The sequence below is a fragment of the Derxia gummosa DSM 723 genome (genome assembly GCF_000482785.1).
Classification (GTDB): domain Bacteria; phylum Pseudomonadota; class Gammaproteobacteria; order Burkholderiales; family Burkholderiaceae_E; genus Derxia; species Derxia gummosa.
Map to the genome: position 1 here is coordinate 458059 of NZ_AXWS01000014.1, position 40983 is coordinate 499041.

The 40983-nt window shown below is 72.6% G+C and carries 24 protein-coding genes (1 of these 24 only partly in view); 12 read left to right on the forward strand and 12 right to left on the reverse strand.

Going from position 1 to position 40983, the window contains the following annotated elements; translation table 11 throughout:
• The 5 genes from H566_RS29715 to H566_RS0115395 form a co-directional block, all read left to right on the forward strand.
• On the forward strand, positions 1 to 1709 hold the 3' portion of the coding sequence (locus tag H566_RS29715; protein ID WP_028312130.1) for a pentapeptide repeat-containing protein. Its footprint begins 160 nt before the window's first position; the window shows 1709 of its 1869 coding nt (coding positions 161-1869); the start codon falls outside the window, past its left edge; it ends in the stop codon at positions 1707 to 1709.
• Positions 1710 to 1847: 138 nt separating this feature from the next.
• Positions 1848 to 3284, forward strand: coding sequence for an alkaline phosphatase (locus H566_RS0115380; protein WP_028312131.1), 1437 nt, complete (start codon positions 1848 to 1850; stop codon positions 3282 to 3284).
• Positions 3285 to 3352: 68 nt separating this feature from the next.
• Positions 3353 to 4777: an alkaline phosphatase gene (locus H566_RS0115385; protein WP_028312132.1), complete on the forward strand. Its 1425-nt coding sequence runs from the start codon at positions 3353 to 3355 to the stop codon at positions 4775 to 4777.
• Positions 4778 to 4902: 125 nt separating this feature from the next.
• Positions 4903 to 5757, forward strand: coding sequence for a hypothetical protein (locus H566_RS25565; protein ID WP_156924454.1), 855 nt, complete (start codon positions 4903 to 4905; stop codon positions 5755 to 5757).
• Positions 5758 to 5966: 209 nt separating this feature from the next.
• Entirely contained in the window at positions 5967 to 6797 is an 831-nt protein-coding gene (locus H566_RS0115395; RefSeq protein ID WP_028312133.1) for a PEP-CTERM sorting domain-containing protein, read from the forward strand.
• A 151-nt stretch (positions 6798 to 6948) separates the two neighbouring features.
• On the opposite strand, the gene H566_RS0115400 is transcribed toward H566_RS0115395, so the two are convergent.
• Positions 6949 to 8379: a hypothetical protein gene (locus H566_RS0115400; protein ID WP_028312134.1), complete on the reverse strand. Its 1431-nt coding sequence runs from the start codon at positions 8377 to 8379 to the stop codon at positions 6949 to 6951.
• 144 nt (positions 8380 to 8523) lie between these two features.
• Between H566_RS0115400 and H566_RS0115405 the strand changes: the two genes are divergently transcribed.
• From H566_RS0115405 to nosR, 5 genes are all read left to right on the forward strand, one after another.
• Entirely contained in the window at positions 8524 to 9690 is a 1167-nt protein-coding gene (locus H566_RS0115405) for an ABC transporter permease (RefSeq protein ID WP_028312135.1), read from the forward strand.
• Positions 9691 to 9947: 257 nt separating this feature from the next.
• The gene (locus H566_RS25570; RefSeq protein WP_051378830.1) at positions 9948 to 10988 is read left to right on the forward strand and encodes an ATP-binding protein; all 1041 of its coding nucleotides are present in this window, start codon (positions 9948 to 9950) and stop codon (positions 10986 to 10988) included.
• Positions 10985 to 13288 carry an EAL domain-containing protein gene (locus tag H566_RS27610; protein ID WP_051378831.1) on the forward strand — a complete coding sequence of 768 codons (2304 nt, stop codon included), beginning with the start codon at positions 10985 to 10987 and terminating at the stop codon, positions 13286 to 13288. The genes H566_RS25570 and H566_RS27610 overlap by 4 nt, the downstream gene beginning before the upstream one ends.
• Entirely contained in the window at positions 13285 to 14223 is a 939-nt protein-coding gene (locus H566_RS0115420) for an HDOD domain-containing protein (RefSeq protein ID WP_028312136.1), read from the forward strand. Before H566_RS27610 ends, H566_RS0115420 begins: the two co-directional genes overlap by 4 nt.
• Before the next feature lie 10 nt (positions 14224 to 14233).
• Positions 14234 to 15781, forward strand: coding sequence for a response regulator c-di-GMP phosphodiesterase, NosR family (gene nosR / locus H566_RS25580; protein WP_211238099.1), 1548 nt, complete (start codon positions 14234 to 14236; stop codon positions 15779 to 15781).
• Between the two features lie 61 nt (positions 15782 to 15842).
• Here the strand turns inward: nosR and mnmC2 are convergent, their stop codons facing one another.
• Positions 15843 to 18326 (reverse strand): tRNA (5-methylaminomethyl-2-thiouridine)(34)-methyltransferase MnmC2, encoded by a 2484-nt coding sequence (mnmC2, locus tag H566_RS0115430; RefSeq protein ID WP_084545158.1) that lies wholly within the window; start codon positions 18324 to 18326, stop codon positions 15843 to 15845.
• A 56-nt stretch (positions 18327 to 18382) separates the two neighbouring features.
• Between mnmC2 and H566_RS0115435 the strand changes: the two genes are divergently transcribed.
• A complete protein-coding gene (locus H566_RS0115435) occupies positions 18383 to 19288 on the forward strand; it encodes an LOG family protein (RefSeq protein WP_028312138.1) in 906 nt (301 codons plus the stop codon).
• Positions 19289 to 19562: 274 nt separating this feature from the next.
• On the opposite strand, the gene H566_RS29720 is transcribed toward H566_RS0115435, so the two are convergent.
• From H566_RS29720 to H566_RS0115450, 3 genes are all read right to left on the reverse strand, one after another.
• On the reverse strand, positions 19563 to 20054 hold the full coding sequence (locus tag H566_RS29720; RefSeq protein ID WP_051378832.1) for a glycine zipper 2TM domain-containing protein: 492 nt from the start codon (positions 20052 to 20054) through the stop codon (positions 19563 to 19565).
• Positions 20055 to 20351: 297 nt separating this feature from the next.
• Positions 20352 to 21509, reverse strand: a complete 1158-nt coding sequence (locus H566_RS0115445; RefSeq protein WP_028312139.1) for an ABC transporter permease — start codon at positions 21507 to 21509, stop codon at positions 20352 to 20354.
• Between the two features lie 86 nt (positions 21510 to 21595).
• The gene (locus H566_RS0115450; RefSeq protein WP_084545159.1) at positions 21596 to 22357 is read right to left on the reverse strand and encodes an ABC transporter ATP-binding protein; all 762 of its coding nucleotides are present in this window, start codon (positions 22355 to 22357) and stop codon (positions 21596 to 21598) included.
• A 245-nt stretch (positions 22358 to 22602) separates the two neighbouring features.
• Here H566_RS0115450 and H566_RS0115455 point away from each other — a divergent pair, with 245 nt between their 5' ends.
• Positions 22603 to 23781 carry an acetyl-CoA C-acetyltransferase gene (locus H566_RS0115455; RefSeq protein ID WP_028312141.1) on the forward strand — a complete coding sequence of 393 codons (1179 nt, stop codon included), beginning with the start codon at positions 22603 to 22605 and terminating at the stop codon, positions 23779 to 23781.
• Positions 23782 to 23919: 138 nt separating this feature from the next.
• Here the strand turns inward: H566_RS0115455 and H566_RS0115460 are convergent, their stop codons facing one another.
• The 7 genes from H566_RS0115460 to H566_RS30410 all read right to left on the reverse strand — a co-directional run.
• Positions 23920 to 25209 carry a lipopolysaccharide biosynthesis protein gene (locus H566_RS0115460; RefSeq protein WP_051378833.1) on the reverse strand — a complete coding sequence of 430 codons (1290 nt, stop codon included), beginning with the start codon at positions 25207 to 25209 and terminating at the stop codon, positions 23920 to 23922.
• The gene (locus tag H566_RS0115465) at positions 25206 to 27230 is read right to left on the reverse strand and encodes an HAD family hydrolase (RefSeq protein WP_028312143.1); all 2025 of its coding nucleotides are present in this window, start codon (positions 27228 to 27230) and stop codon (positions 25206 to 25208) included. Before H566_RS0115465 ends, H566_RS0115460 begins: the two co-directional genes overlap by 4 nt.
• A gap of 198 nt (positions 27231 to 27428) precedes the next feature.
• Entirely contained in the window at positions 27429 to 29693 is a 2265-nt protein-coding gene (locus tag H566_RS0115470; RefSeq protein WP_245591377.1) for a site-2 protease family protein, read from the reverse strand.
• Positions 29678 to 31183, reverse strand: coding sequence for an efflux RND transporter periplasmic adaptor subunit (locus H566_RS0115475; protein ID WP_028312145.1), 1506 nt, complete (start codon positions 31181 to 31183; stop codon positions 29678 to 29680). The genes H566_RS0115470 and H566_RS0115475 overlap by 16 nt, the downstream gene beginning before the upstream one ends.
• A gap of 58 nt (positions 31184 to 31241) precedes the next feature.
• Positions 31242 to 32060 (reverse strand): efflux RND transporter periplasmic adaptor subunit, encoded by an 819-nt coding sequence (locus tag H566_RS0115480; RefSeq protein ID WP_028312146.1) that lies wholly within the window; start codon positions 32058 to 32060, stop codon positions 31242 to 31244.
• Positions 32061 to 33617, reverse strand: coding sequence for a TolC family protein (locus H566_RS25590; protein ID WP_034411888.1), 1557 nt, complete (start codon positions 33615 to 33617; stop codon positions 32061 to 32063).
• Positions 33618 to 33678: 61 nt separating this feature from the next.
• Positions 33679 to 40983, reverse strand: a 7305-nt coding sequence (locus H566_RS30410; RefSeq protein WP_028312147.1) for a putative Ig domain-containing protein, incomplete at its 5' end; no start/stop codon positions are given.

Here is a 40983-nt window from a genome sequence, read left to right on the forward strand (position 1 = left end):
ACAGCGCCTCGCAGAGCGTCGCGGTGCTGCACTTCACCTTCATGGCCGTGTGCGCCTACCTGCTGCTGGTGGTGCTCGGCACGACCGACCTGCATCTGCTCGTCGGCCGCAACGTGCGCCTGCCCGTGGTGGACATGGAGGTGCCGATCGTCGCGTTCTACGCGCTGTCGCCGTGGCTGCTGGTGCTGATGCACTTCAACCTGCTGATCCAGCTCCAGCTGCTGTCGCGCAAGCTCTACGCCTTCGACGCGGCGGCCGGCCCGCGCCACCGCGACCCCGGCGGCCTGCGCGACCGGCTGCATGTCTTCCCCTACAGCTACATGCTGGCCGGCGACATGACGCCGCTGATGCGCAACCTCACCGCGCATGTCGTGGCCATCACCGTGCTCGTGCTGCCGGCGGTGGCGCTGTTCGCGATGCTGATCCGCTTCCTGGGCTACCAGTCGCCGGTGGTGACGACCGCGCAGCGCACCGCGCTCTGGCTCGACGTGCTGCTCGTGATCGCGCTGTGGCCGGTGATCATGGATCGCGGCGATCGCTGGACCGGCTGGTGGCGCGAGCTGTTCTCGAAGCTGAGGCTGGGCGTGATGGGCTGGATCGCCTGGGGGCTGCTGGTGGCGGGCCTCGCGCTCGTGCTGTTCGGCGGCGACTACCGCTGCCTGCGCGCGGGCGCCATCACGGTCGCCGTCGCGCTCGGCCTCGCGCTGCTGCGGCCGCTCGGCAGCGCCGGCTTTGCCGGCCTGTGCGCGCGGCTGCTGCCGACGCTGCTCTGGCTCGGCATCACCGCCGCGCTGCTGCGCTTCACGCCGGTGTTCGGCGGCTGGGCGTCGCAGTTGCCCGCGCTGGTGTTCGCGGCGGCGATCGGCGCGCTGCTGCTCGCGCCGTGGATCTTCTTCTGGCGCGCCGATCTGCCCTGCGGCGGCGTGGTGCTCGCGGGCATCGTCACGCTGCAGCTGCTGCTGCCCCAGGCCATCGTGACCGAGGGCGAGCTGATGGCGAGCTGGCCCGGCTGGCTCGCGCGTCACCTCTGGCATCCGCCGGTCCTGCAAACGCTTGCACCCGGCGGGCTGGCCTCGCCCAACTGCCCGCGCGCGCGGGAGTTCGAGGTCGAGCAGGCGCGCCGCTATCGTGATCCCGAGCGCTACGACCCCGACCGCGCCCGTGCCGCCTGGTGCCAGCGCCAGGGCTGGTCGGTGCTGTCCTGCGACGTGCTCGAAGGCGCGCGCCGCATCGACCTGCGCGAGCAGCCGGTGTTCGCGCAGGCGCCCGATCCGCTCGCGCTCGCCGAGCTGCGCCGCGACCAGTGGAAGGACGCCGCCGCCTGGGACGCCGCCCAGGACCGCGTGCAGCGCGCCTCGCTGCGCGACCGTTCGCTGCGCCACGCGCGGCTGGAGGGCGCGGTGCTCGTGCGCGCCGACCTGCGCCAGACCGACCTCACCGGCGCCTGCCTGACCGGCGCCCGGCTCGGCGGCGCCGAACTCGCCGGCGCGCTGCTGCGCGGCGCGGTGCTCTGGGGCGCGAGCCTGCGCGGCGCCAGCCTCGGCGGCGATGTCGGCACCGACCGCCCGGCCGGCAAGACCGACTTCGGCTACGCGGTGCTGAACTGGGCCGTGATCGCGCGGGCCACCCTCGACGACGCCGACGTGGCCGGTGCGCGCATCGTCGATCTCGTGAGCGACGTGCCGCCCGCCGCGCTGAAAGCAGATTGAAGTCTCAACTCCCGGCAACGTCGGCGAAAACACAACGAAATTCCGCCGTGCAAGCCATTCCGGCGGTGACGGATGGCGAGTCACCGCGTCGTCACACGTCCGCAGGAGAGTGCGCCGTCCCTACACGGAGCACTCCCCATGAAAATCCGCCTGATGTCGGCGCTGGTGGCCGGTGCCATCGCGCTTGCCGGCTGCGCGAGCGACAACAACAGCGAGCCCGCGCCCAAGAACGTCCTCTTCTTTCTCGGTGACGGCTACGGCATCGTCCCGATGACCGCCGCGCGCATCTACGCCGTCGGCGAGGACGGTGATCTCGCGATCGACAGCTTTCCCGAGACGGCCTTCATCAAGACCTTCTCCAACGACGCTCAGGTGACCGACAGCGCCCCGTCGATGTCGGCCTACATGACCGGCGTGAAGATGAACAACGAAGTCGTCTCGATGTCGAGCGACACCCAGGCCCTCGACGCCAGCGGCAATCCCTACATCAGCGGCGCCGACTCGACCTGCCCGGCCACCGGCAATGGCACGCCCGTCACCACGCTGCTCGAACTCGCCAAGGCCGCCGGCCGCGCGACCGCGGTGGTCACGACCACGCGCGTCACGCATGCCACGCCGGCCGCCACCTACTCGCACATCTGCCACCGCGACGGCGAGAACAGCATCGCGGCCCAGCTCGTGCCCGGCGGCACCGGCTTCAACAGCAAGCTGGCAGACGGCGTGGACGTGGTGCTCGGCGGCGGCTGGCAGCACTTTCTCGCCAAGGGCGATGCCAAGGGTTCGTCGCGCAGCGACTCGCGCGACCTGACGGCCGAACTCAAGGCCAAGGGCTACACCTACGTGAACGACCTCGCCGGCCTCAACGCCGCGCCGACGGCCTCGGGCACCAAGCTGCTCGGCCTGTTCACCAAGGGCCACATGAACTTCGACATCGACCGCGATCCCACGGTCGAGCCGAGCCTCGCGCAGATGACCACCAAGGCCATCGACATCGCGAGCAAGAACAGGAAGGGCTTCTTCCTGATGGTGGAAGGCGGCCGCATCGACCAGGCGCTGCATCCGACGCTCGCGCGCAAGGCGCTGCAGGACGCCAAGGCCTTCGACGAGGCGATCACGACCGCGATCGCCAAGATGAAGACCATCGACCCCGAGCTGAAGAACACGATCATCGTCGTGACGGCCGACCACGATCACACGATGGTGATGAACGGCTACGCCGCGCGCACCGGCAAGACCACCGACAGCAGCCCCGGCATCCTCGGCCTGCTCAAGCCCTACACCGATCCGTCCACGCCCGCGAAGGACGCCGACGGCAAGCCTTTCACGACGCTCGTGTTCGGCAACGGCGAGAACCGCGTCCAGGCCAATCGCTCGACGATGACCGACCTGACCGACGCCACCGTGTTCGACAAGAACTACCACCAGGAAGCCGCCGTGCGCATGCCCGCCGGCAGCGAGACCCACGGTGGCGGCGACGTCTTCCTCGGCGCGATGGGCACGGGCGCCGACCAGTTCCACGGCACGCTCGACAACACGGCCGTGTTCTCCCTCGTCAAGAAGGCCGCCGGCCTCTGAACACCGAACGCCACGGAGTCACGATCATGAAACTCGACAACATCCAGGCCGCGGCGCGCCCGGCCGTCATGCAAACGCTTGCAAAGCCGCGCCTCGCGCGCGTCGCCGCCGCCGTCGCGCTGGCCGCGACCGCCGCCGGCGCCGCGCTGCCGGCCCATGCCGCCGGTGAAGCGAAGAACATCATCTTCTTCCTCGGCGACGGGATGGGCCCGGTGCCCAAGACCGCCGCGCGCATCTACAAGTATGGCGAGGCCGGCTCGCTGACGATGGACACGCTGCCCTACACGGCGCGCGTCAAGACTTATTCGCTCGACGCCCAGACCACCGACAGCGCCCCGTCGATGGCCGCCTACATGACCGGCGTGAAGCAGCGCAACGAAGTGCTCGGCATGAACGGCGACACCGTTGCCGTCGCGCCGGGCAAGGACCCGGTCACGGGCGTGTCCAACGCGGTCAACAACTGTCTGCCCACCAACGGCGCCGCCGTCACCACGCTGATCGAGTACGCGATCGCCAAGGGCAAGGCGACCGGTGCCGTCACCACCGCGCGTCTCACGCATGCGACGCCGGCCGCCACCTACGCCCACATCTGCCACCGCGACACCGAGTACGAGATCGCGCGCCAGGCGGTACCGGGCGGCGCGGGCTTCAACGCCCGCCTCGGCAACGGCGTGGACGTGCTCATGGGCGGCATCAGCAGCTACTGGCGCCCCTACAACGCGGCCACCACGCCCAAGGGCCGTCCGGATGGCCGCGACCTCGTGGCCGAACTCCAGGCCAAGGGCTACAGCTACGCCAGCGACCTGACCTCGTTCAACGCGCTGCCGACTGCCGCCGGCACCAAGGTGATCGCGCTGTTCGACCAAGCGCTGTCGCAAGGCCACATGAGCTACGAAGCCGACCGCGATCCGACCAAGGAACCGAGCCTGGCCGAGATGACCGTCAAGGCCATCGACATCCTGTCGAAGAACTCGAACGGCTACTTCCTGATGGTGGAGGGCGGCCGCATCGACCACGCGCTGCACGGCACCAACGCCTATCGCGCCGTAACCGACACCGTCGCCTTCGACGACGCGATCAAGGCAGCGCTGGGCAAGGTCGATCTGAGCAACACGCTCATCGTCGTGACGGCCGACCACGACCACACGATGGCCTTCAACGGCTACGGCAAGAAGGGCACGCCCATCCTCGGCCTGAACGTCAACTACGCCACCGGCCGCAACAGCCTCGACGCCGACGGCCTGCCGTACACGACGCTCGTGTTCGGCGGCGGCAGCAACCGCCCCGACGTGCGCGCCACGCTCGACAGCGAGACGGTGCAGGGCAAGGACTACCTGCAGGAAGTCGTGATCCGTCGCGGCGCGCCCGGCTCGGAAACCCACGGCGGCGGCGACGTGCAGCTGTACTCGACCGGCGCCGGCAGCAAGAGCTTCAAGGGCACGATCGACAACACCAGGGTGTTCACGCTCGTGAAGAGCGCCGGCGGCCTGTGATGCCGGCATGACGCGGCCGGACTGACCGGCCGCGAGCGAACCAGGCCGATCCCCCGGGGGATCGGCCGTTTTCATTGGCGCGCGCGCTGCCGCCGGCAGCCGCGCGCGCCCGCCGGAGCAAGAAGATGCAATCCAGTTACCGCTTCAGTTTTTCCCGCCGCGCCGGCCTGGCCGCGCTCGTCGCCGCCGGCCTGGGCGCCGCGCTGCCCGCCGGCCATGCCGAAGGCCGCCCGGCCGATGCCGCCCCCGCGCGTGCCGGCGCCATGGTCAAGCCCGTCGCGCCCCCGCCCGCCGCGAACACGCCGCGCCAGCTTGCCGCGCTGAACGCGCCGGCCGCCGTGCCGGCTCCGCCCGCCGCCGACCTGCCGCCGCTCGACGCCGTCATCAGCTACGAGAGCCGCATCGTCAACCACGCCGGCGTGACGGAGGTGCGCAGCTTCCGCAACCTGCTCGTGCGCCGCCCGGGCCATGTGTGGATGCAGCGCCTGCTGCCCGAGGTGCGCGCCGGCCACGAGACCGAGGGCGAGGCCCATGGTGGCCACAAGCATTTCGACTTCGAGGCCGCGACCCAGCACCTCACGCGCAATGCCGACGGCAGCATCCGCGCCGACTACGTCGATGCCGAGACGCGCCAGATCGTGTTCGTGCCGCCGGCCGAGTACAGCGTGTCGGGCTTCGACGGTTCGTGGGAAGGCGCGGCCGCGCTCGTGCCCGAGAAGGTCGTGCTCGCGATGCCGCGCAGCAACCGGCCCGCGCCCGCCGGCGCCGAATGGCGCGAGGAGCGCCGCGACGGCTGGACCAACCGCGTGCTGTGGTCCACCGCGCAGCACATCGCGCTGGAGATCGAGTCGGGCCGTGACGACGGCAGCCTGCGCCGCGTGACCCGCGTGACGCCCCAGCCCGCCATGCCCGACGCGCGCCTGCCTTGGCTCGCGCTCAAGGGCTATCAGCAGAAGGAGTACCAGGACTTTCTCGACTGACCCCGATGCCGCGTAACCCGCCCGAGGGAGCCGGGAGGTTCTTGTGCGCTGCGGCTTGACTAATCGTCGGGATTGATGACGCGCTTCACGTCTCGCATCGCCTTACGGGTTTCCGCGAAGTGAGCCTTGGTTAGCGTTGGTCAGCGGGCTTGCCCGCATCACCTCATCTCTAACCCAGCCCGCGAGACGGGCTCTCAGGAAGGAAACCCATGTCGAAACTGCGACTCGCCACCGTGGCGACGGCGCTGGCGCTGGCCTATGCCACGCCGTCGTTCGCCGCCACCGGCTTTGATGTGTCCGGCTCCGTCATCACCACCAATCTCGACGTCCAGACCTTCGTCGAAACCAACCGCGACGCGACCGTGGTCAGCACGCCGGTCAGCAGCACGACCACCGCGCGCCAGGTCGTGACCGATCCGAAGCCGGGCGTTGCCGGCAGCGTGGCCACGTGGCAGGACACGACCACGACCTACCGCACCAGCACCACCGACAGCTACACCCTCAGCTCCACGTACTCCACGCCGTCCACGGGCTACTCCGACATTCTTTATGTCGGCAACGTCAACTCGTACAGCACGGGCAGCTACACGCTCGACGTGTCGGCCATCCTGGTGGGCGAGTACGCGACGGGCACGGGCCTCGGCGGCCGCACCCGCACCTACGTGCCGACGCTCGAGTTCGCGCTCAACGATGGTCCCTATGTGCCGTTCAGCACGCTGGGCACGCTGCTGAACAGCAGCAGCGTGACCTACACGCTCACCGGCGTGAGCTACGGCTTCACGCTCGCCTCGGGCGACATGCTCAGCTTCTCGATCGCGGCGACCACCGATGGCGCCGGCAGGTCGCAGATCGCCAGTCTGGACATCGCGATCAACGGCAGCATCGCCGGTCCGGCCACGACCCAGACCACCTCGACGCTGATCAGCAGCTACACGATCCCGGCGCTGCCCGTGCCCGAGCCCGAGGTCTACACCCTCGGCAGCCTGGCCTTCGGCCTGGTCGCCTTCGCGCGCCGGCGCGAGCGTCGCATCGCCGCCTGAGCGCCTCGCGCCTGAACCCGGGCGGTGTGCCGCCCGGGGCCGACGGCCGCCTGCGGGCGGCCGCATTTCCGAGGACCGGCGACCGAGGGACCGGCGACCGAGGGGCGGCGATCGGGGGCCGGCACGATAGACCCACGCGCTCGGCCTTGGCTCACTCCCAGACGACGCTCCAGGGACTGCTCGCGTACGTTCCCGCGTTCTCGCCGCGTGCGATGGCGGTCCAGCGATTCCAGACGATCGCCGCGGCGCCGCTTTCGGCCATCGCCATCGAGATCTCCAGCGCGTAGCCCGTGCCGTCGGCGTCATAGGCCCCCGTGCTGCCGTTGCTGACGATGGTCGGCGCGCTCATGCCGCCTGCCAGCGGCCGATAGCTGACGGCCTTGACCTGCGACGGCTGAAGGCTGTCCTGCCAGACCAGCAGCCCCTGGTCATAGCGGTTCGCCAACCCGAGCTGGACTCGCGCATCGCGCGACGGCAGATCGCCGCGACGCGTCATGCCGGTGCTCAGCCCGCCGAAGGCCCACTGCCCGGCCTGATCGGCGCTGCCGGTGTTCTTCCACGCCAGCAGCCATTTGCCGGTGTCCTTGATGGCGCCATCCCAGAAGGCGGCGATGGGCGCGGTCTGGATCACCGCCGCGGGCAGCAACCAGCCCTGGGTCGGTGAATAGCCGACCGCCTTCAGACCGGTGCCGTCACGATTGACCTGCAGGGCCAGCATCGCGCCGCTGCCGCTCGAGATGAGCCGGTCGACCGCCGACAGCACGGGCGAATCGGGCAGGGCGCGAAAGCCCTGCCTGAGGCAGTTCGGGGACCAGACCGCCGACCGGACGATCACGCCGCCGGGGGCGTTCACCTTCCACGCCACCAGCACGCTGCCGTTGTTGAGCGCGCGCTGGAGCAGCATGGTGTAGCCGTCGTCGGCGCTGCGTCGCTGACTGCCCAGCGCGACGGCGCCCGACCAGCGTCCATCGGCCGCGCGGCAACGGCCCCAGAGCGCGTAGCCGCCGTAGTCGGGCTCGCCCCGGGGTTCCGTGTTGGCGGCGGCGGGTGCCCACAGGCTGACCAGCATGCCGCTGGCGTTCACCACGGCATAGGTCTTGTAAGGCCAGCTCGGGTAGGTGGTGGTTTCGAGCGGCGACCAGGTGGCCGTGCCGATGTCGAAGCGGCTGTGGCTGGCCTGCTGGTTGATGCTGAATCCGGCCCAGGCGAGCGGGGCGTTGCGGGCGAAGCCGGTCGGGAACAGGCCCGGATTCGGCACCTGCACCACCTCGACCGGCGAGGTCGCCTGGCTCCAGGTCGTGCCCTCGCCCGCGCGCCGGAAGGCCGAGTAGGTGGGGCCGTCGTAGCCGTTGACCGGAGAACTGATCGTCCACTGCGCGAGGAAGTCGCCATCCGCCGTGGCAGCCACGCTGCGGAGGTGGAAGTTCACGTGATAGCCGACGCGCTCCGGCGCCAGCTGCACCGGCGGCTGAAAGGCGCGGACGGGTTCGGCGGCGCGAAGGGGCAGGCCCGTGCCGGCAAGCGCCAGCAGCAGCGTGGCGGGCAGGCATCGGAGCCGGGCATGAGGAAGCGGAATGGTCATCGAGGTTCTCCACGGAAGAAGGAGGACGGAACCCGCGTCGCATCGTCCGTCGCCTGCGCCGATGCTCGAAGTCTTTCGCCCGGGTGGCCAGTGGGGCGAATTCGTCAAACTGGCGGAAACATCCGCCGTCCCGCCCCCGCCGCCATGCCGATCCCGCTCCACTACATCGCGCGCAACCTGCGCGTGCGCAAGCTGACCACCGCGCTCACCGCCGGCGGCATGGCGCTCGTGATCTTCGTGTTCGCGGCGGTGCTCATGCTCGACGCGGGGCTGAAGGAGACGCTCGTCGCCACCGGCCGCGCCGACAACATCATCGTGATCCGCCAGGGCTCGCAGACCGAGGTGCAGAGCGGCATCCAGCGTGACCAGGCGGCGCTGATCGAGTCGGCGCCCGAGGTGGCGCTCGACGCCGCCGGCCGGCCCTTCGTCGCGCGCGAATGCGTGGTGCTCAACTCGCTACTCCGGCGCGACGGCGGCAAGCGCGCCAACGTGGTCGTGCGCGGCACCGACGCCACCGGCATCGCGCTGCGGCCGCAGGCGCGGCTGGCCGAGGGTCGCTGGTTCCGCCCCGGCTCGACCGAGATCGTCGTGGGCCGCCAGGTACTCAAGAGTTACGCGGGCGTCGAGCTGGGCCAGTCGCTGTCGTTCGCGCAGCGGCAGTGGACGGTGGTGGGCGTGTTCGACGCCGGCAACTCCGGCTTCGACAGCGAGATCTGGGGCGACGCCGACCAGATGCTCCAGAGCTTCCGCCGCAATGCGTATTCGAGCGTGATCGCGCGGCTCGCGAGCCGTGACGCCTTCGACCCGCTCAAGGCCCGGCTCGACGCCGATCCGCGCCTCAAGGTCGATCTCGAACGCGAGAACCGCTTCTACGAGAAGCAGAGCGAATCGCTGTCCGATTTCATCACCATCCTGGGCATGGTGCTGTCGGCCATCTTTTCGGTGGGCGCGATGATCGGCGCGGCCATCACGATGTACGCCGCCGTCGCCACCCGCACCGCCGAGATCGGCACGCTGCGCGCGCTCGGCTACCGGCGGCGCGGCATCCTCGCGGCCTTCCTGATCGAGTCGCTGCTGCTCGCGGCGATCGGCGGCGTGGCCGGGCTGGTGGCGGCGAGCTTTCTCCAGACCATCACCGTCTCGACGATGAACTTCGTGAGCTTCTCGCAGATGGCCTTCGGCTTCCGCATGACGCCGGGCATCGTGCTGCGCACCGCGCTGTTCGCGCTGCTGATGGGCGCGGTGGGCGGCTTCCTGCCGGCGCTGCGCGCGGCGCGCATGAAGATCGTGGACGCGCTACGCGCCGGCTGAGCCGGGGCCGGCCGCCCGACCTTCGCGCCCGCGCCACCGGCCGCCGCGGCTCGCATGCGCGCCATCGGCCGTTGCCCGCCGCGCCCGCGTCGGCCGCACTCTTGGCCGATCGGCGCGCCGCTCGTCGCCGCAGGCATGAGCAGCCGCCGCAGGTCCGCGCTTTTCCGCCCTTCGCCGCTTCACCGCAGGGCCGACCCTGCCGTCAAGACTCGCAGCACCCGCAGTCCCGCGCGGGCACGAGAACAGACGGAGTCGCCATGCAAGCGATCGACAAGCCGGCCATCACCGCAGGGGAGCCGCCGGAACCCAATGCCGCCGCCCGCCCGGCCGACGCCTTCGCGCCCGGCCCCCTCGCGGCCGAACCGCGCGCCACCGGCCCCGTCGGCGTCGACAACGAGGCCGCCGTGCAGGCCGCCGCCCAGGCCGCGCGCGTGGCCGAGCTGAACCTGGCCGAGCGTCTGGCCTTCGCGCAGAAGCTTGCCCAGGCCGAGCAGCAGCTGCTCCAGTCCGAGAAGATGGCCTCGATCGGCCAGCTCGCCGCCGGCGTGGCGCACGAGATCAACAACCCGATCGGCTTCATCAACAGCAACCTCAACACGCTGCGCGACTACGTGAGCGACCTGCTGCGGCTGATCGACGCCTACGAGAGCACGCCGGCCGAGGCCGCCGCCGTGGCCGAGGAGATCGACCTGCCCTTCCTGCGCGAGGACGTCGGCTCGATGATCGAGGAGTCGCTCGACGGCATCGCCCGGGTGCGCCGCATCGTCCAGGACCTGAAGGATTTCTCCCATGTCGATCACGGCGAATGGGTCTGGACCGACCTGCACAAGAACCTCGACTCGACGCTCAACATCGTCAACAACGAGGTCAAGTACATCGCCGACGTGAAGCGCGAGTTCCAGCCCGACATGCCGCTCGTGCATTGCAACGCCTCGCAGATCAACCAGGTGTTCATGAACATGCTGGTGAACGCGGCGCACGCGATCCGCGCCCGCGTCCAGGCCGGCGACTACAAGCGCGGCACCATCACCATCACCACCGGCGTCGAGGGCGACGACGCGGTCATCGGCATCGCCGACACCGGCTGCGGCATCGCGCCCGAGCATCTCGCGCGCATCTTCGATCCGTTCTTCACCACCAAGCCGGTCGGCCAGGGCACGGGCCTGGGGCTGTCGCTCAGCTACAGCATCGTGCGCAAGCACGGCGGCTGCATCACCGTGAAGAGCACGCCGGGCGAGGGCAGCCGCTTCAGCCTCTGCCTGCCGATCAAGGGCGGCGCCTCGCCGAGGGCGTCATGAGCGCGCGCGGAGCCGAGCTGCTGGAGCGCGCGCTCCAGCTCGACGAGGACACGGGCTTCGCCAAGCGCAGCCATTTCTTCGACATCGTGCGCCGGCGCAGCGAGGAGCATGCGGCGGTCGGCGCGAGCTTCTGCCTCGTGGTGGTGGAGCCGGCCGATCTCGGCCCGGCGCTGTCGCTGCTGGGCGAGTTCAACGAGGCGGCGCTGCTGGAGGTGGTGGCCGACCGGCTGCGCCATTTCGAGCAGACCGGACTCGACATCGGCCGCATCGCCCAGGCGCGCTTCGCGCTGCTCGCGCCCTATCTGGCCGACGTGCCGCATGCGCGCGAGATCGCGGCCCAGATCGTCGATGCGCTGCGGCCCGACATCGCCGTGGGCGCGATGCGGCTCACGCTCGATCCGCGCGCCGGCGTGGCGATCTTCCCTGACGACGCGGCCGATGCCGCAGCGCTGTTCGGCGCCAGCCTCGCGGCGCTCAAGCACGCGGGCGAGCATCACGAGAGCCTGTCGATGTACGACCGCGCCATCGGCGAGGCGCAGGCGCGCGAGGCGCGCACCGGCATGGCCTTCCGGAGCGACGCGCAGCGGCTCAGCTCGGTGCAGCGCGACACCGAGGACATCGTGCTGTTCACCGACGAGATCGAGCCGCCGGCCGCCACGCCCCAGCCGACCAGCTTCCGCCTGCTGGCCGAGCCGCGCATCGACGCCGCCACCGGTCGCGTGGTGTGCATCGACAGCCAGCTCGACTGGACCGACCCCGAAGGCCGCCTGCTCGGCGGCGCCGCCACCTGGGCGCTGGCGCGCCAGCACGGCCTCACCACGCTGCTCGGCGGCTGGTGGCTGCGCGAGGGCACGCGCGCCTATGCCGAGGGCATGGATGGTCTGCGCGGCCTGCCGCGCCTGGGCCTGCGCATCGCCACGCGGCTGCTGCTGCGCGCCGATTTCGGCAGCCTGCTGCAGGAGCAGATCGAGCGCGCCGGCCTGAGGCTCGACCAGATCGAGCTCGGCCTGCTCGCCCATCCGAGCCTCGCCGACAACGAGCCGCTCGTGGCCCAGGTGCGCGCGCTGCGCCGCGCCGGCGTGCGCATCGCGCTCGACCATTTCGGCGAGGACGAGGCCGGGCTCGGCTTCCTGCGCCGCTTTCCGGTCGACGTGCTCAAGCTCGACGCCGCCCTCATCGCGCGCATCGAGAGCGACCCGACCGACAACGCGCTGCTGCGCTCCATCCTGAGCATCGCGCGCTGGCTCGACCTGGAGGTGGTCGCGCTCGGCGTCGAGCGCGACTCGCAGCGCGTGCTGCTGCAACGCCTCGGCTGCCGCGTGATGCAGGGTCCGCTGATCGGCGCGCCGACCGCGCTGGCCGCTGCCGGCAGCCTGCTGCGCCCGCCGCGCGAGGGCGCCGACGGCAAGCCCGCCGAGCCCGCGATGGCGCGCACCCTGCTGCTGCTCGACGACGAGCCCAACATCCTGTCGGCGCTGCGCCGGCTGCTGCGCCGCGACGGCTACACCATCCTCGCCACGACCGATCCGGCCGAGGCCTTCCACCTGCTCGCGACGCGGCCGGTGGACGTGGTGATCTCCGACCAGCGCATGCCCGAGATGAGCGGCACCGAGTTCCTCAAGCGCGTGAAGGACCTGCACCCCGGCACGATGCGGCTGGTGCTGTCGGGCTATACCGACGTGCAGTCGATCACCGACGCGATCAACGAGGGCGCGATCTACAAGTTCCTCACCAAGCCCTGGAATGACGAGCACCTGCGCGCCCAGATCGGCGAGGCCTTCCGGCGGCTGGAGATCGAGCGCGACAACGAGCGCCTGCGCGACGCGCTGGAGTTCGCCAACCGCAAGCTCGAAGGCCTCAACACCGCGCTCGAGACCCGCATCGAGGAGAAGACCGACGAGATCCTGCGCGACCTGGAGCTGCTCAACATCTCGCAGGAGATGTTCGATCTGCTGCCGGTGGGCGTGCTCGGCGTGGACGACAGCGGAATGATCGTGGTGGCCAATCCGGCCGCGAGCCAGACGCTCGGGCCGGCGGCCATTCCCGGCGCGCTGGTGGAGGAGGTGCTGCCCGCCGCCACCCGCCTGTCCTACGAGCGCTGGAAGCGCGTGGTGGATGGCACGGCCCATGCGCCGCCGCCGCGCCTGCCCGCGAACTGGACGCCGCCCGAGGCCGTGGAGGCAAGCTTCTTCCGGCTCGGCGGCTTCTCGCGCGCCCAGGGCGACATGATCGTGCTGGGCGACATCGGCCAGCTGCCCGAGCCGGGCGGCCGCCTCGCCATCCCGGGAGCGCACGCATGACGCCGCCCGCCTGCATCCACTCCGATCCCGACTGCGGCAAGGCGCGGTCCGCCGAGTGCGGTCCGGTCCCGGCCGGTGAACGCGGCGCCGATCCGGTCGGAGCGGCGCTCGCGCTGCTCAACCGGCTCCCGGCGCTGTCGCCGGGCTTCGTCACGCGCATGCGCGAACTGGCCGACGACAACATCAACGTCGTCTCGATGGCGGCCGGCATCGAGGCCGATCCGGTGCTGATGCTGCGGCTGCTGCGCGTGGCCAACTCGCCCTTCTTCGGCATGAGCCGGCGCGTGGACAGCGTGCAGGACGCGATCACCGTGCTCGGCCTCATGAACGCGCGCGCGCTGCTGATCGCCGGCCGCGCGATGGAAAGCCTGCAACCCGACCCGTCGGCCGGCTTCGATGTCGAGCGCTTCTGGGAGCACAGCCTCGCCTGCGCCGCCGCCAGCGAATGCCTGGCGCTGCGGCGCGGCCTGCCGGTGGCGCGCGCCTTTCTCGGCGGCATCGTCCACGACATCGGCGAGCTGGCGATCGCGCTGCTCTGGCCCGATCGCTACCGCGTCGTGAGCGAGGCGCGGCGCGAGGGCGCGATCGACAAGCTCAGCATCGAGCACCACTACTACGGCTTCGACCATGCGGAGCTGGGCGCGCGGCTGGTCGAGCACTGGCGCTTCCCGCCCGACGTGTGCCGCGCCGTGGCCGGCCACCACGGCACGCGCCAGTGGGACGACGCCAATGCGCCGGGCATGCTGCAACTGGTGGACGTGCTGCGCTTCGGCAACGCCTATGCGAACTGGATGTGGCGCCAGGGCGGCATCGACGGCATCGCCGGACACGATCTGCCCGACGACCTCGCGCGGCTCGCCGACGAGGACGTGTCCAGCCTCGCGCCGCGCATCGAGCGCCGGTTGCGGGCGCTGCTCGCGATGATGGGGAAGTGAGATGGACGGCATGTTCGAGATTGATGTCGGCGTGCCCTCGCGCCGCCCTTCGGTGCTGGCGGTGGATGACGAGCCGGGCATCCTGTCGGCGCTCAAGCGCATGTTCCGCAAGGAGGAGATCGACCTGTTCACCGCCGGCTCCGGACCGGAGGCGCTCGCCTTCCTGGCCGAGAACGAGGTGGACTGCGTCATCAGCGACATGCGCATGCCCGAGATGGACGGCGCCCAGCTGCTGGAGCAGGTGCGCAACCTCGCGCCGCAGACGGTGCGCATCCTGCTCACCGGCCATGCCGACACCGCGAGCACCATCGCCGCGATCAACCAGGGCCAGGTCAGCCGCTACGTGCACAAGCCCTGGAACGACAACGAGCTGGTGCTGGTGGTGCGCGAGGGCCTCCAGACCAAGTGGCTGGCCCAGGAGCGCGACCGCCTGCAGGAGCTGACGCGCACGCAGAAGGAGGAACTCGCGCGCCTCAACGCCGAGCTGGAAGACCGCGTGCGCGCGCGCACCGCCGAGCTGGCCCAGACCAACTCCTTTCTCGAACTCGCGCACAAGGATCTGCGCACCACCTTCGTCAACGCGGTCAAGTCGTTCTCGACGCTGATCGAGCTGCGCTCGCCGGCCATCGCGGGCCACGGCAAGCGCGTGGCCGACCTGGCACGCGCGATCGCGGCGCGGCTCGGCCTGAGTCCGAGCGACCAGCAGGACATCCTGTTCGCGGCGCTGCTGCACGACATCGGCAAGATCGGCCTCGCCGACGCCGACCTCGACCGCAGCTGGGCCCAGCTCGACCTGCCGGCGCGCAAGCGCTTGCAGAGCCATCCGCACAAGGGCGCGGCGGCGCTCATGGGGCTGGCCGAACTCAAGCACGCGGCAAGCTTCATCAAGGCCCATCACGAACGCTGGGACGGCACCGGCTATCCGCTCGGGCTGGAGGGCGAGGAGATTCCGGTGGGCGCGCGGATCATCGCGATCTGCGAGGACTTCGACGAGCTTCAGCTCGGCCTGCTGACCGGCGCGCGCGCGACGGCCGAGCAGGCGCGCGGCGTGGTGGCGCGCGGCGCCGGCAAGCGCTACGACCCCAGGTTGATCGAGCTGTTCGAGGCGGTGCTGGACGATCCGTCCTGGGCCTCGGACCGGGGCCGTTTCGTGACCACCGACCAGCTGCGCCCCGGCATGCAGCTCGCGCGCGACCTGCACGCGGCCAACGGCGTGCTGCTGCTGGCGGCGGGCTTCAAGCTCGACGACACGATGATCCGGCAGCTGCGCGACTTCGAGGCGACCGAGAGGAAGACGATGCAGGTGGCGGTGCTCGATGCCCAGGCCCAGGCGGCGCTGGCGGGGCTGGCGCAGGCGCCGGAAGCCGCGCCCGGCGTGGCAGCGCACGCCGAGCATGCCGCGCCGCCGCCCAGGCCCGGCGCGGCGCCGGAGCAGCCCGCGCCGGCCGAGCCGGCGGTCGGCACCCTGCCGCCCGAGCAGCAGGCCGAGCTGATACGCAAGGCGCTGGAGCGCGACGTGCGCGAGGCCAGGCCGATCGTGCCGGGCCGCGACGACTGAATCCGCGCCGCGCGGCCGCCGCAGTCGTGGTGGCCGGGACTGTCGGCGCGCCTTGCCGGCCTCAGCGGCCGCGCCGGCGCCGGCGCTGCGCGAAGCGCGCCGGATCGACGGCATCGAGCAGATCGGTCTCGACCGGCGCCGGATCGCCGCAGGCCAGCGCCGCGACGATCTCGCCGGCGAGGCCGGCCCAGGTGATGCCGCGCGAGGCAAGGCCGGTGCTGGCGTAGAGGCCGGGCAGGCGTGGCCAGTCGGCCAGTGCGTGATCGGGCGCGTCGGCGGGCAGCGGCAGGCCGACCGCGCCCACGAGCGGCATGCGGTCGGACGGCACGGCGCGCACGCCGCTGCGCCCGGGCAGGGCGGCGCCGACATTGATCTCGGCGATGTCGAGCAGGCGGGCATGGCGGGCGAGGTTCTCGTCCTCGGCGGCGCGCGTGAGTTCGCCGTCGCGCGCCACCGCCGCCACCCGCGCGGGATCGAGTTCGTAGCTGGCGCCGACCAGCACGCCCGCGCCGAAGGCGGGCAGCACATAGCCGTCGCCCGTCACCGGAATCGATGGCGCGGCGGCGCGCCAGGCCGGCAGCAGGTTGAGCTGGCCGGCGATCGGGCGGATCGGCCAGTCGAGCGCGGCGGGGGCGCGAAGGGTGAGCGGGGTGAGGGCGGCCTGTGCGTCGGCGCTCGTACCGGTATGGGCGTTGCCGTTGCCGTTGCCGGCTGTGCCGGCGAAGGTCGCCGCGTCCTTGGTCGGCGTGTCCGGCGGCTCGGCGCCGAGGACGGGCGTCGCACCGCCGGCGAGTACCGCGATCTCGGCGCGGGCGATCTCGCGGCCATCGGCGTCGAGCGCGATCCAGCCGGCGCCGGAGGCATGGTCGTCGTCGGCCCGGGCCGCGTCGGTGGCGGCGTCATGCGCGGCGCGGCCGGCGCGCGCCAGCACCGCGACACGCCGGCCGAAGCGGGGCGTGATGCGTTCGCCGGTCGGGTCGGCCAGCGCCATGAGTCCGACCGCGTAGCGCGCGGGCGAGAGCCAGCCGCCTTCGGGGAACAGGTAGCCGCCGGCCATCGCGCCGGCGCCGGCGGGCAGCGGCAGGCCGCCGCGCACCGGGCCGCGCGCCAGCTCGGCGGCGGCGTCGCGGTCGAGCCAGCGCACATGGCCGGGCGGGAAGCCGAGCGCGTCGAGCGCGCCGCGCATCGCCGCTTCCTCGGCATCGTCGGCGGCGAGATGAAGCAGGCCGGCGCGTTCGCCGCCCACGTCGATGCCCGAGGCTGCAAGCGTTTGCAGATGGCGCAGCGCATCGAGGTAGCCGGCGCGCGTGAAACGGGCCTGGCGCGAATCGTCGCGCGCCACGAGCGGTTGCAGCGCGCCGGCCGGATTGCCGGAGGTGAGGTTGGCGGGCGCATCGCCGGCATCGACGAGGGTGACGGCCACGCCGCGCGCCGCGAGCCGCGCGGCGACGGCGCAGCCCGCGAGGCCGGCGCCGATGACGAGCGCGGTCGCGGGCGGTCGACGGACCGGGTCGTGGCGCGGAGCGGGCGCGGCGTCGGCGGTTGCTGGAGCGGCGGGGCGGTCGAGCTGCGCCGTCGATGTCGACGCCCCGGTCGTGGCGGCGCGGCGGGCCGTCCGGCCGGGACGGGGCGCGAGGCTCGCCACCGTCATCTCGCGCTTGCCGCCGAAGCCGGGCGCGCGCCGGGCGTCGAAGCCGGCGGCGGCGAGGGCATCGCGCACCGCGCGCGCGACGCTCCAGGTCGCGGCGCTTGCATCGGGCGCGGCGAGCCGGCCGAGCGCGCGGAACAACTCGACGCTCCACATGCGCGGATTGCGGTCGGGCGCGAAGCCGTCGAGATAAAAGGCATCGGCGGCGACCGCGAGCCGGGGCGCGAGCGCGACCGCGTCGCCGAAGGCGAGCAGCAGCTGCACCGCGCCACCGGCGAATTCGAGCCGGTGCAGGCCGGGCAGGGCGAGCGGCCACTGGTTGGCAAGGGCGTCGGCGTCGGCGATGCGAGCGGCTCCGGCCGCGCGCGGCATGGTCGTGTCGGCTTCGGCGGTGGCGGTGGCGTCCTCGCGTCCGACGCGATGCACGCGCCTCAGCTCATCGGCCGTGACCGGATGCGCCTCGAAGGACACGAACCACAGCCGCGCGCAGCGGGCCGGATCGGCGCGCCACGCCGCGAGCGTGGCGAGGAAGTTGCCGCCCAGACCGAAGCCGGTCTCGACGATGGTGAAGCGCTCGCGGCCCTGCCAGCGCGCGGGCAGGCCGTTGCCGGCCAGAAAGACATGGCGCGCCTGTCCGGCCGCGCCGGCAGCGCTTGCATAGACATCGTCGTAGTCGCGCGAGCGCGGCGTGCCGTCAGGCGCGAAGTCGAGGCGCGCGGCTTGCAGCGCGGGCGCGGCGCGCGGTGACGAGGCGTCGGCCGACGGTCCCGCGGGCGGTACCCGGTCGGGCGCCGCCGGCGCGGCCACGACGTCCGGCGCAAGCGGCGCGGCGGGGCTGGCGGAAGGGTCTTTCCGCCCGTCGGCGGTGACGCTGGTGCTGTGGCGAAACTCGTTCATCGGGCCAGCATAGCCGCTGCTAAGCTGGCCTTTCCGCAGTCACTCCCTCTACGAACATGGACAGCCACAAGGCGCTCAAGGCACGCAACTTCCCGTCGGCCCATGAAGAGGCCCGCACCGCCGAGGAACTGGTCGAGCACTACCAGAACGGCGCCTACCGCATGGCTTTCGCCGACACCGAGTTCCTCCTGCGCGAGGAGCTGCGGCCGATCCGCATGCAGCTCGAACTGCTCAAGCCCGAGCTGGTGCAGCGCGACCTGAAGGTCGAATCGACGATCGTCATCTTCGGCAGCGCGCGCATCCAGCCGCGCGACAAGGCGCTGGAGCTGCTCGAAGCCGCGCGCGAAGGCGGCGACGCGGCCGCCATCCACCGCGCCGAGAAGCGCGTGGAAATGTCGCGCTACTACGAAGAGGCGCGCCGCTTCGGCAAGCTGGTGACGGAAGGCTCGCGCGACCTGGGCGAGCCCGTCATCGTCGTGACCGGCGGCGGCCCCGGGATCATGGAGGCCGGCAATCGCGGCGCGCATGACGCGGGCGGGCCGAGCATGGGCCTGAACATCGCGCTGCCCTTCGAGCAGGCGCCCAACCCCTACATCACGCCGGAGCTGTGCTTCCAGTTCCACTACTTCGCGATCCGCAAGATGCACTTCCTGATGCGGTCGGTCGCGCTGGTGTGCTTTCCGGGCGGCTTCGGCACCTTCGACGAGCTGTTCGAGGTGCTCACGCTCACGCAGACGGGCAAGAGCCGGCGCCGGCCGATCCTGCTGTTCGGCCGCGATTTCTGGGGCAAGGTGGTGAACTTCGAGGCGCTGGTCGAGGCGGGGATGATCGGGCCGGAGGATCTCGACCTGTTCCATTTTGTCGAGACGGCCGAGGAGGCGTGGGAAGTCATCAAGCACGCCTACACGCTCGACGATCCGACCCGCGTCGCGCGGCAGGCAAAGACGCCGTCGGCCGGCTGAACGGCTGACGCGGGCGCGGCCGGCTGTGTGCCGCGCGTGCCGGCGCGCGGTGGCCAGTGCGCTGCCGGCCACGCGCTGGCGTGACAGCGCTTGCATCGCGCATGAAAAAGCCCGGCACGAGGCCGGGCTGGCGGGATGGCGCGAGGCCATCCGGATGCGGTCATTGCGTGGCGGGGCAGTGGTCGCGGGGCATCCCCCGCCGATCACCTCTGCCACCCCCGCCGGCCGTCCGTATCGCGCGATGTCTCACCGCGACGCGGGCGACCCCGACCGCTCAGTAGCGCACGCCGCTGCCGACGGCGGCGCCCAGCACGGTGCCGATCGCGATCGCGGCCGTGCGGCCGTTGCCCGCGCCGATCGTGTTGCCGATGGCGGCACCGGCGACTGCGCCGCCGATGGTGCCGAGATTGGGGCCGCCGCCGTAGTAGCCGGCCGGCTCGCGATAGACGGGTGCCTCGCGGTACACCGGTACGTCGCGGTAGACGACGCGCTCGCGGTAGACCGGGACTTCGCGGTACACGACGCGCGGCGGCGGCGCGCGGTGGATGACGACCACGTCGTCGTCGCAGTCGTCGCGCCAGCGGCGGTCATGGTGATGGCGTTCGTAACCGCGACGGTCGTCATCGACGACGACCACGCGCTCGCCGCGATAGACGCGCACGTCGTCGTAGTCATGGGCCTGGGCCAGCGGTGCAAAGGCCAGGCCCGCCAACGTGGCTAGGCCGCCGATCAGCATCGGCACGCGCTGGTGGGTGGTGAGGCTCATGTGTGTCTCCGTGATGCGGCACCTGCCGCGGCGCCTTTTTAAGTCGGAGCGGCGCTGGCAGGGTTTACCGGAGCGGCGACTGTGTAACCGGCTGCTTCTGCCTTTGTTCTGATTGGGTAGGGCGTTGCGCGGGGGAGGGGTGGGCGGGGCCGACGGAAGCGCCCTCGCGCTGTGCACGAGGGTTCCCGCAAGCACGGGCCGCGCCGGCCGGTCGTGCCGCGCTCCGGGAACCCGCCGCAGGCGGGCGCCACCGTTCGCCGCGCCCCGCCCCACCCTGGGCACGTCGCCGCCGTCGCGTCATCCGATGCGCCGAAGCCCATCCACGATCCGCACCCGCGCCGAATGCCAGGCCGGCAGCGCTCCCGCCACCAGCCCGACGGCCAGCCCGCAGCCCGCCTGCATCCAGTAGGTCTCGGCCACGACCGGGAACTTGGCGAACACGCGCACCGTCGCCGCGTGAAAGCCCGCCGCCACCGGCCCGAGCAGCGCCATCGCGATGCCGGCGCCGATCAGCGCGAGCAGCAGCGCCTCGGCCATGACGAGCGCCGCCACCGTGCCCGGCCCGAAGCCCAGCGCCTTGAGCGTCGCGTACTCGGCGATGCGCTCGCGCGCGGTCATCGCCATCGTGTTGGCGGCGACGGCCATGATGATCAGGATCACCACATAGCTCACGGCGCGGATCGCGATGACGATGGCCTCGACCATCGCGATGAAGCCGAGCTGGAAGGCCTTCTCGCTTTCGGTGAGCGTCTCGGCGAGCGAGCTGCGGAAGCCGTCGTCGATGGCCTTCGCCACCTCGGCGCCGGCGGTCGGGTCGGCAATCTCGACGATGAACACGCCGATCTGGTTGGCGCGCGCGGGCGCGGTCTGCTTCAGCGCCTCGTTGAGGTAGTCGTAGTGGAAGTACATCTGGCGCGTGATCGCGGTGGCGTCGCGGCCGTCGTAGATGGCGCGCACGTTGAACTCCCAGTTGCCGGGGTAGATCGTGCCCTTGAGCGTGACGCGGTCGCCGAGCTTGAATCCGTACAGATCGGCCAGCTCGCGCCCGATGGCCGCGCCCTGACGGTCGCGCATGAGATCGGCGTACTGCGTCGGATCGAACCTGAATTCCGGATACTGCTTCGCGAGCAGCGGGATGTCGGTGGCGAACTGGGCGAAGAAGTTCTGCGGCTCGCGCCATATGCCGCCGAACCAGTTCGAGACGCCCACGCTCTTCACGCCGGGCACGGCGGCGATGCGCTCGCGGTAGTACAGCGGCATCGAGAAGGTGAGCGAGATCGAGTTGCGCGTGAACAGCCGTGCCGCGCTCGACATGTCGGTGCCGGCGTACCAGGCGCGCACCACGGTCTGCAACAGGCCGAAGGCGAGGATGGCGATGACCAGCCCGAGGATGGTCAGGCCCGCGCGCAGCCGGGCGCGGAAGACATTGCGCAGCACGAGTCGAAGGTAGAACACGCGGCGTCCTGGGGTTGCGTTGAATCGGAGTCCGGAATGCGGGTTCGAGCGTGGCGGCGGGCTGGACGCGACCGCCGCGCCAGCCCTTAGCGATGCGCCGCGAACGGGTTCTCGCCCGACAGCCGGCCCTTGTCGAGGTAGGTGGTGCGGCGCGCCGCGTCGCCGGCGCGCGGGTCGTGCGTGACCATCACGATGGTCTTGCCGAGCGTGGCATTCAGCTCGCCGAGCATCTTCAGCACGTCGGCGGCGGACTGGCGGTCGAGGTCGCCGGTGGGTTCGTCGCAGATGAGAAGCACCGGATCGGTGACGATGGCGCGCGCGATCGCGACGCGCTGCTGCTGGCCGCCCGACAGTTCGTTGGGGAAGTGCTTCGCGCGGTCGGCCAGGCCCACGAGCGCGAGCGCCGTCTCGCAGCGCGCGCGGCGTTCGGCGCGCGACAGGTTCGTCAGCAGCAACGGCAGCTCGACGTTCTCGATCGCGTCGAGCACCGGCATGAGGTTGTAGAACTGGAAGATGAAGCCGACGTTGCGCGCGCGCCAATCGGCCAGCTCGCCCTCGCCGAGCTGCGTGATGTCGATGCCGCCCACGATCAGCTCGCCGCTGTCGGGCTTGTCGATGCCGGCGATGAGGTTGAGCAGCGTGCTCTTGCCCGAGCCGCTCGGCCCCATCAGCGCGACGAAGTCGCCGGCCGCGATGTCGAGCGTTATGTCGTCGAGCACCGGCACGACCTGGGCGCCGCGCCGGTAGCTCTTGCTCAGGTGGCGCAGGCTGACGAGCGGCGCGGCCTCGGCCGTCGGCGCCGTGGCATCAGGGAGGGCTGGGGACGAGGCGCGGAGCGGTGGCGGCATGGCGGCGCGGGGGCTGTGTAACCATACGGCCCCGCACTGAGGGTTGGGGCGGCATGGCGGTTGTCATCGGCGCGGGCGATGCTAGCGCGCTGCGCCGTGGCGTCGCTTTCCGGTCACGGGGGCAATTGCTGTGTTGCCGGGCGAAGCCCTTGCCAAGCATGCAAACTGGCAGGCCAGTGTGGCACCGCGTCATGAGAGAGGGCGCCGCCGCCTGCATTCATCGGAAGAAACCATAGGAGAACAGCATGACCGACATCGTCATCGTCGCCGCCGCGCGTACCGCCGTGGGCAAGTTCGGGGGTTCGCTGGCCAAGGTACCGGCCGCCGAGCTGGGCGCGACCGTCATCCGCGGTTTGCTTCAGAAGACCGGCGTGGCCGGGGAACAGATCGGTGAAGTCATCCTCGGCCAGGTGCTCACCGCCGGTTGCGGCCAGAACCCGGCGCGCCAGGCCGTGATCGGCTCGGGCCTGCCCCAGGCCGTGCCCGGCATGACCATCAACAAGGTCTGCGGCTCGGGCCTCAAGGCCGTGACGCTCGCCGCCCAGGCCATCCGCGACGGCGACAGCGACATCATCATCGCCGGCGGCCAGGAGAACATGAGCGCCAGCCCGCACGTCCTGCCCAACTCGCGCGACGGCATGCGCATGGGCGACTGGAAGCTGGTCGACACCATGATCAACGACGGCCTGTGGGACGTGTACAACCGCTACCACATGGGCATCACGGCCGAGAACGTGGCCAAGCAGTACGGCATCACGCGTGAGCAGCAGGATGCGCTGGCGCTGGCCTCGCAGCAGAAGGCCGCCGCCGCCCAGGACGCGGGCAAGTTCAAGGACGAGATCGTTCCGGTCAGCATTCCGCAGCGCAAGGGCGACCCGATCCTCTTCGATACCGACGAGTTCCTGAACCGCAAGACCAACGCCGAAGCTCTCGCCGGCCTGCGTCCGGCCTTCGACAAGGCGGGCTCGGTCACGGCGGGCAATGCCTCGGGCATCAACGACGGCGCCGCCGCCGTCATGCTCATGAGCGCCAAGAAGGCCGCCGAACTCAATTTGCCGGTGCTCGGCCGCATCGCCAGCTACGCCAGCGCCGGTCTCGACCCGGCCATCATGGGCATGGGCCCGGTGCCCGCCAGCAAGAAGGCGCTCGCCCGCGCCGGCTGGAGCGCCGCCGACCTCGACCTGCTCGAAATCAACGAAGCCTTCGCGGCCCAGGCCTGCGCGGTGCACAACGAGATGGGCTGGGATCTGAGCAAGGTGAACGTCAACGGCGGCGCCATCGCCATCGGCCACCCGATCGGCGCGTCGGGCTGCCGCATCCTGGTCACGCTGCTGCATGAAATGCAGCGCCGCGATGCGAAGAAGGGCATCGCCAGCCTGTGCATCGGCGGCGGCATGGGCATCGCGCTGACGATCGAGCGCTGATCCGTGGCTTCCGGCGCTTCGGCGCCGGAGCGGTGATGACGGCCGGTTCGCCTTCGGGCGGCCGGCCGTTTTTCATTGGGCGCGCCGGGCTGGACCGAGTCCGAGCCGGAGCGCCACGAAGCGACCGGCCCGACCGGTTCAGCGCGCCTGCCGTGCCGTGTCCGCGTCGCCGGTCGCGTCCCTGCGGCCGAGCAGTTGGCCGAGCAGCCCCGCGCGCCGGATGCCCGCCAGCACCAGCCCGAGCAGCACGATCTCGCCCGCGAGCCGCGCCGCCGCCATGCCGAGCGCGCCCCAGTGGCTCGCGAGCGGCACGGCACAGCCGAGGTTGACCAGCGCGCTCACGATCGCGGCGCGCGCGAGCGTGCCGTCCTGCTGGCGCGGGATGAGGAAGTAGTTGCCGAGCACCTGCGTGGCGGCCGCGACCGGCAGCACGAAGGCCAGCAGCCGCAGCACCGGCACCGCGCCCTCGAAGCGCGCGCCGACCAGCAGCCCGATCACGAGCGGCGCCGCCGCCAGCGTGACCAGCAGCGCCAGCAGCGCCCCGCCCGCGAACACCGCCAGGATGCGTCGCGTCGCGCGGTTGGCCGCGTCGGGGTCGTCGGCGACGAGGCGGGTGATGCGCGGAAACAGGATCTGGCTCGCCGGCCCCATCAGGCTCAGGCCGGCGCTGATGAGCCGCTCGGCCACGCCGAAGGCGCCCACCTCGCCCGCCGGCGCCAGCAGCGACAGCAGATAGGTGGACGAGGTGATGAGCAGCACCGAGGTGCCGCTGTAGATGAACAGCGTCGTGGACTGGCGTACCGCGTCGGCGCCGGCCGCCAGCGTCGGCCGCGCGCCGGCGAACTCGGCGCGCACGAGCCAGTAGGCGATCCCGAGCTGGCCCAGGCAGGACAGCAGCAGCAGCCACAGCACGAGGCTCGCATCCTCGGGACCGCGCACGCAGCCGAGCAGCAGCGCCAGCGACAGCGCGAAGCCGAACACCTCGATATGCACGCTGGTGCGCGCGCGCTGCGTGGCCGTGTAGTACCAGCCGAGGTTGAAGCCCGCCGAGCAGCCCAGCAGCAGCACCGCCAGCGCCGCGCCCGGCAGGCCCGACAGCACCGGCGACGCCGACAGCGCGACCGCGCCCGTCAGCGCCACCGGCAGCGCGAGCAGTAGCCGGCCCGACAGCTGCCCGGCCAGGATGCGCGCGCGCGTGGGCCGGTCGTCGCCGGCAAGCGCCGTGTCGCGCCCGCCGAGGCTGGGCAGGCCCCAGGTCACGAGCATCCACAGCGTGTTCGACAGCGACAGCCCCGCCATCACCGTGCCGTAGCCCTCGGCGCCGAGCGTGCGGCCGTAGAACGGCAGCAGCACCAGCGGATAGAGATAGCGGAAGGCGTAGGCGAGATAGACCGCGAGCAGGTCGGTGCGCAGGCGGGGCGACATCATCGGAAGCAGGCACGCGCCGCGTAGCCGAGCCACATCGCCAGTTGCAGCGGCCGGTAGGCGAGCGGGAAGGAGCGCACCGCCGCGCCGGCGCGCCAGAGCGAGCGCTTGACGGCGCGCAGCCGCGCGGCCGGCGGCCCCGAGGCGCAGGCCGGGTCGATGACCGGCGCGCTTTCGCCGCGCCCGAAGTCCATCGAGCGGTCGTCGAGCGCGAGCGTGGCGAGCGCGGCGCCGCCCGGAAACATGACCGTGGTTTCGAGCCGGCGCGCGGCCAGACGCAGACGCGGCGCATGCGCGGCGAGCGCGCACGGGTCGGCCAGGTCGTCGATGTAGTCGAGCACGCCCGCGAAGCCGGGGTTGGGCATCGCGTCGAGGCGCGCGCGCCAGTCTTCGATCTCGAGGTTGGCGCGCGGCGCGTCGTCGGGGCCGCGCGCGAAGCGGCGCACGCTCGGCAGCGCCGGCTCGACCAGGCTCTCGACCAGATGCCAGAAGGCGAGCACCGACGACAGCGCGTCGCCCGGCCGATAGCCGTCGCGCTCGGTGAGCAGCCCCGTGACCTGGGCGAAATGCGCGCGGCCGAGGTGCTTGTAGTCGGAGCGCGCGAGCAGCACGCAATGCGTGCGCGGCGCGAGGCCGCTGTCGCGCAGCATCTTGAGGGTGCTGCCGTAGAGGCCGGTGTCGCAGACGATGACGGCCCCGGCATCGGCGGTGAGCGCGGCCCAGTGCTCGCGGAACAGCGCGGCCTGCTCCAGCACGCGGGCGCGCAGCGCGGACTCGCGGCCGTCGCGGATGGCGGCGATGAGGTCGCGCACCGTGGCGTGCTCGCGCACCGGCGCGAGGTCGGCGCCGGCCAGGGCGCAGGCGACGGCATCGACCTGGCCGGCGCCGAATTCGTACTCGATCTCGCCGACGAGGCTGTCGCCGCCGTGGGCGAGGACGTCGCGCGCGGCGATGAGGCGCGACACCATCAGCGGGCGCAACCGCGCGCGTGGCGTGATGCCGAGGGCGGCCAGGTAGCGCTCGTACAGCCGCATGAGGCCGAGTCCGCCGCGCGCGCAGAACAGCGCCACGGCGCGGCCCTCGATCGCGGCCGCCTGCTCCAGATAGATGTGCAGGCGCCGGCAGTACTCGGCGAAGACCGGGCCGAGCACGTCGCGGGCGAAGGCGTCGCGCGCTGCGGGGTCGGCGCGTGCCGGCATCGGCGTCTGCGTTTGCGTTGGCGAGGGCGAGGGCGAGGGCGAGGGCGAGGGCGAGGGCGAGGGCGAGGGCGAGGGCGAGGCGCGCCACAGGCCGGTGCGCAGCGTCAGCCGTGCGAGGGCGGCGTCGGCGCGGCGGCGCAGCTTGTGGCTGCGCGGCCGGTCGCGGTGCAGCGCATGCATGCCGAGGCGGCGCGGCTGGTCGTGGTCGGCGAGGCGGTCGTCGCCGACATGCGCGATGCGTCCGGGCGCGACGCCGGCGAGCGCGGCCACGGCCGGGAAGATCGAGCCGTCGCGCTTGGTGAGCTGGAGGTCGGCGCTCGAATGCACGGCCGCCAGCGGCGGCAGGCCGGGGCAGACGGCGTCGATGAGCCGGCGCAGCTGTTCGCCGCTCAGCAGGGTGTCGCTCACCACGCGCACCGGCATGCCGCGCGCGGCCAGCGTTTCGAGTTCGGCGACGAGCCGCGGATTGGGCCGCAGGCATTCGCGCTCGACTTCAAGCTCGCAGTCGATCCAGTCGGCCGCGTGCCGGGCCGGGATGCCGGCCTGGGCGAGCAGCGTGGTCACCACGTCGTCGAGCCTGACCTCGCCATGGCCGGCCACGGCGCAGGCCCGGAAGGCGAGGCGCTCGATGTCGCGGCGCTGGCGCGCGAGCACGGCCGGATGCCGTTCGAGACCGGCGGCGGCGAGGCGCTGGCAGAAGCGACGCGCGATCCTGGCGAGCCGTCGCGGCGCCGAGCTGGCGTCGCGCAGCATCAGGGTGTCGAAGGCGTCGATCGTGAGGAGCTGGCAGTCGCTGGCCTGGAGGAGATCGACGACGGAGGGCATGGATGGGAGGCTCCGCCCCCGTCTGGCGGGGGGCTGAAAAGTGCGGCCGATTATGGCCGCGGGCTTTTCGGCGGCGCCGGGCATTCCACACACAACGCCGTGGCGGAGGCGGCGCTTTTCCCGGGGAAGCGGGCCGTCATGCGGCGTTGAAAGTTCCCGCAAAGGCTGGCGGTCGTTGCTCCGCTCCGGTGTGCCCCGTCAGAGCGCCGCCTCGCTCGCGACCGCCGTCCATGCCGCCTTGAGCATGCGGCCGAGCAGGCTGCGGCCTTCGCCGCGCACGCGCGCGACGCCGGTCATCTCGCTCACGGGCAGGGTCGCGTCGTCGCAGGACTCGAAGCGCAGGCGGAACAGCGGCTCGGTCGGGATGAGCGCGTCGCGGGTGCGCTGGACCGCGATCGGGCCGCCGAAGGTCGAGGCGAGGGCGGGAGCGTCGAGCGCGGGCAGGCGCAGCCGGTCGATCGCGCCGAGCGTGCAATGCACGGCGGGCGCCTCGGCGCGGTCGGCGATGAACACCACGCGCGCGCCAGCGCTCAGGCGGCCGAGCGACGCTTCATCGACGAAGGCGTCGCCGCGCCTCGGGCCGGGCGCGATCACGTCGAGCAGGCGCTCGCCGTTGGCGATGACGGTGCCGGGGCGCAGCGAGTCGGCCACATCCACCACGCGGCCGGTGACGGGCGCGGTGAGTTCGAGCCGCGCGACCAGTTGTTCGAGCGCCGCGACCTGCTCGCGCGCCGCTTCCCATTGCTTGCGCAGCGCCTCGCCGCCTTGCAGCAGACCGGCGTCGAAGGGCTGGCGCTCGACCTGCCAGCGCAGCGCGGCTTCGCGCACGCGGGCGCGGGCCAGATCTGCGTCGAGTTCGGGCGCGCGCAGGCGGGCGAGCGACTGGCCGGCCTTGACCTCGTCGCCGTCACGCACGAGCACTTCCGTCACCTCGGCCGGCGCGGGCGCGTACAGCCCTTGCGCCTCGCTCGCGCCCAGGCGGGCGGGCGCGCCCACGTCGCGCTGCCAGGGCAGCACGAGCGCCGCGAAGGCCAGCGCGAGCAGCGCGGCGGTGCGCTTGGTCGCGCGGTTCCAGCGCAGTTCGCCCGCGCGTTCGCGCCAGACCGTCACCTCGCTCCACACCGGCCGCGCGAGAAACCAGCCCAGCTCCACCGCCAGCAGCAGCAGCCCGAGCAGCTTGAAGAACAGGTGGTACACGAGCAGCGCGATGCCGAGAAACACCGTCGCGCGATAGACCCAGGTGGCGAAGGCGAAGCCGGTGACGAAGCGCTCGCGCCCGCGCGGCAGCCGCTCGGGCGGCGGATCGTCCCAGCCGAACAGCGCCCACCGCAGCGCCCGGCGGCCGAAGGCGAAGGCGCGGTCGTGCAGATTGGGCATGCCGAGCGCGTCCGACAGCAGGAAGTAGCCGTCGAAGCGCATGAAGGGGCTGGCGTTGATGGCGAGGGTTGCCACCCAGGTGGTGGTGGCGAGCAGGAAGGCGCCGGCGCGCAACGGCCCGTCGGGCAGGAAGCTCCACGCGAGCGTGGCGATGACGGCCAGCACCAGCTCGGCCGCCATGCCGGCCGCGCCGATCGCAAGCCGGTGGCGGCGCGCCGGCAGCTTCCAGGCGTCGGACGTGTCGGTGTAGAGCACCGGCACCATCACCAGAAAGGCGACGCCCATCGCCGGCACGCGGCAGCCGAAGCGGCGCGCGGTGAGCGCATGGCCGAACTCGTGCAGCACCTTGGCGAAGCCGAGCGCCGCGCCCACGCCCGCCAGCCCCTGCCAGCCGGCATAGGCCGCGAAGGTGTGGGTGAAGGCGTCCCAGCGCTGCATCACGAGGCCGACGCCGAGCAGCGCCAGCGCCGCGACCAGCCAGGCGAAGCGCGCGCTGCATGCGAAATCGAAGGCCGGTGCAAGCCTTTGCAGCAACGGCTCGGGCCGCAGCAGCGGCACGCGGATGAACAGGTAGTGCTTGAGCAGCCACATCGCATGGCCGAGCCTGCGCGCGCGGGCGAGGCGCACGAGCCGCGCGGTCGCCTCGGGCGAGCCGGTGGCGAGCAGGCTGTGACGCGCGAGGAAGTCGCCCACGGCCTTCACGTCGGCGGGCGTGATGGCGAGCGTGGTGCGCGCGTTGACCGCCGCGACGATGGCCTCGGCCGTGCCGAGCCGCCAGCGCGAGACGATCTCGAACGCCGCCCAGCCAAGCTGGAAAAAGCGGTTGGACGCCGGATCGTGCAGCGTCCAGCTCGGCGCGCCGTCGGGCTGGCGCGCGCCGGGGTGCAGGCCGAGGTCTTCGCGCAGGCGCGGCAGTGCTTGCGGCTGGCTGCCGGCGAGCATCGCGGCGGTGATGGGGATGCCGGCGGCGGCCATGTCGGCGGGGGACATCGCGCGGGCGTCGCCGGCCATCGCGCCGCCGGTCATCGCGCGGGCGTCGGGCGTGCCGGCGCCGAGGCCGCCCGCGCCCATCACAGCCCCAGCCATTGCCGCGCCACCGTCAGCGGCCGGCGCAGCGCGAACCACGCGAGCGGCGCCCAGTCGCCATGCACGCGCGCCGTGCCGACCTGGCCGATGCGCGGCGGCGTCTCGCCGTCGTCGAAGCGCGCCTGCAGGCGGAAGGCGAGCACGCCGTCCTCGCCCGGTTCGGCGCGCCAGGCCACGCGCGTGACCGTGGCCGAATAGCTCTCGCCCGGCGCGGCATTGGGATAGAGCGTGAGCCGCGTGCCCGGCGCGACGCGGATCGATTCCGACGCCGGCAGCCAGGCCGCGAGTTCGACATGCGCCGGATCGGCCAGCGTCATCACCTTCTCGCCGACCTGCACCGCGCGGCCGACCCAGTCGTCGCGGTCGGAAAACACCACCACGCCGGCGCGCGCTGCGGTCACGCTCAGGCGGTCGAGCTGGCGCGCGGTGGTCTCGGCCTCGATGGCCTTCTCGTCGAGGCGGGCGCGGTCGAGCGCCATGTCGAGCTTGCCCTTGTCGTCGGTGACGGCGCGCTGGGCGCTCTGGCGCCAGGCTTCCTCGGCGGCTTCGCGCGCGCGGCGGGCGAGCGCGGTCTGGCCGGCGAGCGCGGTGGCGTCGAGGCCGAACAGCGGCGCGCCGGCCGCGACGCGCTGGTTGGGCAGCACGTCGATGCGGTCGATCACGCCGGTGAGCGGCGCGCGCACGAGAAAGGGCTCCTCGGGCACGACCTCGCCGCGCGCGAGCACCGTCATGCGCACTGGCATGCAAGCGATTGCAACGGCGGCGGCGATGAGCCAGCGCCGACGCCTGCCGGCGCCGATCCAGTCGCCCGCGCGCTCGCGCCAGCCGCGCTGCGGCGCGAAGCGCGATTGCGCATGGGCGTAGGCGTTGGCCAGCTCGGTCGCAAGCGGCAGCTCGGCCTCGGTGAAGGGCTCGTCGCGCGCGAGCAGCAGCGCGCCGGTGCCGAACCGGCCGGGCGGGTCGAGGCGCAGCCACAGCGCGTGGGCGGGCAGCCAGTGCGGCCAGTCGGCGGCGAGGTCGGGCGGCAGGCTGGCGGCGGAGAGGGCGAGGGCGCGGGGTGGCGCGGCAGTGCCGCCGGACGTTGCGCCGGGCACGCCGGGTGCGGCCATCGCGCCGGGTGCGCCGGTTGCCGGCATGGCGCCCGGCGCGGCCGCCTTCACCGCGCCGCCGGCCGGCAAGCCGTCGGCGGCGGCCATCCCCGCCCTCGGCAGCGCGCGAAACAGCGTGCCGAGCCATTGCACATAGGGCGCGGTCGGATCGGTCTCGGCCAGCCCCGACAGCGCGCTCACGCGGCCGAGCGCGCCGATCGCACCGTCGCGCCACAGCGCGGCCTGGCGATAGGGCAGCAGCCGTTGCGTCTCGTTGACGATGACGAAGCCGAGCGCGTCTTCGGCATCGGCCTCGCGCGCGCGTCGCATCAGCAGCACGAGGGTGGCGAGTTCGCGCGCGCGGTCGGTGGCGGCGGGGGCGCGCTGGTCGGCGGCGTTCATGGCTGTGTCCGGTGACGGCGCGCGCGAGCGGACCGCGCGCGCCTGCGACGGGTGGCCGTCACTTCGGGAACACGGCCCAGCCGCTCATGCCGGGCAGCAGGGCGGCGGTGTCGCCGTCGACGGCGCCGGTCACGGGCAGCGACTGGCTCACCGGGTCGATCTGCGCGCCGAGCCTCACCACATGCGCCGGAAAGCTCCGCCCCAGCTCGTCGATCTCGATGCTGAACTTCGTGCCCGGCTTGAGCCATGCGAGCCACCGGCTCGGCACGATCAGCTTCAGCTCCAGCGTGCCGGTCTCGACGATGTCGAGAATGGGCGTGCCCGGCGCCACCACCTGGAAGCTCGCCGCCTGCCGCTTGGCCACGCGCCCGGCAAACGGCGCCGACACGCTGCACTTGGTGAGCATGGTCTGCATGTAGCTCACCTCGGCCTGCGCCTCCTTGGCGCGCGCCTCGGCCTGATCCACCTCCAGCTTGCTGATCGAGTTGAGTTCGACCAGCCGCGCATTCACCTTCACCTGCTGGCGCGCGGCGTCGAGCGTGGCCTGGGCCTTGTCGAGCTGGGCGCGCTGGGCGCTGCAATCGAAGCTCGCGAGCAGCTGCCCGCGCTTGAAGCTGCCGCCCTCCGGCACCGGCAGCGCGGTGATGCGCGCGCCGATCTCGCTCGCCACCGTCACTGCGTTGGGCGAGGCCAGCTGGGTGCGGATGCGGTTGTCGGGCGGCGCGTCGGCAGCGCCGGCGGCGGGCGCCGCGAGCGCGGCGGCGAGCGCCAGGGTCAGCGGCGCCAGCGCCTTCACGGGCGCCTTCCGTGCGACCGGAAGCGCGCGCGGCCCCGCCTTGAGCGCGGCAAGCTGCGCCGCGCGAACTGCCTTCAACATTTACTTGGTCTCCGTGCCTGCCAGACGGGCCTGCCAGCGCGATTCGGCGCCGGCGAAGGCCTGGGCCAGCGAGGCTACATCCTGACCGGCGGCTTCATTCGGGAAGGCGTCGATGCCGAGCGAGGCGCCGATCTGGCCGTAGGCGTTCTGCAGGTCGCCATAGGTCTGGTACTGGCGCAGCTGCGACAGCACCGCATTGGCGCCGGCGAGGATGGATTGCAGCTTCGCCTGGGCATTGGCCTCCACCGCGTTCTCGGTCTGGCCGAGGATGCGCTGCTCCACATTCGCCAGCTCGCTTTCGAGTTCGAACTGGCGGCGCTTGGCGTCGTAGTCGGCCCAGGCCACATGCACCTGCGTGAGCACCGCCATGCCGAGCGCCACCTTCTGTTCGCGCGCCACGGCCAGTTGCGCGTCGGCCGCGCCGCGGATCGTCTTGTGGTTGAACACGTTGAGCAGGTTCCAGCTCACGCGCAGGCCGGCGTCGGCCCAGCCCTGGTTCACGAGGTAGCGGTTGCTGTCGTAGTGGTCGCCGATGCTCAGCTCCAGGCCCGGCAGCAGCTTGGCGACGGCCTTGCGCGTCTCGGCCACGCCGATGCGCTCGTTGTAGCGCGCCTCGACCAGTTCGGGCCGGTTGGCGAGCGCGAATTCCTCGGCCTTGTCGAGCGCGACGCCGAGTTCGGGCACCGCGAGCGAGGCCGGCGGGGCGATGTCGAACTTCTGGCCCGGCGTGAGATTCATGAGCGCGGCGAGGCGCGGCTTGGCCTGGGCGAGATTGCCGCGGATCTGCGTGAGCTGGCGGATCACGTCGAGCAGCTGGCGCTGGTAGGCGAGGGTTTCGAGCACCGGGCGCAGGCGCTCGTTCTCGACCGCGCGGGAATCGGCCAGCGCCGCATTGGCCTTGCGCAGCAGCGCGTCGATCGGCGCTTCGAGGCGCTGGGCGGCGAGCGCCTGCCACCAGAGCTGGCGCGTCTGCTGCACGACCTGATGGGCGACGCGGCGGCGACGCTCCTGGAGGATGAGGGCGCGGTCGGCCTGCTGCTGGGCCGAGTACCAGCTCACGCCGAAGTCGAGCACGTTCCAGCTCAGGCCGAGGTCGGCGTTGATCCGGGTGCGTTCCGACGAGTAGGACGGCACCAGTGATTGCCGCCCCGTGACCGCGTCCACCGACGACGAGGCGAGGTCGTTGCTGCGCGCGGTGTAGCCGGCGCCGGCCACCACCTTGGGCAGCAGGTCGAGGCTGGCGAGGTCGAGCTGGCGCTGGCCGAGCGCCTCTTCCATGAGCTTGACGCGGTAGTCGAGGTTGTACTTGACGGTGCGCGCGAAGGCTTCCTCCAGCGTGACGGGCGCGTCGGGCGCCTGCTGGCCCGAGACGAGGGCGGCGTGCTCCTCGGCGGCGGCGCTGCGCAGCGCGTCCCGGTCGAGCGGGCGCGGCGTGACGGCGCAGCCCGAGACGAGCGCGATCGCGGCGGCGATCGGCAGCAGGCGCAGGCCGCGCGCGGCGGTGCTGGCGCGGGCGGCGGCGGCGCGGGACGGGGTGGCGAGCGTGGCGGTGGTCATGGCCTGCGGTCCTTCTTATGGGGCGTGGTTCTTGGCGTGTTGGGGGCGATGCATGGCTGCCTCAGAGCCGGGTGACGGCGCCGAGCAGCGCGGCGAGTTCGTCGGCGAAGCCCGCGTCGCCGTGGCGGTCGAGCTGGTGGCTGAGCGGCGCGCGGGCGGCGTGGGCCGTGGCCTCGGCCGGGGTGTGTGGCGACCGGGCCGTGGCGCGTTGCGCTGGCGTGATGCCGGCCGACGCATGACGGTCGGCCGGTGCGGCGTCGCGGTCGGCGTCGGGCCGGGTAGCCAGGTCGCCGAGCAGCGCCGCGAGCGCGAGCTGGTCGGCCTCGGTCGGCAGCGCGGCGCGCGTGCTGCCGAGGCTGATCTCGATCTCGGTCGAGACCATGTGGCCCTGGCTGTCGCGCAGCAGCACCTGGATGCGCACGCGGCCCGTGAGGCCCGGCGGCACCGTGCCGCTGAAGCGGCCGGTGAGCGGATCGAAGCGCAGCCAGGCCGGCAGCGGCTGGCCGTTGGACTGGCGCGCGCTGAGCGTGAGCTGGGCCTGCGGATCGCGCACGACGAAGCTGCCGTCCGGAATGCCGAACGACACCGTGCGCCCCGCGCCGATGCTGAAGCTGCCCGAGAACGGCCGCGCCGCGAGCGGCTGGTCGAGCGCCGGGTTGAACGACAGCGCGACGATGCCGTCGTCGGTCGGGCGCGGCGCGGGCGGCGGCACGAACGCGGGTGGCGGCACCGGGATGCTGCTGTCGGTCGGCAGCGCCGTGACGGGCAGCAGCACGGGCGCCGAGCTGACCGGCACGAGGGGCGCGGGCATCGGCGCGGGAGCGGGCGGCGCGGGTGGCGCCGGAGGCGGCGTGACCGGCACGACCGCCTCGACATGGGTGTAGGCCGGGCTGGTCGCATCGGCGGCGAGCGTGTTGCCCGCCGTGTCGGCGATGCCGCTGCCGGCCGCGACCAGACGCAGCGCGACGCTGCCATTGCCGGCCACGTTGTCCACGGTCACGACCCAGGTGCGCGCATCCACCTGCGTCAGTCCGGTGATGCGGCCGGTGGCCGAATCGCCGAGCACGAGCGCGAGGTCGGCCGGGTCGAGCCCGCTCACGCCCTCGCTGAACCGGATCTGGAAGCGCAGCGTGCCGGTGCCGGTGGTCTGGGCGTCGAGCAGGGTGATGGCATCGACCGTCGGCAGGCCGTGATCGACCGCCACCGGCGTGCCGGTCGCGCCGCCGCTCACCGCGTTGCCGGCGGCATCGGTGATGCCGGTGCCGCTCGCATCGAGATCGACCGCGAGCGTGCCGTCGCCGCCGGCCGCGACCGTGACGATCCAGGTCTTGCCGCCGTCGGTGCTGCGCACGCCGGTGATGCTGCCGCTGGCCGAGCCGGTGCCGCGCACCGTGAAGTCGGCGGCATCCACGCCGCTCACCGCCTCGTCGAAGACGACGGTGAAGTCGAGGCTCGTGGCGTTGGTGGGGCCGGCGGTGCCGGTGGCGGGCGTGCCCGCCGTCGGCGCCTGGCCGTCGATGGCGATCGCGGCCGTGCCGACGCCATGCAGCGCCGGATTGGCCGGGTTGCCGAGCGCGTCGCGCACCGTGGCGCCGTTGAAGTCGAGGTTGCCCGCGAGGCTGATGCCGTCGCCCGACACGCCGGCCGGCAGCACCAGCCGGAAGCCGAGCGCGTTGCCGCCGCTGCCGCCCACGTAGGTCGCATAGACCGTGGTGCCGCCGATGCTGACCGCGATGCGCGGCGTGCCGCCCGAGGTGTCGAGCGTGACCGCCTCGCTCAGGTTGACGGTGAAGTCGAGCGTGTTGCCGGCGCCGTAGAGGCCGTCGGCCGGCAGCGTGACCGAGGTGACGACCGGCGCGACGCCGTCCACCACCACCGGCGTGCCGCCGTCGAGCGGGCCGCTGCCCGAGGGCGTCGGCAGCGCGAGCACCGCATTGCTGCCGGTGGCGTTGCGCAGCGTCGCACCGTTGAGCGAGAGCGCATTGCCGCCGGCGAGCGCGAGGTCGGCCGTGCTGTCGCCGGCCAGCACGGTGTAGCCGAACACCAGCTTGCCGCCGTCGCTGCTGACGAGCGTGGCGAGCCGCGTCGTGCCGCCCACGTTCAGCGCGAGCGTGGGCGAGCCGCCGGTGGTGTCGAGCACGAGCGCCGAGTCGTAGTCCACTTCGATCAGCACCGTGTCGCCGGCCTTGTAGCCGTTGTCGTCGCCGACGAGGCTGACGCCGGTGGCGCGCGGCGCGGCGCTGACCGCGATGTCGATGCTCGTGTCGGCCACGAGCGCCCCACCGCTGCCGCTGTTGCCGAGGTCGTTCAGTACCAGGCCGATCGACGCCGCGCCGTGATAGCCGGCCGCCGGCGAGAACACCAGGCCGTCGAGCGCGGCGCGCAGGGCGGCGAGGTTGCCCTCGATGACGAGGCTGGCGTCGGCCGTGCCGTCGCCGCTGAGGAAGCTGATGCCCGCGAGGCTGCCGAGCGTGAGCGTGCCGTGGCTGGCGGTGAGCGTCAGCCGCAGCGGGCCATCGCCGGCGTCGATGTCGGCGAGCGTGATGGCATTGCCCGTCGCGCTGCCGAAGCTGACCGACAGGCCCTCGCCCACGTCGGCATCGGCCGGCGCGGTGACGGTCGGCGCGTCGTTGACGGCGGCGATGTCGAGCACGACCTCGGCCGTCGCGACGAGCGAGCCGCCGCCGATGTTGCCGCCGTCGTCGAAGCGCACCGACAGCGCCACCTCGCCGTTGGCGTTCGGCGCGGCGGTGTAGCTCAGGTTGCCGGCCGCGAGCCAGGCATTGAGCCTGTTGAGCTGGCCGGTGAGCGTGACCGTGCCGTCGGCCGCCGTGGTGATGGTCACGCCCTCGCCGGGCGCGGCGGTGAGCATGCCGCTCGGCACGCTGAAGCTGACGCTGACCGGGCCCGGCACCATCACCGCGAGCGGCGTCGCGCCGCCCGAGGCGATGGTGACGATGAGGTCGCCATCCACGTCGCGCAGCTCGATGCCGGTGATGACGACCGAGCCGTCCTCGTCGAGCGACAGGCGGTCGGGCACGACGAGCGTGGGCGCGTCGTTCACGTCGGTGACGGACAGCGTCGCGCCGGCGGTGGTGGCCGAGGTCGCGCCGTCGGCGCCGGGCGCGCCGGCATCGACCGTGCCGCGCGTGGCGCCGTCGGTGAGCGTGCCGGCGCTGGCATCCCAGGCGACGAAGTTGATCGACGCGAGATCCGCCTCGATGCCGTCCGGCGTGTAGCGCAGCAGGCCGTACTGGCCGAGCGTGAGCGCCGCGTCGGCGCTGACCGCGCCGACCGCGTGCCAGGTGGCGCCGCTGTCGGTGCTGTACTGCCACTGGCCCCGACCCGAGGTGAAGGTGACGGCGAGGCCGAGGGCGGTGCCGGCATCGGCATCGCTGGCGCCGGCCGCCGCGAGCAGGTCGGCGACGCTGACGGTGCGCGCGGTGTCCTCGTCGGTGGGGTCGAGCGCGAAGCTGTCGTGATCGAGCACCGGCGCGTCGTTGACCGAGCTGACGGTGACGGTGCGGCCGCTCGTGCCGACCGGCGTGCCGCCGCCGTCATCGACCGTCACTTCGAAGCCGATGCTGCGCGTCGTGCCCGAGGGCAGGGCGTTGGCGGTGGGCGTGAACACGAGGCCGCGCAGCGCGGCCTGGATCGTGCCGCCGATGTTGTCGGTGCTGGCGAAGCCGCGGGTCCAGACGATGTCGTTGCCGCTGACGTCGCGCGTCCAGCCCGAGGTGCCGGCCGTGAAATCGCCGGCGCCGAGCGCGTCGGTGAGGGTGACGCTGACGGTCGCGCCCTGGGTGTCGGGATCGGTGACGACCAGCGACGCGAACGGCGCGGTGCTGCCGGTGTCGTCGATGGCGGTCGTGCCGCCGCCGCCCGCGAAGGCCGTCGTGTCGTTGACCGGGACGAGGCTGATGTCGGTCGCGCCGGTCGCGCCGGCGCCGCTCGCGGGCGTGAAGCGCCAGTCGAGGGTGGCCGACGCGGGTGGCGCGTCGGAGGCGTTGCTGTAGCCGATCTGGCGCAGCACCGCCTGCACATTGGCCAGGGTGGCGTCGGCGCCCGAGAAGTCGAGCACCAGCAGGCCGCCCGAGTTGCGGCTGACGCTGCCGACCGTCACGCCGTCCACCACCAGCGCCTGGCCTTCGGTGAGCGGGCCGAGCGTGCCGGTGGCGCCGAACAGGTCGCGCGCATCGGCGCCGGCATGGTTGACGAGGGTGACGCTCGCGCCGTCGAAGCCGGCCTCGGCCGATTCGGGGTCGAGCACGGTGAGGTCGGGCGCGAGCACCGTCGGCGCGTCGCCTTCCGTGTACGTCGACGCGTCGGGGAGGTTGCCGAGGCTGGCGGGCTGGTCGATGGCGCTGACGCCGATCGCGCGGCTGGCGCCGGCGCTCGAATCGCCGCCCGCGTCGGTGACGCTGAAGCTCACGGTGCGCGCGCCGTCGGCGACGAGCGCCGAGCCGTTGTCGAAGCTGACGGCGCGCAGCGCCGCCTGCCATTGCGCGAGCGTCGCGCCGCCGGCCGAGCTGAGCGTGAGCCGGCCGCTGCCGGCATCCCAGCTCGCGGCGATGTCGCCCATCGTCGCGCCGTCGTTGGCGAAGCCGAGCACGTCGCCGGCCGCGCGGCCGCCGGTGATGGCGACCGTGGCCGAGTCGATGGCCGGCTGGCCGTCGATGTCGGCGAGCGTGATGCCGCTGTCGATGACCACGGCGCCGCCCGCCTCGGTGAAGACGGCACTGCCGGCGCTGGTGGCGAGCGTGGGCAGGTCATTGACCTCGCCGACGGCAAGGCTGGCGCTGGCGAGGTCGGCCGAGAAGGCGGTGCCGCCGCCGCGCGTCGAGGCGTCGGCGTGGCTGACGCTGCCGGCCGTGCTGGCGGAGCCCGTGCTGCGGTCCCAGGCAGCGAAGCCGAGCGAGGCGGTCTCGCCGTGGAGGCCGTCGGGCGTGTAGCGCAGTTGCGTGGTGGAGGTGAACAGCGCGGCGCTGCTGGTGCTGACGCCGCCGACGGCGGTCCAGCTCGCACCGCCGTCGGTGCTGAACTGCCAGCTGCCGTTGCCGGACAGCGTGGTGACGGCGATCCCGCCGAGCGCGCCCGAGTCCGCATCGGCGAGACCGGCGTCGGCGAGCAGGTCGGCGACGGTGATGGCGGCGCTCGCCGTGTCCTCGTCGGTGCCGGCAAGCGTGAGCGTGGTGGTGGCGAGCGTCGGCGCGTCGTTCACGTCGCTGACGGCGAGGCTGGCGCTGGCGGTGGCGGTCGAGAAGGCGGTCGTGCCGCCGCGGGTGGTGGTGTCGGCGGTGTTGACGGCGGCGCCGGCACTGGCGCTGCCGCTGCTGCGGTCCCAGGCCGCGAAGCTCAGGCCGGCGGTCTCGCCCCGGTTGCCGTCGGGCACGTAGCGCAGCTGCGTGGTCGAGGTGAACAGCGCGGCGTTGCCGGCGCTGACGCTGCCGACGGCGGTCCAGGTGCCGCCGCTGTCGGTGGAGAACTCCCAGCTGCCGTTGCCGGTCAGCGCGGTGACGGCGATGCCGCCGAGCGCGCCCGAGTCCGCATCGGCGAGGCCGGCGTCGGCGAGCAGATCGGCGACGGTGTAGCTGACGGAGGTGTCCTCGTCGGTGCCGGCGAGGGTGAGCGTGGTGGTGGCGAGCGTGGGCGCGTCGTTGACATCGCTGACGGCGAGGGTCGCGGTATCGGTGGCGGTGGAGAAGGCGGTGCGCCCGCCGTGGGTGGTGGTGTCGGCGGTCGTGCCTTCGAGGCCGGCGGTGGCGCCGGACTGGTCCCAGGCGCGGTAGGTCAGGCTCGCGCCGTCGGCGTTGATGCCATCGGGCACGAAGCGCAGATGGTCGCTCGCGCGCAGCAGGAGCGCGGCCGAATCGCTCACGCCACCGACGGCGGTCCAGGTGGTGCCGTCGAGGCTGTATTCCCAGCTGCCGTTGCCGGCGTCGAGGCCGGTGATGGCGATGCCCTGCACCGCGCCGGTGTTGCCGTCGGTCACGCTGCTGCCGAGCAGGTCGGCCACCGTCTGCCCGGCGTTGGCACTGTCGTCCTCGGTGATGCCGGTGAAGGCGGGCGCCGTCGGTGTCAGCACCGGCGCCTTGGGCGATTCGGTGACCGTGACCGACACCGTGTCGCTGTCGTGGCTGTAGGCAGAGCTGCCGCCGGTCAGGTCCGCGCGGCTGCCGGCGCTGCCTTCGGTGCCGTCCCAGGCATGCAGGCCGAGCGCGGCCGGCGTGGTACCGGTGACGCCGGCCGAGGTCTGGAAGAACAGCCGCGTGCTGCCGTCATTGGCCAGCAGCAGCGCCGACGACTCGCTCACCGCGCCGAGCGCGTTCCAGCTGCTGCCGCCATCGGTCGTGTAGTACCAGGTGCCGAGCGCCTCGTCGGCGCTGCCGATGGCGACGCCGAGCGGCGTGTCGCCGTCGATGTCGCTCACGCCGCCCATGAAGTCGGCCAGCGACGAGCCGACCGCGCCGACCGGGGCGCCGGAGTCTTCCTCGATCGAGATGGCGAGCGTGGTGTCGGTCAGCACCGGCGCGTCGTTGACCGGCGTGACGCGGATGGTGGTGCTGTCGCTGTCGGTGAGCGCGCCGCCGCTGCCGTTGTTGCCGTTGTCGTCGGCGCTCACGGTGAGCGTGACGTCGGCGGTCGCGTCGGCGGCGGTGGTGAAGCTCACGCGGCCGGCGGCGAGGAAGCCGTTGATGTCGCCGAGCGGCGCCAGCAGCGTGATGGTGTCGGTGCCGTCGCCGTTGGCGATCACGCCGAAGCCGCTCACGCCGTGCAGCGTGCCGCTGTCCACATGCAGCGTGACGAGCCAGTTGCCGCCGCCCGCCGCATCCACGTCGCCCACGCTGATGCCGGTGAGCGCGGCCGGGACGTCCTCGGTGACGGTGAGGCTGCCGGGCACGGTGACGACCGGCGCGTCGTTCACGTCGCTGACGGCGAGGCTGGCGGTGGCGGTGGCGGTCGAGAAGGCGGTCGTGCCGCCGCGGGTGGTGGTGTCGGCGGTGTTGACGGTGGCGCCCGAGCTGGCGCTGCCGCTGCTGCGGTCCCAGGCCGCGAAGCTCAGGCCGGCGGTCTCGCCCCGGTTGCCGTCGGGCGTGTAGCGCAGCTGCGTGGTCGAGGTGAACAGCGCGGCGCTGCTGGCGCTGACGCTGCCGACGGCGGTCCAGGTGCCGCCGCTGTCGGTGCTGAACTCCCAGCTGCCGTTGCCGGACAGCGCGGTAACGGCGATGCCGCCAAGCGCGTCCGAGTCCACATCGGCGAGGCCGGCGTCGGCGAGCAGATCGGCGACGGCGTAGCTGACGGCCGTGTCCTCGTCGGTGCCGGTGAGCGTGAGCGTGGTGGTGGCGAGCGTGGGCGCGTCGTTGAC

What these genes read in the sequence shown, in the direction of transcription:
- H566_RS0115380 (WP_028312131.1), top strand. Translation starts at nt 1,848, where the DNA reads ATGAAAATCCGCCTGATGTCGGCGCTGGTGGCCGGTGCCATCGCGCTT.
- H566_RS0115385 (WP_028312132.1), top strand. Translation starts at nt 3,353, where the DNA reads ATGCAAACGCTTGCAAAGCCGCGCCTCGCGCGCGTCGCCGCCGCCGTC.
- H566_RS25565 (WP_156924454.1), top strand. Translation starts at nt 4,903, where the DNA reads ATGCAATCCAGTTACCGCTTCAGTTTTTCCCGCCGCGCCGGCCTGGCC.
- H566_RS0115395 (WP_028312133.1), top strand. Translation starts at nt 5,967, where the DNA reads ATGTCGAAACTGCGACTCGCCACCGTGGCGACGGCGCTGGCGCTGGCC.
- H566_RS0115400 (WP_028312134.1), bottom strand. Translation starts at nt 8,379, where the DNA reads ATGACCATTCCGCTTCCTCATGCCCGGCTCCGATGCCTGCCCGCCACG.
- H566_RS0115405 (WP_028312135.1), top strand. Translation starts at nt 8,524, where the DNA reads ATGCCGATCCCGCTCCACTACATCGCGCGCAACCTGCGCGTGCGCAAG.
- H566_RS25570 (WP_051378830.1), top strand. Translation starts at nt 9,948, where the DNA reads ATGCAAGCGATCGACAAGCCGGCCATCACCGCAGGGGAGCCGCCGGAA.
- H566_RS27610 (WP_051378831.1), top strand. Translation starts at nt 10,985, where the DNA reads ATGAGCGCGCGCGGAGCCGAGCTGCTGGAGCGCGCGCTCCAGCTCGAC.
- H566_RS0115420 (WP_028312136.1), top strand. Translation starts at nt 13,285, where the DNA reads ATGACGCCGCCCGCCTGCATCCACTCCGATCCCGACTGCGGCAAGGCG.
- nosR (WP_211238099.1), top strand. Translation starts at nt 14,234, where the DNA reads ATGTTCGAGATTGATGTCGGCGTGCCCTCGCGCCGCCCTTCGGTGCTG.
- mnmC2 (WP_084545158.1), bottom strand. Translation starts at nt 18,326, where the DNA reads ATGAACGAGTTTCGCCACAGCACCAGCGTCACCGCCGACGGGCGGAAA.
- H566_RS0115435 (WP_028312138.1), top strand. Translation starts at nt 18,383, where the DNA reads ATGGACAGCCACAAGGCGCTCAAGGCACGCAACTTCCCGTCGGCCCAT.
- H566_RS29720 (WP_051378832.1), bottom strand. Translation starts at nt 20,054, where the DNA reads ATGAGCCTCACCACCCACCAGCGCGTGCCGATGCTGATCGGCGGCCTA.
- H566_RS0115450 (WP_084545159.1), bottom strand. Translation starts at nt 22,357, where the DNA reads ATGCCGCCACCGCTCCGCGCCTCGTCCCCAGCCCTCCCTGATGCCACG.
- H566_RS0115455 (WP_028312141.1), top strand. Translation starts at nt 22,603, where the DNA reads ATGACCGACATCGTCATCGTCGCCGCCGCGCGTACCGCCGTGGGCAAG.
- H566_RS0115460 (WP_051378833.1), bottom strand. Translation starts at nt 25,209, where the DNA reads ATGATGTCGCCCCGCCTGCGCACCGACCTGCTCGCGGTCTATCTCGCC.
- H566_RS0115465 (WP_028312143.1), bottom strand. Translation starts at nt 27,230, where the DNA reads ATGCCCTCCGTCGTCGATCTCCTCCAGGCCAGCGACTGCCAGCTCCTC.
- H566_RS0115470 (WP_245591377.1), bottom strand. Translation starts at nt 29,693, where the DNA reads ATGGCTGGGGCTGTGATGGGCGCGGGCGGCCTCGGCGCCGGCACGCCC.
- H566_RS0115475 (WP_028312145.1), bottom strand. Translation starts at nt 31,183, where the DNA reads ATGAACGCCGCCGACCAGCGCGCCCCCGCCGCCACCGACCGCGCGCGC.
- H566_RS0115480 (WP_028312146.1), bottom strand. Translation starts at nt 32,060, where the DNA reads ATGTTGAAGGCAGTTCGCGCGGCGCAGCTTGCCGCGCTCAAGGCGGGG.
- H566_RS25590 (WP_034411888.1), bottom strand. Translation starts at nt 33,617, where the DNA reads ATGACCACCGCCACGCTCGCCACCCCGTCCCGCGCCGCCGCCGCCCGC.